45 protein-coding genes, 2 pseudogenes and 1 riboswitch (2 of these 48 only partly in view) are annotated in these 57,671 nt (G+C 39.4%); of the genes and pseudogenes, 30 read left to right on the forward strand and 17 right to left on the reverse strand.

What is annotated here, in order from left to right:
- On the forward strand, positions 1-3,178 hold the 3' portion of the coding sequence (locus ACIQ0H_RS08435) for an endonuclease (protein WP_403413282.1). 1,349 nt of this gene lie to the left of the window's left edge; only the last 3,178 of its 4,527 coding nucleotides appear in the window; the start codon falls outside the window, past its left edge; its stop codon occupies positions 3,176-3,178.
- A gap of 228 nt (positions 3,179-3,406) precedes the next feature.
- Here the strand turns inward: ACIQ0H_RS08435 and ACIQ0H_RS08440 are convergent, their stop codons facing one another.
- Both ACIQ0H_RS08440 and ACIQ0H_RS08445 read right to left on the reverse strand, forming a co-directional pair.
- Entirely contained in the window at positions 3,407-3,712 is a 306-nt protein-coding gene (locus ACIQ0H_RS08440; RefSeq protein ID WP_403413284.1) for a hypothetical protein, read from the reverse strand.
- 116 nt (positions 3,713-3,828) lie between these two features.
- Positions 3,829-4,740, reverse strand: coding sequence for an Rpn family recombination-promoting nuclease/putative transposase (locus tag ACIQ0H_RS08445; protein ID WP_403413286.1), 912 nt, complete (start codon positions 4,738-4,740; stop codon positions 3,829-3,831).
- Positions 4,741-5,474: 734 nt separating this feature from the next.
- On the opposite strand from ACIQ0H_RS08445, the gene ACIQ0H_RS08450 reads away from it, so the two are divergent.
- The gene (locus tag ACIQ0H_RS08450) at positions 5,475-9,524 is read left to right on the forward strand and encodes a S8 family peptidase (protein ID WP_403413288.1); all 4,050 of its coding nucleotides are present in this window, start codon (positions 5,475-5,477) and stop codon (positions 9,522-9,524) included.
- Between the two features lie 105 nt (positions 9,525-9,629).
- Here ACIQ0H_RS08450 and ACIQ0H_RS08455 read toward each other — a convergent pair whose 3' ends face one another.
- Together ACIQ0H_RS08455 and ACIQ0H_RS08460 are read right to left on the reverse strand one after the other, a co-directional pair.
- A complete protein-coding gene (locus tag ACIQ0H_RS08455; protein WP_403413290.1) occupies positions 9,630-9,959 on the reverse strand; it encodes a hypothetical protein in 330 nt (109 codons plus the stop codon).
- A gap of 68 nt (positions 9,960-10,027) precedes the next feature.
- Positions 10,028-10,537: an ankyrin repeat domain-containing protein gene (locus tag ACIQ0H_RS08460; protein ID WP_403413292.1), complete on the reverse strand. Its 510-nt coding sequence runs from the start codon at positions 10,535-10,537 to the stop codon at positions 10,028-10,030.
- A 122-nt stretch (positions 10,538-10,659) separates the two neighbouring features.
- On the opposite strand from ACIQ0H_RS08460, the pseudogene ACIQ0H_RS08465 reads away from it, so the two are divergent.
- Positions 10,660-10,747 (forward strand): annotated as a pseudogene (locus ACIQ0H_RS08465) (ribonuclease); the annotation flags it as partial.
- 123 nt (positions 10,748-10,870) lie between these two features.
- Here the strand turns inward: ACIQ0H_RS08465 and ACIQ0H_RS08470 are convergent.
- Genes ACIQ0H_RS08470 through ACIQ0H_RS08480 form a run of 3 tightly spaced genes read right to left on the reverse strand, consistent with a single transcriptional unit; the run spans position 10,871 to position 13,780 of the window.
- Positions 10,871-11,551: an endonuclease V gene (locus tag ACIQ0H_RS08470; RefSeq protein ID WP_403413294.1), complete on the reverse strand. Its 681-nt coding sequence runs from the start codon at positions 11,549-11,551 to the stop codon at positions 10,871-10,873.
- A gap of 8 nt (positions 11,552-11,559) precedes the next feature.
- Positions 11,560-12,003, reverse strand: coding sequence for a toxin-antitoxin system YwqK family antitoxin (locus ACIQ0H_RS08475; protein WP_403413296.1), 444 nt, complete (start codon positions 12,001-12,003; stop codon positions 11,560-11,562).
- Positions 11,993-13,780, reverse strand: coding sequence for a T7SS effector LXG polymorphic toxin (locus tag ACIQ0H_RS08480; RefSeq protein WP_403413298.1), 1,788 nt, complete (start codon positions 13,778-13,780; stop codon positions 11,993-11,995). Before ACIQ0H_RS08480 ends, ACIQ0H_RS08475 begins: the two co-directional genes overlap by 11 nt.
- A gap of 490 nt (positions 13,781-14,270) precedes the next feature.
- Between ACIQ0H_RS08480 and ACIQ0H_RS08485 the strand changes: the two genes are divergently transcribed.
- From ACIQ0H_RS08485 to ACIQ0H_RS08495, 3 genes are read left to right on the forward strand one after another with little or no spacing between them, the layout of a single operon-like run.
- Positions 14,271-15,671, forward strand: coding sequence for an MBOAT family O-acyltransferase (locus ACIQ0H_RS08485; protein ID WP_403413300.1), 1,401 nt, complete (start codon positions 14,271-14,273; stop codon positions 15,669-15,671).
- Between the two features lie 12 nt (positions 15,672-15,683).
- Entirely contained in the window at positions 15,684-16,730 is a 1,047-nt protein-coding gene (locus ACIQ0H_RS08490; RefSeq protein WP_403413302.1) for a hypothetical protein, read from the forward strand.
- A gap of 32 nt (positions 16,731-16,762) precedes the next feature.
- Positions 16,763-18,037, forward strand: coding sequence for a polysaccharide deacetylase family protein (locus ACIQ0H_RS08495; protein WP_403413304.1), 1,275 nt, complete (start codon positions 16,763-16,765; stop codon positions 18,035-18,037).
- A 1,168-nt stretch (positions 18,038-19,205) separates the two neighbouring features.
- Here the strand turns inward: ACIQ0H_RS08495 and ACIQ0H_RS08500 are convergent.
- The 3 genes from ACIQ0H_RS08500 to ACIQ0H_RS08510 form a co-directional block, all read right to left on the reverse strand.
- Positions 19,206-19,313, reverse strand: coding sequence for a hypothetical protein (locus ACIQ0H_RS08500; protein ID WP_403413467.1), 108 nt, complete (start codon positions 19,311-19,313; stop codon positions 19,206-19,208).
- Between the two features lie 196 nt (positions 19,314-19,509).
- Positions 19,510-22,023, reverse strand: coding sequence for a phosphodiester glycosidase family protein (locus ACIQ0H_RS08505; RefSeq protein WP_403413306.1), 2,514 nt, complete (start codon positions 22,021-22,023; stop codon positions 19,510-19,512).
- An 897-nt stretch (positions 22,024-22,920) separates the two neighbouring features.
- Positions 22,921-23,541, reverse strand: a complete 621-nt coding sequence (locus ACIQ0H_RS08510) for an S-layer homology domain-containing protein (protein WP_403413308.1) — start codon at positions 23,539-23,541, stop codon at positions 22,921-22,923.
- Between the two features lie 243 nt (positions 23,542-23,784).
- On the opposite strand from ACIQ0H_RS08510, the gene ACIQ0H_RS08515 reads away from it, so the two are divergent.
- The 3 genes and pseudogenes from ACIQ0H_RS08515 to ACIQ0H_RS08525 all read left to right on the forward strand — a co-directional run bounded on the left by ACIQ0H_RS08515 (position 23,785) and on the right by ACIQ0H_RS08525 (position 27,688).
- Positions 23,785-26,268, forward strand: a complete 2,484-nt coding sequence (locus ACIQ0H_RS08515; RefSeq protein WP_403413310.1) for an S-layer homology domain-containing protein — start codon at positions 23,785-23,787, stop codon at positions 26,266-26,268.
- A gap of 422 nt (positions 26,269-26,690) precedes the next feature.
- A pseudogene (locus ACIQ0H_RS08520) lies at positions 26,691-27,410 on the forward strand (T7SS effector LXG polymorphic toxin); the annotation flags it as partial.
- Entirely contained in the window at positions 27,407-27,688 is a 282-nt protein-coding gene (locus ACIQ0H_RS08525) for a hypothetical protein (RefSeq protein ID WP_403413312.1), read from the forward strand. The pseudogene ACIQ0H_RS08520 and the gene ACIQ0H_RS08525, both read left to right, overlap by 4 nt.
- 219 nt (positions 27,689-27,907) lie before the next feature.
- On the opposite strand, the gene ACIQ0H_RS08530 is transcribed toward ACIQ0H_RS08525, so the two are convergent.
- Together ACIQ0H_RS08530 and ACIQ0H_RS08535 are read right to left on the reverse strand one after the other, a co-directional pair.
- Positions 27,908-28,405: a VanZ family protein gene (locus tag ACIQ0H_RS08530; protein WP_403413314.1), complete on the reverse strand. Its 498-nt coding sequence runs from the start codon at positions 28,403-28,405 to the stop codon at positions 27,908-27,910.
- Between the two features lie 64 nt (positions 28,406-28,469).
- A complete protein-coding gene (locus tag ACIQ0H_RS08535; protein WP_403413316.1) occupies positions 28,470-29,396 on the reverse strand; it encodes an LCP family glycopolymer transferase in 927 nt (308 codons plus the stop codon).
- 237 nt (positions 29,397-29,633) lie between these two features.
- Between ACIQ0H_RS08535 and ACIQ0H_RS08540 the strand changes: the two genes are divergently transcribed.
- From ACIQ0H_RS08540 to ACIQ0H_RS08600, 13 genes are all read left to right on the forward strand, one after another.
- The gene (locus ACIQ0H_RS08540) at positions 29,634-30,359 is read left to right on the forward strand and encodes a YveK family protein (protein WP_403413318.1); all 726 of its coding nucleotides are present in this window, start codon (positions 29,634-29,636) and stop codon (positions 30,357-30,359) included.
- A gap of 5 nt (positions 30,360-30,364) precedes the next feature.
- Entirely contained in the window at positions 30,365-31,069 is a 705-nt protein-coding gene (locus tag ACIQ0H_RS08545; RefSeq protein ID WP_403413320.1) for a CpsD/CapB family tyrosine-protein kinase, read from the forward strand.
- Positions 31,070-31,144: 75 nt separating this feature from the next.
- Positions 31,145-31,912 (forward strand): tyrosine-protein phosphatase, encoded by a 768-nt coding sequence (locus ACIQ0H_RS08550; protein ID WP_403413322.1) that lies wholly within the window; start codon positions 31,145-31,147, stop codon positions 31,910-31,912.
- Positions 31,913-32,236: 324 nt separating this feature from the next.
- On the forward strand, positions 32,237-34,066 hold the full coding sequence (locus tag ACIQ0H_RS08555; protein ID WP_403413324.1) for a polysaccharide biosynthesis protein: 1,830 nt from the start codon (positions 32,237-32,239) through the stop codon (positions 34,064-34,066).
- 172 nt (positions 34,067-34,238) lie between these two features.
- Positions 34,239-35,393 (forward strand): glycosyltransferase family 4 protein, encoded by a 1,155-nt coding sequence (locus ACIQ0H_RS08560; RefSeq protein WP_403413326.1) that lies wholly within the window; start codon positions 34,239-34,241, stop codon positions 35,391-35,393.
- Between the two features lie 3 nt (positions 35,394-35,396).
- On the forward strand, positions 35,397-36,212 hold the full coding sequence (locus ACIQ0H_RS08565; RefSeq protein ID WP_403413328.1) for an aldolase/citrate lyase family protein: 816 nt from the start codon (positions 35,397-35,399) through the stop codon (positions 36,210-36,212).
- A gap of 611 nt (positions 36,213-36,823) precedes the next feature.
- Positions 36,824-38,119 (forward strand): glycosyltransferase family protein, encoded by a 1,296-nt coding sequence (locus ACIQ0H_RS08570; RefSeq protein WP_403413330.1) that lies wholly within the window; start codon positions 36,824-36,826, stop codon positions 38,117-38,119.
- Positions 38,112-39,089 (forward strand): glycosyltransferase family 2 protein, encoded by a 978-nt coding sequence (locus ACIQ0H_RS08575; protein WP_403413332.1) that lies wholly within the window; start codon positions 38,112-38,114, stop codon positions 39,087-39,089. The genes ACIQ0H_RS08570 and ACIQ0H_RS08575 overlap by 8 nt, the downstream gene beginning before the upstream one ends.
- A 15-nt stretch (positions 39,090-39,104) precedes the next feature.
- Complete coding sequence (gene murJ, locus ACIQ0H_RS08580; RefSeq protein WP_403413334.1) at positions 39,105-40,625, forward strand: murein biosynthesis integral membrane protein MurJ; 1,521 nt, start codon at positions 39,105-39,107, stop codon at positions 40,623-40,625.
- 334 nt (positions 40,626-40,959) lie between these two features.
- Positions 40,960-41,556, forward strand: coding sequence for a sugar transferase (locus ACIQ0H_RS08585; RefSeq protein ID WP_403413336.1), 597 nt, complete (start codon positions 40,960-40,962; stop codon positions 41,554-41,556).
- Positions 41,557-41,573: 17 nt separating this feature from the next.
- The gene (locus ACIQ0H_RS08590; protein WP_403413338.1) at positions 41,574-42,212 is read left to right on the forward strand and encodes an acetyltransferase; all 639 of its coding nucleotides are present in this window, start codon (positions 41,574-41,576) and stop codon (positions 42,210-42,212) included.
- Entirely contained in the window at positions 42,213-43,358 is a 1,146-nt protein-coding gene (locus ACIQ0H_RS08595; RefSeq protein WP_403413340.1) for a DegT/DnrJ/EryC1/StrS family aminotransferase, read from the forward strand.
- Positions 43,359-43,595: 237 nt separating this feature from the next.
- Complete coding sequence (locus ACIQ0H_RS08600) at positions 43,596-44,834, forward strand: nucleotidyltransferase domain-containing protein (protein ID WP_403413342.1); 1,239 nt, start codon at positions 43,596-43,598, stop codon at positions 44,832-44,834.
- 94 nt (positions 44,835-44,928) lie between these two features.
- Here ACIQ0H_RS08600 and ACIQ0H_RS08605 read toward each other — a convergent pair whose 3' ends face one another.
- Positions 44,929-45,060, reverse strand: a complete 132-nt coding sequence (locus ACIQ0H_RS08605; protein WP_403413344.1) for a hypothetical protein — start codon at positions 45,058-45,060, stop codon at positions 44,929-44,931.
- A gap of 854 nt (positions 45,061-45,914) precedes the next feature.
- Between ACIQ0H_RS08605 and ACIQ0H_RS08610 the strand changes: the two genes are divergently transcribed.
- The 6 genes from ACIQ0H_RS08610 (at position 45,915) to ACIQ0H_RS08635 (ending at position 51,975) form a co-directional block, all read left to right on the forward strand.
- Positions 45,915-47,855, forward strand: a complete 1,941-nt coding sequence (locus ACIQ0H_RS08610; RefSeq protein ID WP_403413346.1) for an asparagine synthase-related protein — start codon at positions 45,915-45,917, stop codon at positions 47,853-47,855.
- Positions 47,856-47,870: 15 nt separating this feature from the next.
- Positions 47,871-48,002, forward strand: a complete 132-nt coding sequence (locus ACIQ0H_RS08615; RefSeq protein WP_403413348.1) for a paeninodin family lasso peptide — start codon at positions 47,871-47,873, stop codon at positions 48,000-48,002.
- Positions 48,003-48,241: 239 nt separating this feature from the next.
- Complete coding sequence (locus tag ACIQ0H_RS08620; protein ID WP_403413469.1) at positions 48,242-49,189, forward strand: aldolase; 948 nt, start codon at positions 48,242-48,244, stop codon at positions 49,187-49,189.
- The gene (locus ACIQ0H_RS08625) at positions 49,170-49,460 is read left to right on the forward strand and encodes a lasso peptide biosynthesis PqqD family chaperone (RefSeq protein WP_403413350.1); all 291 of its coding nucleotides are present in this window, start codon (positions 49,170-49,172) and stop codon (positions 49,458-49,460) included. Before ACIQ0H_RS08620 ends, ACIQ0H_RS08625 begins: the two co-directional genes overlap by 20 nt.
- Positions 49,461-49,491: 31 nt before the next feature.
- Positions 49,492-49,974 (forward strand): lasso peptide biosynthesis B2 protein, encoded by a 483-nt coding sequence (locus ACIQ0H_RS08630; RefSeq protein ID WP_403413351.1) that lies wholly within the window; start codon positions 49,492-49,494, stop codon positions 49,972-49,974.
- Positions 49,975-50,175: 201 nt separating this feature from the next.
- Positions 50,176-51,975 (forward strand): ABC transporter ATP-binding protein, encoded by a 1,800-nt coding sequence (locus ACIQ0H_RS08635; RefSeq protein ID WP_403413353.1) that lies wholly within the window; start codon positions 50,176-50,178, stop codon positions 51,973-51,975.
- 223 nt (positions 51,976-52,198) lie between these two features.
- A riboswitch (cyclic di-GMP riboswitch) is annotated at positions 52,199-52,282 on the forward strand.
- Between the two features lie 762 nt (positions 52,283-53,044).
- Here ACIQ0H_RS08635 and ACIQ0H_RS08640 read toward each other — a convergent pair.
- Entirely contained in the window at positions 53,045-53,254 is a 210-nt protein-coding gene (locus tag ACIQ0H_RS08640) for a hypothetical protein (protein ID WP_403413354.1), read from the reverse strand.
- 243 nt (positions 53,255-53,497) lie between these two features.
- Between ACIQ0H_RS08640 and ACIQ0H_RS08645 the strand changes: the two genes are divergently transcribed.
- A complete protein-coding gene (locus ACIQ0H_RS08645) occupies positions 53,498-55,744 on the forward strand; it encodes a right-handed parallel beta-helix repeat-containing protein (protein ID WP_403413355.1) in 2,247 nt (748 codons plus the stop codon).
- Between the two features lie 535 nt (positions 55,745-56,279).
- Here the strand turns inward: ACIQ0H_RS08645 and ACIQ0H_RS08650 are convergent.
- Together ACIQ0H_RS08650 and ACIQ0H_RS08655 are read right to left on the reverse strand one after the other, a co-directional pair.
- Entirely contained in the window at positions 56,280-56,498 is a 219-nt protein-coding gene (locus tag ACIQ0H_RS08650) for a DUF2922 domain-containing protein (RefSeq protein WP_403413357.1), read from the reverse strand.
- Between the two features lie 63 nt (positions 56,499-56,561).
- On the reverse strand, positions 56,562-56,717 hold the full coding sequence (locus tag ACIQ0H_RS08655) for a DUF1659 domain-containing protein (protein WP_403413359.1): 156 nt from the start codon (positions 56,715-56,717) through the stop codon (positions 56,562-56,564).
- Positions 56,718-57,051: 334 nt separating this feature from the next.
- On the opposite strand from ACIQ0H_RS08655, the gene ACIQ0H_RS08660 reads away from it, so the two are divergent.
- Positions 57,052-57,333, forward strand: a complete 282-nt coding sequence (locus ACIQ0H_RS08660; RefSeq protein ID WP_403413361.1) for a hypothetical protein — start codon at positions 57,052-57,054, stop codon at positions 57,331-57,333.
- A 318-nt stretch (positions 57,334-57,651) separates the two neighbouring features.
- Here ACIQ0H_RS08660 and ACIQ0H_RS08665 read toward each other — a convergent pair whose 3' ends face one another.
- Positions 57,652-57,671: the end of a hypothetical protein gene (locus ACIQ0H_RS08665; protein ID WP_403413362.1), read on the reverse strand. It continues 235 nt past the right edge of the window; only the last 20 of its 255 coding nucleotides appear in the window; the start codon falls outside the window, past its right edge; it ends in the stop codon at positions 57,652-57,654.

A 57,671-nucleotide genomic window follows, 5' to 3' on the forward strand; every position in this document is an offset into this window, starting at 1 on the left:
CGCTTTTAGCGAAGTGAAAACATTCGACTATACGATTACGGATAGTCTTCAAATTCACGATATTCAAGGCGAAGGCCATACCTCTCCATTTGAAGGTAAAACGGTTGAAAACCTTGAAGGAATCGTAACGTACTCCTTCACGCTAAGCGGTTCTACGTACTACCATATCCAAACGCCAGATGCATTAGCCGATAACAATCCGAATACATCTGAAGCGATTCTCCTTTACAGTGGCAATAAAGCTTGGCCTGTTAAAGTGGGAGATTTAGTATCTGTCAGCGGGAAAGTTAGCGAATATGCTATCGATGGCTATGATGACCGCCAAGCAACAGATATGAAAACAACGCAAATCAATATTCGTGAAGACCAAGGTGGGAAAGTAAAAGTTGTGAAGAGTAATGTGGCATTACCAGCCGCATTCATCATTGACGAAAGCAACCTACCAACTGAGCATATTGATAGCGACAATCTAACTGTATTCAACCCAGATGTAGATGCGATTGATTACTGGGAAAGCCTAGAAGGTATGCGTGTCCAAATGGGCAATGTCAAAGCGACAGCCCCTCAGGAAAACGGCGATCTTGTCACGGTTCTTGAAAGTAAGGAAACGAACTCCCTACACGGAGGACTTCTATTAGAAGAGAATAACCAAAATGCGGATCGCATTCAGTTCCGTTTAGAGCCAAATGGTGCTGCGCGTAACTTTGAAGTTGCGACTGGCGACACATTCAAAGGACCGATTACGGGTGTTGTTGGGTATTCATACCAAAACTATAAAATCTACGTTTCTTTGGATGAAATGAAGACTAAACACTCAAAAGGAACGGCAACACCGGAAAAAACAACGATTGTCAAAGCAGAAGACAAGTTAACAATTGCTTCTTACAACTTGGAAAACTTCTCAAATAACAAGAAATCGACAACAGATGATAAAGCAAGAAAACTAGCAAGAGCTTTTGCATCAGACATGCAAAGTCCTGATATTGTTGGTGTAACAGAAGTACAAGACAATAATGGACAAGATGCAGGGGATTCGGATGCATCACAAAGTTATGAAAGATTGATTGCTGAAATCGCTAAAGCAGGCGGTGTGACATATAAGTATGCCAATATTAACCCTGTCAACAATGAAGATGGCGGCGCACCGAATGCAAATATCCGTGTTGGGTTCTTATACAATCCAGAACGTGTCACGTTAACTGAAGGAAGTCCAGCTGGAACTGCGACACAAGCAGTTGGCTATCAAGATGGAAAGCTAACGGTAAACCCTGGACGTATTGATCCGAATAACTCGGCGTTTAACAGCAGCCGTAAACCGTTGGCGGCACAATTTGATTTCCGAGGGGAAAGCGTCATTGTCATTGCCAACCACTGGAATTCAAAAAATGGCGATACACCACTCTTTGGTTCACAGCAACCACCAGTGTACAAGAGTGAAGAGCAACGCCATAAAATTGCCAACATCGTATACGATTTTGTTGAGAATGTAAAATCACAAAACCCTGAGGCGAACGTTGTGTCTCTTGGCGATTTTAACGACTTCCAATTCTCTGAGTCCTTAAAGATTCACGAGGGTAAACTGATGACGAATATGATCAACAAAGTAGAAACAGCTGATCGCTACTCATACGTCTTTGGTGGGAATTCACAAGTATTGGATCACATCTTGGTGTCCAATCACTTAGTGGACAAAACAGAAATTGATATTCTTCATATCAATGCGGACTTTACAGACATGGCAGGTCGTGCAAGTGACCATGACCCTGTATTAGTTCAAATCGATCTAGCAGAAGAAAATGTTGTAGAACCAATTATCCCTAGAAAATTCTACGACTTTAAGAACTACAAAAAGAATTTAGTGACGATTAATGATCCAAGCGTATCCATTACACTGGATGAAGCGTCAGTCATTTCAGAAGGTATTGTCGTGAGAGGGGCTTACGCAGAATTCCATGGTCCTGGCTTTGCGAAGACAAAAGTCATCATCAACGCCCTAAGAGCTGGGACAATTATTGATTTCAAAGGCACGGTTATGAAAAATGTTGTGATCGACAGCACGAAAGTAACAGAAATCAGAGGCGCTGAAAACATTCAAAATATCGAGTTTATCAACGGTGCCAATGCAGCAGACATCGTAATTACAAACTCAAAAGGGAAGCCAATTGGGGTTCCGCCTTACCCAGCTGACAACCAAGCACCAGTCATCAAGAAAGCAATTGCCAATCAAAGCGTTAAAGTTGGAGAAACAATCTCCATTTTATTGACGGATCATTTCTCTGATCCTGACAATGACAAACTGACGTTTACAGCTACAAAAGGAAAAGTGGAAGGGGCTTCACTACAGCTATCGCTTGAAGAAGGAAGCCACATTGTAGGAGTGACTGCGACGGATGGAAAAAAATCCGTTACGGCGAGCTTTACTGTAACTGTAACAGCAGAACCTACTGACCCTGAACCACCTACTGATGACTACTACCAAGATGCGATTGGTAAAACAGGTAAAGCATTAAAAGAAGCGCTACACGAAATCATCGATGACCACACACAGTTGTCATACGATCAAGCGTGGGAAGCACTTCGTGAAACAGACGAAGATCCAACGAATGTCAATAATGTGATTTTGTTTTACTCTGGAGAATCACGTGCGAAAAATCGTAACGGCGGAAATGTCGGCGATTGGAACCGCGAACACACATGGGCAAAATCTCACGGTAACTTTGGAACAAGTAAAGGACCGGGGACAGATATCCATCATTTGCGCCCAACAGACGTCCAAGTTAATAGTGCTCGAGGGAACTTGGATTTTGACAACGGCGGTAGCGCAGTGAAAGGATGCGACGGCTGTAAAAAGTCGGCTAACTCTTTTGAGCCACCTGATCGTGTAAAAGGGGACGTTGCACGAATTCTCTTTTACATGGCTACACGTTATGAACAAGGCGACAAAGTAGACTTGGAACTGAACGAAAAGCTAAACAACGGAAGTGCTCCTTACCATGGGAAATTGAGCACCTTGTTAAAATGGCATTTGCAAGATCCAGTCGATGCGTTTGAAAGAAACCGTAACAACGTCATCCAGAAATGGCAAGGCAACCGAAATCCATTCATCGATCATCCTGAATGGGTCCAATTAATTTGGCAGCAACAAGCGGGTTCTACCAACTATGAAATAGCTTCATAAGTAGGGGGAATCGACAAAAACGCTCTTCAGTCTCTTTTGGGACTGGAGCGTTTTTTGTTTGCTTTATTGTAAAAAAGATACCTATTTGAATTGAACTAAAGAATCTTACCAACAACGCTCGGCTACCCCAGTAAGGCGCCTTCGCTGGAGATTAGGTGGAAATCATAAGTCCAACATATATAGTTCTACTAACAACACGAAATTGTCTTATGGCCGGGTATCTCTACTTTATCGCTCAGCTGACTTGATAATTTCTTGCACTTTTTCAAGTGGGACTTGGGTGAATTGTGCGATGGATTCTGTTGGTAGATTGGCAGCATGCATATTGAGGATAATTTCCTTTTCACTTTCTGCTCTGCCTTTTAATTCCGCATCCTCTAATCGTTGCAACTCGTCCATCAAATGAATCTCTCTAGAGATTGCCATCCTTACAGTCTCGGGATTTTGTCTCAAACGTTCAATCTTGTCAAGGGCTTCTTGTAACCTCAAACTATCCATAGCCAACGCCTTCTTCGTCTTATTACCGCCATTCATGAATGAATGATAGCCAATGCAAAAATTTTTGTGAAACGTGCGAATGACAGTCAGGATTACAATAAACCTAGACCATTTTCGCCTAGGTTTATGTTAATAAGGATGTTTTTCTTCTTTTATTGAACAACTGAATTGATAATCCCCGTCACTTTTTCAAGAGGGGTTTGGGTGAATTGTGCGATGGATTCTGCTGGTACATTGGCAGCATGCATATTGAGGATAATTTCCTTTTTACCCTCTTCTCTACCTTCAACTTTGCCTTCCACTCTGCCTTTTTCAATTCCCCTAAACTCCGCATCCTCTTCCCGTTGCAACTGGTCTTTCAAATGAATCTCCCTAGCGATTGCCATTCTTATCGTCTCCGGATTCTGACTCAACCGTTCAATCTGGGAAAGAGCTTCTTTTAACGTCGAACTTTCCATGGCCAACGCCTCCTTTGTCTTTATATCGCCTTTCATGAATAATAACCATTTTTCCAAGTCATTCGCCTTTGCTAACGATCTAGCTTGTAACTTAGGCAGTTCCAGCACGTGTATTTCTAGATGGGATGAAAAAATCGTACCGTCTTCCGGGTCTATTATTTGAAACATACTATGATAGTGAAATTTTGGCAACAACTTAAAATCAGCAATCACGATTTGAATCGCTTTTCTTAATTCTTTATAGGATTGTCCTTTTTCACTTTGGCTGCCATACATCTTTGCCCAATACAACAGCATTCGTTCTGAAAAAGCCTTATGCCCTTGAAGTTGCATTTCGACATTAACCTGCTCACCATGATTTGTCGTCACACGCAAATCCATCACAAGAGACTTATCCTCTGCATGCACAATCTCAATCGTCGGATCAGTCAACTTAACCGATTCAATCGTATCTCCCAAAATCGACCTCAAAAATTGCAGGAGAAGCCCATTATTTCGCTCGTCCGTAAAAAATGCCTTGAATACAAAATCATTTCGGAGATCCAATAGCCCAGTGCGATAGACATCTTGCTCTTCACGAACCACAGAGACCAACGTATGCACCACCGTTTCTTTTCCCTTTATTATAGAACTTAAGTTCTTATAAATCAATTCATATAACTGACTATTCTTTTAATTTTAGTCTGCATTATGTACCTGGTAGGTGGTTTATTGCGGACGTGTAAATCGTTGTACGGTGCTCATGGAATTCTAAATTGTTTTAAAGCCAGTATCCAATTCTATGATTATTTTTCTTTACATTCCTGTTGGTTGTTAAGTGTCTGTTGATTGGGCTGTTCGTTTTACGCTTTATCGGTTTCGACAATTCTAAGACAAGCCCATTTATAAAGAGTAGCCATAATGAATATTTTCATTATAGAAAGATCAGTGATTCATTCGCTAATGGTACTTACTGATTGAATCGATTACCCAAATTATCACTGCTATGCAACGCTAGCGGCAGACGCAAGTGCGATACAATCATGATTTGGATGGATTTTTTTTTATTATTCTTCATGCCGATATTCTACAATATCCCTCTAGTCACTCCAATAAAATACATTTATTTCACATTAAGAATAATTACCCCGATTTTTCACTGTGAATTAGTCGGTTTTCCCGGCGATTCATGTTAAAAAAACAAAAAAACTCACTTTATATGTTTACTTATTTTATATTTTAATAAAATTTATAAGACTTTACCTATGATAAAACCCCCATTGCTAGTAAATTGTGAAAACGTTAATCTGAAATTGTCTATGCAAGAAGATTCATATTACAAGGGAATAGGAGAATGCCGAATGAAAAATAAAAACAAGTATATTGCCGCTATGATGGCAACGGCGATGATAAGTGTTCCTGCCGTTGATGCAATTGCAAATGATGCATTTTTGGACAAGCAAAAAGCCTTCGATGTTAAGGCTGCTGATATAAAAGGTAGTGATGAAAACTCTGAGGCTACTACTGGCAAACATGTCATTACGTTGATTACAGGCGATGTAGTAACTGTGACAGACGTAGGGGATGGAAAAAATGTCATAAATATTGAATCTGCTGATGGAACTGTTGGTGGCGCACAGATTATGACGATCGGCGAGAATACGTTTGTCTTTCCAACTCAGGCGATGCCTTATTTAGCTTCTGGCCTTCTGGATGAAAATCTGTTCAATATTACTGCTTTAATTGCCGATGGGTATGATGATGGGGAACAATCCACCTTACCGGTGATCGTACAGTATGCGCCAACAAAGGCTCGTTTCGAGGCAGCTTTGCCTGCTACTCTTGCCGGAACTGAACGCACGAATGTATTGGAAAGTATCGGTGGTGTGGCGTTAACGGCAGACAAGGAGCAAGTGACTTCTTTCTGGGATGAAATTACGCAAAATGTAACAGCGGCTTCTACTCAAAAAGCAGGTGCTCAATTGAATGGTGTGATTGAGAAAATCTGGCTGGATGGCCGTGTGGAAGCGAACCTTGAACAAAGTGTTCCACAGGTGAACGCACCGGAAACTTGGGAATCTGGTTACGATGGTACGGGCGTTACGGTAGCTGTACTTGATACTGGTATCGATAAAAATCATCCGGATGTGGCGGGTCAGCTGGATGGGGCAGTGAGCTTTGTACCTGGGGAAGAGGCGCTAGATCATCATAGTCACGGTACACATGTAGCCTCTACTGTACTTGGAACAGGTGCTGCATCTGATGGTCGCAATAAAGGGGTAGCTCCGGGAGCACGCCTGCTTGTAGGTAAGGTACTTGGTGATGATGGTTTTGGTCAGGATTCCTGGGTGATTGAGGGGATGGAATGGGCTGCCGAAAATGCGAAGGTTGTTAATATGAGTTTAGGTGACACTGTTCCGAGTGATGGAACGGACCCGATGTCTCAGGCAGTAAATGAACTAAGTAAAGAGACAGGTGCATTGTTTGTTATTGCTGCAGGAAACTCTGGAGCTGAGGGCATTGCTGCACCTGGTGCTGCAGATTCGGCACTTACAGTTGGTTCTGTGGACAAGTCGGATAGACTTTCTTGGTTCTCCTCCAAGGGGCCACGCTTAGGAGAAGCGGGGCTAAAGCCGGATCTCGTCGCCCCTGGTACAGGAATTGTAGCAGCCCGCTCCCAGTTATCGAGTCAGGGATCAGGTTCATATCTCACGCTAAATGGTACGTCTATGGCAACCCCCCATGTAGCTGGAGCTGCAGCCATTCTTTCGCAACGTTATCCCGATTGGACAGCGGCACAACTGAAGAATGCCTTGATGAGTACGACGAAGAAGCTGGATTCCATTACACCTTTTGAAGGGGGAACGGGGCGTCTTGACGTAGCAGCTGCAACATTAGGAACTGTGCATGCAACAGGCTCGTTGGATTTTGGATTCTTCGATTGGCCGCATGATGGAGACGTTCCGATTGAAAAGACCGTTACGTATACCAATGAAAGCGATGAGCCTGTGACATTGGATCTCGCGGCTACCTTTACAGGTAACAATGATTCTGAGACACCTGAAGGTTTATTAAAACTATCAGAAGATACGGTAACGGTACCTGCTAAAGGAAGTGCAGATGTGGTTGTAACAGTTGATCCAGAATCGGCTGTTGTTGGAAATCGCTATCAAGGACACCTTTCTGCGATTGTAGATGGTCAAACGGTTGCGCATACGGCAATGGGGATGAGCAAGGAAGAGGAGAGGTATGCGCTTACCATTAATGCAGTAGATCGTGACGGATCTCCCGCGCTGGCTCACATTTCTCTGGTTGGTCAGAATATGTATCCACAATTCATGGTAGTGGAGGGGAAAAAGGAATTACGACTCCCTGCTGGAACCTACTCAGTCATGACGCTGATGGATGTTGATGCAAACACGGATCATGCAGGGGTTGCATTCTTGGGTAATCCAGAAGTTCATCTGGATGGTCCAAAAACCGTAGATCTTGACGCTCGTAATGCACGCGAATATACAGTAGACGTTCCAGAAAAGACTGAGGCGAGTTTTAGGAAACTGGAATATCACCGCACCTTTGGTGGAGAAAATACGATAACTGACGGGCTCATTCTGCCAGCAACTGTGGATAAATTATACGCGGAACCAGCTATGGCTGTTAATAATGGTGAGTTTTATATGTCCACTCGCTGGCGCCTTACCAAGCCATTAATGACCGTTAACCACGGTGAAAACGAGCTAGACGTTCTTGCTCAAGCAGGAAGCACGATTTTTGAAGGGAAACATGAGTTGTCGGCTGTGTATGCAGGTTATGGGGCACCTAAAGATTATGATGGCCTCGATGCAAAAGATAAGGTTGTTGTGGTTAAACGTAGTGCTAAAATCACGGGTCCTCAACGTGCTGCAGCAGCCTATGCAGCAGGTGCTAAACTAGTCATTACCGTTAACGATGGCCCAACAGAATTTGGCGAGTGGGTAGGAAAAGAAGATTATTCCGGTGATAATCCGATTGCAGTGGTATCCGTTAGTGGAACAGAGGGGGAAGAGCTGATTGAGGCTACCCGTTCTGGAAAAATAACGTTAAACGTTGAAGGGACGCCTAATTCGCCATATGCATATGATCTTGTCGATGGCCACAAAAACGTTGTTCCGGAGGATATGAACTATTCACCTACAGAGAAAGATCTTGTGAAAATTGATGCGCAATATAAATCGGACCGCCCAGCACCAGGAGGAGAATTCCGCTATGATATTCAACCATACAGCACATATGGAGTTGGTTTCCTTTATAAATTAGCACTCCCTTCTAAACGCACCGAGTGGGTGTCAGCTCATGGAGGTGTTTCCTGGTACCAGGAGGCTGTCACGCTTAACGGTAATTCGAGTGATAGCGCTTGGGAGATTAGGGATAAATTAGCGATTTATAAACCGGGTCAACGCATGGATAAGGAATGGTTTGCGCCGGTTGTACGTCCCCGCTTCGGTGAGGGCTTCTGGCCACCTTTTCGTTCTGGCAATAGCTTGCAAGTAAATGTTCCTGCCTGGGCTGATTCAGGAGTTGGGCACACGGGGATAGATCATTCCACTAAAGAGCAAAAACTGAAATTATATCAAGGTTCTACGCTTCTTCGGGAAGCAAATGGACAGGCGCTTTATGTATTTAATGATAGTTTGCCAGCGGAAAATACGCAGTATCGTTTGGTAAATGATGCTTCTCGTGATACCAAACGGTGGGCTACATCTGTGAGCACGCATACAGAGTGGACGTTTTGGTCTAAAGAGGAGGTAGTAACTAAAAGAACACCTCTTCCACTGATTTCACTTGATTATAAAGTGGTTACTGACCTGAAGGGTAATGCAATTGCAGGCGATACAATTAAGTTAGGATTGAGCGCGGCGCAGATAGCTGAAGCATCTGGAAACGGAAAAATAGAAGGTGCTTCCCTTGAAGTTTCGTATAACGAAGGCGATTCGTGGGAAAAGGTGAACGTGGTTCGTGAAGGGGAAGGCTGGACAGCTGATATTCGTAATCCTAGAAAGAGTGGAACCTTTGTCTCTCTTCGTGCGAGTGCATGGGATGATTTAGGAAACCGCATAGATCAGGATGTTATAAAGGCATTTGGGATTTCAGATTCAGCTCCTGTGGAAGTTGATTCGGCAATAATCCGTGCACTTGTGGAACGTTTTGAAAATGAAGGTGAATTCAAGAACGCTCAGGCGGCACGTGCATTGAAAACGCATTTGACGGCAGTAGCTCAATATGAAAAGCAAGAAGCTGGCGACAAGGTTATGAAGCATATGAAAGGCTTTAAAGTGTTACTTGACCAGCAGAAGGGAAGTAAGTTGATTTCTGATAAGGCTTATAACGAGTTAATGGCTAGTACTGATGAGATGATTAAGAACTGGAAATAAGATGTGTAAAATCCCCAATGACAAATGTACTTTGGCATTGGGGATTTCTTCAATTCTAGTCACTCAAATCCTTGTGAACTTGAATTGATTGAAGCGTGCTAGAACCTAACTTGAATGATTTAGTATGTTCCACGTTGTTTGTTTAGCAATATCTAAAGGTTCGTTGAGCTTTATTCTTTCATCAAAATCATCTGACCAGATATAAAATTCCGCTAGCCCCCCCCTAGGAGGGTACAAGAAGTCATTCATCTTTCTCACTTTTTCTATAATTATGTCCTCGGATTCATCAGAGGGCATAATTTTCAATACATCCAATATCGATTTAATTTGATTTATTTGGGGGGTTATTGAACTGTCTCCATGCTCCAGCAACGTCTTCAATATCACGCTATATTGTTTTGATAACTCTTCCAGGTTACTCATACCAATATCCATAAGTGTACTCCCTCCTATATTAGTGGCTTGGACCATTCATGACTATTATTAAATAAAAGATCTCTTATTTATTCTTTTTCATTCATCTCTTGCTTTAAATATTCTGCAATTTTTGTTTGTCCTCTTTCAATAGCAAATGCATAAGCATCCATATCTTTCATGTTTTCACCAGAGTATTTTATAGATAAGTCTATATTATTTTCAACTAGCAATTTAACAACCATAAAATGTCTACCATATATTGCAGCAAACAGAGGATTTCTATCTGGTTCACTAGTATCAATCTCGACATTCTGGTTAATGAGATATACGGCAATATCTAAATGCCCTTTTGTAGCCGCTCTTTCCAGGGCGTTTGTAGAAAAAGTTCCACCATGTGCATTAACATCTATCCCAGCATTAATAAGGTATTTTATTATTTCTAAATGCCCATGAGCTGTTGCTACATGTAACCAGGTACCAAAAGGTGTCATCCATGTTAACATTTCTGGTTCTTTCTCAAGTAATTCACTTAATGTATCCAATTGGCCATTTTTGATGGCATCTCTAATGTCTTTTGCAATTTTAGTCTTATCCATTTGTGTTTCTCCTTTAATTTTTAACTACTAGAAATAGCTTGTTTTCCAAGGTCTTGCAGTATTTCAACAAGGGAAGGGTACCTGGTACTCATTGAATTCTGACCTGGATTAGTATATTTTTTGATTTTGAAAGAAACCGGAACAACATCATCCGAGAAATGGCAAAGCAATAGAAATCCATTCATTGATCATCCTGAATGGTACGATTAATATAGTAGCAGACTGGCCCAGCCAACTACAAAATAGCTTAATAGGGAGGGGGAGCACGAAAAAAAACGCCCTTAAGTCTTTCTGGACTTGAGCGTTTTTGTCTTTTATGGTACCGGGCACCTTTTATTGAAACCTTCTTCTGGCCTCTTGTGTTGCTAAATCAGCATATCTTGTAGTAATAGGCAGACGACTATTTTTTTCTATAAAATGCATTGTTATTTTAGTGGCAGTATCTAAATCAATCCAATTCCCGCACGAAACAAATATAGGTTTAACATTCTCTCGTGTTCTTAATGTACGCCCATATACTTCGCCATCTATAACAATATCGGTATACGCCCCCACCTTATTTTCGGGCATGGCATAATCCACATTGTCGATTTTAAAATACGTTTTGGCTACACCTATTGTGGGTTTTCCCAAATCAAATGATGCATGTGTAGCAATTCCCATGTGACGGCCATGCAAATAACCATTTCCGTCAAACATATATAAATCGGGACTGTTTTTTAATTTCTTTACGGTCTCTAAGATAATTGGCAATTCACGAAAAGCTAGATATCCCGGAATATATGGAAATTCTATTTTACCTACATAATCGACTTGTTCAATGATTTCCTTCGTCAAATAATTTAATACCTGTATACAACATACGGAGTAATCAACATCATTATCAGACCAGTATGCGAGATCTACCCCGGCAACAAGGTAAATCTCCTTTAACTCGAAACCATTTTCTAAAAGGATTTTAGTTCTTAATTTATTTTGTATTGCAGTTAATTTATTTTTGAGTATATTATCCATTTTATATCCTACTCAAATCTTTTTACATATACTAAATCTGTTTCGCTAGGTTCTTTTTTTTGTTCTATTATATTACCTTTATCGTCGTATTTCACATAGGTCATCTCGCATCCGGCTATACATTCCGATTCGTATTTTTTGATCCCGTTCTCATAAAACTCTACCTGATACCCTTCTGCGGCACTTTTATCCATATTACCTATTCTTTTAATTGAACCGTTTGGGTAAAATGAAATATTTGCTCCTTGTCTAACCCCATTGTCAATAAAGAAATAACTTTCTAATTCTCCATTTTCATAAATATCATAAGCTAATCCAGTAAATAACTTTTCTTCATCCGCTTCATCATACTCTACTATGCCTAAATCATACGGACCTCCAAAACTTAAATGTTTCTCAAACTCCACTCCGTTTTTCAATACAAATTCTTTTGTTAAAATGTCATTTAACATTCTTCGGCACCTCCGTTATAAATTCAAATCCATCAGTAAGATAAACACAGTGTGGACACCTTGGAAACATCATTCCAGCTGGTTTTTTTCTATTTTGACCAGTACGGATTACATTAATTACAAAATCATCTAAACTGGCATGAGGATTGGCTTTTAAAGCGTCATTCAAAGCGATTATCTCTGCATGCGACCCTGCACCTTTTGTATACTTGTAAGAATCAAAAACTTCTTTTGGCATTGAATCATATTTTAGTTTAATGATTGGTTGGAAATTAGGCGATATTCCATCAAAATCATTTATTGAATAATAATATTTTCCAGTTGTTTTGTCATACACACCCGCAAATGCGGGACCCATCTTGCTATTACTTATACCGGAAGCTTTTAAGTTTTGCAATTCATTAAGTGTTTCTCCACGTAAATTTATACGTTGATTCAATTCTTCGAAAGTAAGTTTTCCATATTTACCATGCAAATAATCTATTCTACCCAAACCATCAACCTCACTGGCGACCTTACCAGTATTACCTGTTCTCTTAACATCAGCCGCATCAATAGAACTTTTGGGAGCTACTGCTTTTACTCCACCCACAAATGACGTTGCAACTCCAAAGCTATCCAACCAATGTTCCTTTGAAAAAGAATCTTCCGGCTGGAATGCCCCTTTGAGCATTCCAGCCATACCAATGGTCATATAGTTGGCAAAGTCAAAAGGTGAATCCAACGCCTTTTTTGTCCTGCTTTTTGCTCCTGAAATGAGGGCATCTGATGCACCAAGTGTTGCATAGTTCGCAAAGTCATAGGGGGAATCAAGTGCTTTATCTGCTCGTGTGTTTAGTCCGTCTACAAAGTCCGTTCCAATTTCCCCAAAGCTATTCAAAGATTTGGAGAAAGGATTGGGATTGGTACGGACGTTTCCGTCATACACCTCATCAATTCCCGTATCAATCGGTCTTCCATAGGTCGCCATGCCTGGGAAAGTGAAAATACCAAGTCCATAAAAGGAATTTGGTTCCTCAACAAATCCATAGCCAAACAACATCGGATTTTGACCGGCTAAATTTGCCTCTATTATCGTCGACGTTTGACCATTCATTGTGGTAGTGTTGAGTATCAAATCCGTCCGCAATGTGCTCCCAGAAGACAATTCCGCCCAACGATCTGCCGAGAAATGGATGTCCGTGAGTCCATCCGAGAATAGCCCTTCCATATTCGAAATCCAAGCTTCCATCCTTAGAAGATCTTGTTCAAGTGGCATCAATGCCGCCGTCTGGGTTGCGTCAAATTCATGCAGTTGCGTGACAGTATCATTTCGTTTCATTTTAGCATTGCGAATACCGTATTGCACCTCACTATCATCAAGATGCGGTAGGGCAACAATATCGGCGACTTGGTTCATGATACTGTTCGTTTCATCTGTCAAATTTTCCGTAAGCCGCGCAATGTGCTGTAGTCCATGTTCAATTTCACCTTCTAAAAAGTCCTCCCGAATGTAGCCGGACGGATCTGGTTCTAGGGAATCCAGAGCTAAATCCATCTGCTTTAGGACAGTTGTGAATCGGTCTTTAAATAGCTGGACAAACTGCAAGAATGGCAAATGGCATTCTGCATAGAAAGTGCGAATTGCATGTCCGCCATCACCTTTAAGAGAATCTTCCATTGCGACAAGACCCTCAATTGACCGTTGAATCAATCCCATTTCGTTTTCAAGGCGGTCTAGCATCGCGATGTTTCGACGAAGTACATCCTGGAACGGGTGGACGTCAAGTATTTTCATATGTATCGCCTCTTCCGAAATTGTAAAAATTAGCGTACGTCTTCATGTTTTTGTACGAAAGTTTTGCGGAAAAAGTTTCCTTATAGGGATGAAATGATTCGGAAGGAGTGGGCGGGTTCTATCTAGCTATAACTAAAGTAGGGGAGTTGGAGGTTGAAATACCTTGTGTCTATTTTATCCGATTTTCGTTCCAATACCTCATCTCCATCCTGGTGTATCGAAGTAACTCAGAATTCAAAGGGAACCTCTCCCGAAATGGTTGGACACTCCGAGGATTTCGTTGTACGTTCCGCTGTTCGTTGTACATCCCGCCAATCCCGTTGCATTTATCCCATATTCAAGACAAATATTCGCCCACGTTATCCAAGCGCCGAAGTGGGTTCAAAGGAAATTTTTAGTGGCTTTATCACCCCCGCTGTGTGGCAAGGTACATTTATTCCTGTTAAGATAAGATGTACACTAACTTTATAGAGTAAAGGTGACATGCGTCGTGATATTTAATTCATTTGAATTTATCTTTCTGTTTTTGCCCATCGTATGGGTGCTGTATTACCTATTAGGAAAACTACATATTCCATTTGCAAAAATATGGTTGGTTGTGGCCTCGCTGTTTTTCTATGGCTATTGGAATCCGGCTTATTTACCACTCATTTTGCTATCGTTACTGGTGAACTATACAATTGGCGCTTTCCTCGGGAGGAATTGGGGCGGCGACCTTCGTAAATTTGTCGCGGCCGCGGGGATCCTGTTCAACGTGTTATTGCTTGCGTACTTTAAATACTTTGATTTTTTCGTGGACAACCTCAACTTCTTTTTTGATACAAATATTCCGCTGAGAAATATCCTTTTACCCTTAGCCATCAGTTTCTATACGTTTCAACAAATTGCGTATGTCGTGGATTCTTATCGACTCGAGACCAAGCAATATAGTTTCTTGAATTACAGCATATTTGTCACGATTTTCCCGCAGCTAATTGCGGGGCCAATCGTCTATCATGGGCAAATGATGCCACAGTTTAATGATAAAAAGACGTATTCGATCCAAACTAAAAATATCGCAATGGGACTAACGATTTTTGCGATTGGTTTATTTAAAAAAGTAGCAATTGCCGATGTCTTTGCGAAGTATGCGAATAGCGGTTATAACGCAGTCGATGCGCTGACGCTGCTGGATAGTTGGGTTACGACCTTATCCTATACGTTACAGCTGTACTTCGACTTTAGCGGATACTCGGATATGGCGATTGGACTGGCTTTATTATTCAACATTAAAATGCCGACCAACTTCAATTCGCCGTACAAAGCGCTTGATATTCAAGACTTTTGGCGTAGATGGCATATTACGCTGTCCAAGTTTTTAACAACGTACGTCTATATTCCGCTGGGTGGTAATCGAAAAGGGAAGTATCGGACGTATATCAATATATTCATCATCTTTTTCATCAGTGGTGTCTGGCACGGGGCCGGTTGGACGTTCGTTGTCTGGGGCGTTATGCACGGTGTTGCCAGTGTCATTTGTCGTTGGTGGAAGCTCGCTGGCTTTAAGATGAATAAAATACTGGCGTGGGTGACGACATTCCTGTTTGTTCACCTGGCTTGGGTATTTTTCCGCGCAGCTACCTTTACGGACGCCATCACAGTACTAAAAGCGATGTTCGGACTCAATGGTGTGCATCTCTCAGGTCTCTATACGTTGTTTAATGAAAACCTATGGATCATCGGGGTCTCTTTGGTCGTCGGTTTACTGATCTCGTGGTTCGCCATCAATTCGATGGAAATTATGAATAAGCAAAAGCGAAGTGTGGGAATGGCTATCTATATTGCATTGCTGTTATTTTATAGTGCGATGCAGTTGCAGCAAGTCAGTGAGTTCCTGTACTTCAATTTCTAAGGTGGTCATCGTATGTCAGAGAAAAAGTTCATAGCTACGATCCTCATTTTGTTCGTCACGCTGTCCATCAGCGTTGTGAGTTTTAATTTTTGGATGGACCCGCTTTGGCATTATGGCCATGCCCATGATTATAATGATGTCCAAAACGTCATTGACGAGAGGGAACAGAAAATCGTTCAATTGAAATACCGGGAAAAGGATTACGACACCTTACTCGTCGGCAGTAGTCGATCGACGTATATCCATCCATCAGCATTCGAAAAATGGAAGGTGTTTAATTTCTCCGTAGCGAATTTGTCGATGCGCGAGTACCATAGCTACATTCTCTATGCGCAGTCACAAAACAAGCATATTGAGCGCGTCATCCTTGGTGTGGATTTTTTCAAATCGAGTGAGCAAGAGGCTGCGGCTTCACGGTCGTTACTGAATTATGAAGTGAAGATTGAGCAACCGTTTTATCGGACGAAAAATCTGTTGTCCTTACAGGCGTTTAAGTATTCAATCAAGAACTTTATGTTGTCTAAAAATAATGAGATTAGCGAAGATAGATTGTATAACCGGCACGGCGAAGCGTTTGCAAGAAAATTGACCGAAAACGAAGTCGATAGCGTGCTGAGTGAAAAAATTGAGCGCTTTGAAGAAGAGTTTTATGGAAAGCACTATTCGTATTATCCGCTCTACAAGGAGATCATGGAGAAGGTCAAAGGGACGATGCCGGATGGGCAAATCACCGTGTTCACAACGCCGATCTCCACGGAACTGTTTAAGTCCCTTGTGGAAACAGGTTTGTATGATGATTATGAGGTGTGGTTACGCGATTTAGTCGACGTCTACGGAGGCGTTTGGAACTTCATGTATCCGAATACCATCACAAATGATATACATAATTATTACGACGGCCATCACTTTTATCCAGAAATCGGTTCTATGATCGCCAATCGCATGGAAGAGGGCGAGCAGAGTGATGCACCTGCTGATTTTGGTGTGTTTGTGACAAATGACAATATCGAGCAACACTTAAGGGAGGTTCGAGAATTAATTTCTAAGTTTGATCAATAATAGAGTATAGCTGAAAAATGGGGGATCATTTGATGAAAACTGTACGATTACTAATGGGTTGCCTACTGGCCATTTTGTTGTTCCTTGTGACAGGACCGTCTGCACATGCAGAAGAAGTGAAAGCCAAAGTCAATCCACTTGCAAGTCTAAAGCGCATTAAAACAACGGCGACTGACGAACTCATCTTGCTGAACGAAGCACCAGCCTTTCAATTTGTAGAAGGAAAGCGCATTGAAGTGGCGACGTTAGCACGCGGTTCGGTCTATCCAATACTGGACATTACGGACGACTACTATTCGTTTAGTTATGGTAATGATCGCTTGTACGTCTTGAAGGAATCCGCGACGACTCGACCTGCGGCGTCCACTTATGAATTGTTGAAAAGTGACTATACAGTGCTAACGACTGCACGCATTCCTGTGTATGACTTGGACAAGCCAGGAGCGAACATCGTTGCGTACGTCGAGCCGAATATGCGGATGACGGTTGTTCGGGAAACAGCTTATTATCAAGTGCAAATGGGCGGGAAACGCCGCTTTATCGAAAAACAAGACACAGTGAAGGATTCAGGCGTTCCGGTGCTCATGTATCACCACATGATTGAAAATGCTGCCCAATCGGACATGCGCAACAATCGAATGGTGATTGATGTGAAGCAATTTGAGGAACAGATGGATTATCTAGTGAACAATGGGTGGACAGCTATTACGATGGAAACGTTCCGTGCATGGAAAGAAAAAGAAATCGACTTGCCAAGAAATGTCGTCGTGATTACGTTTGACGATGGGATCTTATCGACAGTCGTGTACGCGTATCCGATATTAAAGAACTACAATATGCCAGCCGTGTCCTTTGCGATCACGGGGAAAATTAGACAGCAGGCGGCACCATGGGATCCTGCAACGCTCCAAAATGTTGGCTTAAAGGAAATCCGGGAAACGGCAGATGTCTTTGATTATCAGCACCATACGCATTATTATCATTTGATGAACAAAGAAAAAGGACTGCCGTTCCTGTTGACGGAATCCTATGAGGCCATTCTTGCGGATCTTGAACAGGGGAAATTCCAGTTGGGGAAAGCATTTGAGGGCGATACGGAGCGCGTGAAATACTTAGCGTATCCGTTCGGTCAGTATAATGAAACAACGCTCCGCGCAGTGACTGACGCAGGCATTCGCTATGCATTTACAACGAATACGGGCAATGTACGGTTAGGCGATTCGCCACTTGAACTAAATCGCCAGGGCATCGCTCCAGAGCATACACTTGCGGATTTTGAAGCGAAATTATTGAATACGTTTAAATAACAAAAAGGATCATGCCCACGATACGCGGCATGATCCTTTTTATTATCCCGTCTATTTATTAGTCGAAATCAACCAGTAAATAACTTGATTATGCACTTGGAGCTACGTGAATAGTTGCTTTGGGTTCGCTTTGGATTGAACGACTGCTATACGATTACCAGGATGTCTGAATATGTAGGGATGCGACTTTGTCGCATCCCTACATATTCTTTTCGGTAATCGTATGGTGGTCCTTCATCCGCCGCTCTCCAAAAGCACAGATACTCGAAGTGCTAAAGCTCTTGGGGACGAAAGAATTACTTGCTTCTTATCTGGAGAAGAGCCGCCAAATATGAAATTTTGGCGGCTAAGGCTTTCTCTATGTTTTTTGCTTTTTCTATATTAAAGGAGTGTCTCCTTCTACAAGGCATCACAGGGGGAGGAATTGAAGTGCATACCTCCTTTGATTAGATGCATACTCTTTGTTAAAAGTAAGAAAGAAACATATATTACAACGTGCTAAAGTGCCCGAAATTGTATCTTCGGGCACTTACATTCCCTATAGAAAAGCAAGGTGGCACTCGTAAACCGCTTGGAAATCCTTAAGGTATGGGTCGTATTTTTCAAAACGCTGCGCTGAAAATTCTCCACCTTTTCCGCCTTGACGATTCCCATTTTGTCGGTTGCCGAATATCGGCCGATAACCATACTCAGCAAGATACTAAATTTAACCGCTATCGCCTTTTAATTTTAACGGACAAAACCACTCAATAAAAAAAGACACGAGAATGATCTCTCGTATCTTCTATATCTCTTTTATTCCAATAATGCCCCCGATTATGAAAAGTGAGCGCTAATCTTTCTCCAAGAAGAGTGCTCTACTTCGGAAGGAGTTTTCAGTTTAATCATGCTCGTTTTTTGGATTCTCTACGAAATGTGAATAGATCATGAGTAATATTAAAGTAGTCCAAAAAAATGCTACTAATGTTTTAGCAACTACAATTGGCATATATAATTTAAAATCAAACCACACATTCATGATTAAAATTATTCCTGATAAAATAACGCCGAATATAGGGAAATACTTCATGTAAAACCTCCCATGCTATTAAACTTTCTTCAATAATTTGGCCTGTTTGCATAACAAAATTTATATTTTGTTATCTTTTAAAAATAGTATAAGCTATCTTTATTTTGAACATCCACGTCTATTTGATTTAATATATTGACCGACTATGTAAGTCGAATTATCGGAAAGCAAAGGGAACCAATCATCAAAACGTTCTTCAATATCTATTCTTTTCTTCTAAAGCAGCTACATTTTGCACTTGAACACTGTAGGGGCGCGACAGGCAATTATTCACAACATGATAACCGAAAAAATATGGCTAGAAATGACGAAGTCATTTCTAGCCATATCGACTCTCGGTAAATCTGTCGTGATTAATTCGCCGAAAGCGGACCGAAAATGGTGAATCAAAAGAGGTGTTTTATCATTTCACTTTGAATTCCGTGATATGGTCTTTTACCATGGGAACACCTTTGTTGCTTTGAACAAAATGTGTCACGACAAGGCGGTAACTGCTACCTGATGTATAGCCGCTGACAGATGCGGACACTTCAAGCGTTCGCGCATCCGTTGTCTTGGAAACAGTGACAGGTTGACGGACACCGTTGACGTCTTCAACGTAAATGTAACGATCCGTGAAAAACTCAGTTTTCATTGGTTGTGTTAACTTAACAGTGAATTTCTTGTTCGTTTCTACTTGTCTTGCAGTAGATGAGGGTGCAAAAGCTTTCTCAACGTATGGCTTATCTGAATAGAAGACTTGTAGTTTATCGAACAATAGGAAGCCTTTATCTTTTTTCGCTGGTGTTTGTTCAGCGACGTATAGACGGTTCAATGTTAGTGGTGCAACAGTGTTTGGCGGGATGACTGCTTCGACGTATTTCCAACCCGTCCAGTTCAAGCCGTTTTCTTTGGTAAAATCAACGACGACATCCTTGCCGTTACCGTCTGTTAATGAACCACGCAGCCAGTGATTTTTACCATCACCGTATACCCAAACGCCTAACTTCTTCGGCTGTGAAGCCAATTTGAAGCCGTTCGTCCATGTTAGGTAAGCGGCTGAAACATTCTCTTTGTTCGCTGTGAAATCATAATTCAGTCGAACTGAACCTTTCTGGTCAATCGGTTGAATCTTCGTTTCTAGACCTATTGAAGCTTGCGCGCGGGCAGTTGTCGCTTCAAGACCTGTAATCGATTCGAAGGAGCCAACTACGACAGGTTTATCTGAAACAGTGACAGGTACCGTTTTCTTCATACTACCGAATGTAGCTGTTAATGTGCCTGTTGCTTCCGTGTTTCCAGCAACGAATGTTTTCCCTTCGATCGTTCCAACGTTTGGAGAAACCGAAAGTTGAACGGCATCTGGGTTGAAGATGACTTGGGCATTTTTAAGGACCCCTTTTGCATTTACGCTAATCGTTTCACCCGTACCGATTTGGATGGCAGCTGGTGTGATGACGATATCGTCAATTTTATCCGTTACGCTAACAGGAATCGTAATCGGTGTGTTGCCGTAAAGTGCATTGACGACGCCCGAACCTGCTTTTTGTCCGACGAACTTATTGTTCTCGATGACACCGACGCCGTTCGTGACCGATTCAAGTTTTAGTTTGGACTGATCGATCGTCAGGACGTTGTAATATTGGTCCAATGCGGAATTGACTTTAAAGCCCACAGAAGCACCAATTGCGACCGTGCCTTGTTCGGTTTGGCTAGCAGTGATATAAGTTGGATCACTGTAAGGTGCAGTACTGATTGCTTCAAGAATGGCATTCACCGAACGTTCACGACCAGCAGATGGTCGATTCGCAAGTGTTGGGTAGATATCGCCATATTTCCGCGTCACCATTGTTGTGGAACCCCCGCCATCTAAATTAAGGGCATTGTGAGCACCGATTTTGACAAGGTGATTGGCGAATTCATTTAACGTCATACCTGAACTGACGCCTTTGACACCAGAGTCAACAGTAACGAAAAATGCGCGTTTTCCTGTTGCGTCTGTTGCAACGGCAGTGCGTGCTGTGCGCTCTTTTGCACGACTACTATTGGGATCAATCGACATAGCAACCTTACCGTTTTGAACGAGAAGGGGACCAGTTGCCAACATGAAATTAGCATCTTTCCATTCTTCATCTACGTCAAATGAAGCAGAGATACTATCGCCGATTTTAATGTTTCGTAATTTCTCAGCTTCTGTACCTTGTGAAGAAATAACGAATCCGCGACTGTTTTTAGGAATAGCTGCGCTTGTAGCTTGTCCATATGGGCGAATGCCTGTGACAGTGCCGGTTACTTTTTCGCCAAGGGAGATATTTTGCTCCGCAGATCTTGGCGTTTCAACGACGATTTCTAATCCTGTATTGTTCGTGCGTGTCCGATCATACGGCCAACTTGAGGTATACAGAATACTTTCGTTATTGTTGCGCTCTCTATTTAATGAAGTAAGCTGGAACGAATTGCCGGCATGTTCGATCTGGATTGCAAGGTTGTACCTGCCGATTTTAGCTGTATTATCGCTCGTGACGCCGAATGCAGCTGGCGTGTGCATGAAATCATTATAGTTTGTAGATACTGCCCCGAGATGTTGAATCTTTTTATCTTTTATCAACAGATAGCTTGGGTAGCCGTTTGAAAAGTGAAAGAATGAGGCGTTAATGGCCCCGACTACGTGATGTTTATCTTGGGTATGTAATTTTGCTAGACTTGAAACGGTAGATAGTTTGTTAACGAGACTGGATCCACCGACTTCGATTGTCGTATAAGGTTGGTTTAGATTAATGGACAACTGATTGACCGTTTGGTTTCGTCCGCCAACATTTATATTTTCATTAGAGTGATAGACACCTTGGGAGACATTTCCCGCGCTAACACCTACAACACCGACTTGGAATACGAGTAACATGGCCAGGGTGACAAGTAAAACCTTCTTCTTTAGCATGCAAAAACTCCTTTGAAATTCAATGTTTCTAGTATACGGAACTTTGCTAGATTTCACCATAGGACATTCGGGCACTCCAAATCAGAAGAGTTGTTTGATGTAAAGAGTAAATTAGCAAACTATCTAGTTTGAACTAAGAAATCTTGCTTAAAGCGTTCGGCGCCTTTGCTGGAGATTGGGGGGGCATAGGTTCGATGAACATATATGTTGAATGAAAGAATCCTACCTACAACGCTTGGCGCTTGGGGATGCCTCCCGCAATAAGCCTGATGGAAAACCACCATCAGTCTTATTGCTTCGGCTACCCCAGTTAGGCGCCTTCGCTGGAGATTCGGTGAGAATCGTAGGTTCAATGTACATATATGTTGAATGAAAGAATCCTACTTACAACGCTTGGCGCTTGGGGATGCCTCCCACAATAAGCCTGATGGAAAACCACCATTGGGGAGGGATTGAACTGCATCCCTCCTTAGTCTTATTGCTTCGGCTACCCCAGTAGCGTCTTCGCTGGAGATTGGGGGGGAATCATAGGTTCGATGTACATATGTGTTGAATGAAAAAATCTTATCTACAACGCTTGGCGCTTGGGGATGCCTCCCGCAATAAGCCTGATGGAAAACCACCATTGGGGAGGGATTGAACTGCATCCCTCCTTAGTCTTATTGCTTCGGCTACCCCGGTAGCGCCTTCGCTGGAGATTGGGTAAAAAATAATAGGTTCAATATGTATAGGCTTTTTTGGACATAAAAAAAATCCAATAGACAAGGGAGTCTTTTGGATTTTTTTTCGGCTTCAACCAGTCGAAATATATTCTATAAAACAGGATTTATCCTACATCTTATATTTTAACATAAACTCGGTAGAACTCAAACTAAATCTATTAATCTAGTGAATAATTTACGTGACACTTTCGACATTGGGTGGTTCGATTTTCGATAAGCCATCTGCACGGAAAATGAATAGGGCAAATTCACCACGTTTGATTTTATCGGACCCACCAAAGGACTTATTCGTTTTACCGAAAGTGATGCCATTATCAACAAGGGCAGCGACGTATGGCACAAAACGCGGGCTGACGTCTGTAAATGGAATGGTTGTTTTGTCGGTTTGTAAATTGTAAGCCGATGCTAACACTTTTGCCATTTCAGAGCGAGTCATCGAATCTTCGGACCCGTATGTACCTGTTTTTTTCCCGCTGATGATGCCACGAGATGCTAGTGCATTGACTGCCCATGCGCGGTTTTTAGGTACGTCTGTAAAACCTGCGGAAGGGGATTTCGTATTTTCGTTGATGCCGATTGCGCGGGCAACCATTACAGCGGCATCGATCCGCTTAATAGAAGCTTGCGTACCGAATTTCGTCGAGGAAATTCCGTTTGCATACTTTTGGCTAACGATATAATCGACGGCCTCGCGATAATTTCCACCTACATCGGTGAAAGCTGCGGAAGCACTCGGACCTTTAATGGCAAAAGACAGTAGAAGAACTGCTAATGTAACAGAAACTATTTTTTTCAATGGGTTAAACCTCCTTCATACTTTCCTAGTCTACACTGTTCTCACTCCGGCGGCAAAAGGATTTTTGCCTATACGTTGAGAGGGAATAAAGGTAAAATAGTTACCTATAATTGCATATTAGTAACTAATATCCAAAAGTTACCGATTGTAATTGAAAGGCTTCCTTGTTAAAGTGAAACTCTATTCTACTAGTGTAAATTAGGAATAGACTGTTTACTAATAGCTTCTAGGAGGAAATATATAATGTCAATTCAACATAAACCTTATCAAAAATTCGTTGCTACTGCTGCAACAGCAGCACTTGTGGCGACAGCTGTTGTACCTGTGGCTTCTGCAAATTCAACTGCATTCACAGATGTTGGAGAGCGTTACAAAGAAGCAGTTACCTATCTTGTGGATAACAACATCACAAACGGTGTTTCAGCTACAAAGTTCGGTACTACACAAGTGATCAAACGTGTTGACGTTGCGGTTCTATTAGCGAAAACAGTATTAACTGAAAAAGAAATTGCAAGCGCACCAAACGCTGGTTTCACAGATGTACCAGCTCGTGCAAAAGCTTATGTAAACGGATTAAAAGCAAAATCAATCATTAATGGAAAAACAGCGACAACTTTCGGCGCTGAAGCATCTATCACGCGTGGAGAAGCAGCACTAATGCTTGCAAAAGCGTATGGCATCAAAGGCAACACAGACAATGTGAAGTTCACCGATGTTTCACCACGTTATAAAGAAGCAGTTGCGGCGCTAGTCGATAACGGTATCACTTCAGGAAAAACAGATACGAAATTCGGAACAGACGCTTCAATTACACGTGGAGAACTAGCGATTTTCCTACATAAATTAGAGATGCTGGGTAAAGCGGAGTCGGATGTGGTAACAGTCTCTTCGGTTAATGCAGTAAATGCTAAAACAATCACTGTTACATTCAGTGCTCCAGTAGATGCTAAAACACTTAAAAATGCTTCTGGTGTTGAAGTAATTACTGTGGCTGCTGGTAAAGATGCAAATAATGCTGGTAAAGTAAGTCAAGAGTTAAGTGCAGATGGCAAAACACTTACACTAACAGCAAAAAACTTCTTTGAAGGTGAATACACGGTTAAAGTTCCTTTCGAGACTGTTAAAGGAACAAACGGAAAATTCGTAAGCCCAGTTAACCAAAAGGTAACAGTGAATGATACGGTTGCACCGGTTCTTACATCTGTAAATACGACTGTAAAAGCTACTACTGAAAAATTAACTTCAGTTACATTAACATTTGACGAAGATGTTGCTACTATTGAAACTGTGAAAATTGGTAATGAAAACTATACACCAGTTGTTACTGGCAAAACTGCTACTATCACTGTAAATCTTGATGCAACTAAAGCGTACGACGTAACTGTTGTCAAAGCGACTGACTTTGCTGGTAACGTTAAAGCTTTGCAAACAGCTCCATTAACAATCACTGTGGATGATGTTGCACCTTCTATTACGGGTGTTGTAGCAGTAGATGAAACTTCAGTAAAAGTAACACTAGACGAAGAAGTTAAAGGCAATAAATTAGTTCTTACAGGTAAAGTTGGAGCATTTACAGCTAACATCGTTTCAGATGTTAAGGTAAATCCTTTAAACAAAAAAGAATATATCGTTACTTTAAACAGTGACTACCTTTATAAGAACAGTAACGCTGATACAGTTACATTGACAGCTGCTAAAGGAGCACTTGTTGATGCAATTGGAAACACAAACGCTGCTGATGTTAAAGAATCGGTAGTGGTTACTAAAGATACAGTTGCACCTGCAGTAACAAATGTAGAAACTTCAGTAACGAATGGAAAAGTTACAGCATTCACTGTCACTTATTCTAAAGAAGTTACTTCATTAAATGCTGGTAAAATTAAGGTTGTAAACTCGAAAGGTGAAATTCTTTCACTTGCAGATGTAGCAACTCCAGCTATAAATGATGATGCTAAGAAAGTTGTATTCACACTTAAATCAGGCTTGAAGGCAGATCAGTATAGCTTCGATTTAGCTGAAGGATTTGTTACTGACAAATCACTTGCAGCTAATAAGAGCGCTAAATTTGATTTTGAAGTAGACGTAACGGATGCAACTAAGCCAGTTGAAACTACATTTACAATCGTTGGTGCAACGGAAGATAAAAATGTTGTTACAGTTAACTTTGGTGCTAAAGTAAAAGCAACAGGTACTGGTTCTGCTTTAACTCCAGCTGCTTACCAAGTTAACGGTGTGGTATTACCTGCTGATACTAAGATTGAATTTGCCAAAGTAAACGGTAATGTTGATCAAAGTGTTGTAGTAATTACTCTTCCAGCTGGTTTTGTAAAAGCAGATGATACGAAAGCAGTCTTCCAGGTAACTGGTGTAGAGACATTAGACAACAAAGTAAATAAGGCATTTACTAAAACAATTGCTATTACGGACAATACTGCTCCTGAAGCTAAATCGTTTGATGCTACTGAACTTAAAGAAATTACTGTAACTTACTCTGAAGTACTTGCACCACTTGCTGGAACTGCAATTATTGAAGATGAAGTTAAATTGTTTGACAGTAAAGGTGCTTCAATTGCTATCAAAGGTTTTAAAGTTGAAGCAGACAAGCTTGTTCTTACAGTAGATAATGCTGCAGATGTCAGCAAAATAACTACTGTAGAAACTAAAACAACTGATATTCTAGATGTTGCGCTTAACGCTCAAAAAACTGGTATTACACTAACTAAGTAATTCGTTTATAGTTCTGTGGACCAGGTACTAATATAATCAAAAACGAGAAACTTCTTCTATATGAAGGGGGTTCTCGTTTTTTGATTGCCTGCCTAGTAAAGTGTCCAACAAACCGGATGCATTTCATATTTCTTTGGACATGCATTCCTCGAGTACCAGCGTACTGACTCCATTCATTCCCTACGAATTGTGGAAGCACCCGGGTATCCTGGCACTGACGCAAGGTATTCAACCTTTAACTACACTACTTTAGTTATAGGTAGATAGAATCTGCGCACCCCATCTGACTCATTTTTAAACAATAAGGAAACTTCCTACACATGAACTTCGTACAAAAACATGAAGGAGTATTTTACCGTTTACAATTTCGGAAGAGGCGATACATATAAAAATACTAGACGTTTCATCCGTTTCAGGATGGGCTTCGCCGAAACATCGCAATGCTAGACCAGATTGGGAATGAAATAGAATTGATTCAACGGTCGATTGAAGGGCTAATCGCGATGGAAGATTCGCTTACAGGTGAAGGAGGACAGGTAATCTACAGATTCTATGCAGAATGCCATTTGCCTTTCCTACAATTTGTCCGGCAATTTCAAGACCGCTACACAACGGTCCTCAAGCAGATGGAAATGGCCCTCGATTCCCTGGAACCAGATCCGTCTGGCTATATTCGGGAGAATTTTCTAGAAGTAGAAATCGAACATGGACTCCAGCAAATTGCGCGACTGACGGAAAGTTTGACTGATGAAGCTAACAGCATTATGAACCAGGTGGCCGATATTGTTGCCCTACCGCATCTCGATGATAGCGAAGTGCAGGTTGGCATCCGCAATGCTACAATGAAAAGAAATGATACAGTCACACAATTGCATGAATTTGATGCGACTCAGACGGCGGCATTGATGCCACTTGAACTAGATATATCAGCCTTAAGGAAAGATATACAGGCTGGAAAGGTAAAAGATGTTGTTGTACTTTCTCCGAAACAAATTCAAAAATTAATAGAAAGAGATGTTGTTTCTTCTGATTATTGGAAGGGGAGAGCAATGAATTGGACTAAAAGGGATAATGAGTATTTGATTAAAGGGGAAGTTCCTAGCCAATATATTAAGGTTACATCAAAGGAGGGAGAATTTTGAAACTATACTTTTTAAATGAGTTTTTAGGAGATATAAGCAATATTAACGTTGATGGAATGTGGATAAATGCTGAGATGATCCCTTCAAAAAATATGGAGAAATTCAACGTTTTTTTTGCAGCGATTGTTGATGAAGAAAATGATTTTGATGAAGCTAATTATAGTGAAGAATGGTTAGATGATAGCAATTGGCTTATTATTGATGATAAAAATAGAAAAAAGGGTATATACATACCTGCGGTTTATCCTGATGATGAAATTATCTGGAGATGGAGATGATTTATAGATAGAAAGCATTGATTATATTTATAGATTTCCCGGGTACCCGCGTGCTGCCACCATTCGTACAAATCATCCAACGAACAGTGGGGTGTCCAACAAAAAAACTGAAGTGTACAGCGAAACATGTAAAATCTCCAACCAACTCACCAAAGCATCCAACCGCCCGAGTCACCCCAAACAAAAAAAGCAGTGCAGCCGGCTTCCGCCCAGACTACACTACTTTCTACTCACTCGCTTTTTCCACGACTGCCTGACCCACAAAACCACCCACAACAAAACCAAAAACGTAATCGCACCGGACATATCCAACGCGACGTCTTGCAACGTTGGCGTTCGTCCGCCTGTCAAAGACTGATGGTACTCATCCCCGGCAGCTAGTAAAAGAGTAATCCCAGCAGCGGTGAAAAAGCGTATACGATGCTTCGGCAAAACCAAATAAATGGTTGCGGCAATGAATCCGAAAATGAAGAAATGGGCACTCTTCCTCAGAAGAAACTCCACAAAATGATAATAGCCTCGCTCCTCAACCGAAATTGTTTTCCCCCAATACTGTACTTGCAGGGTGGACAATGCCGATTCGAATGGTTTATTACCTTGCAGCCATTTTTCCATCGATGGGACCAAGGTCTGCTGTTCATAGGTTTGGCCCGATGAAAAGAACAGGCCACCTAACAAGACACCCAATAGGATAATTAATAAAATAAATTTTTTCATAGACAAATTGTATCATACTGAAAGCGAGAATACATGTAGAAGGACAGGCCCTCATCCTAAAAACTCACAGTCCTAATTGCGTTTTCAACTCACCCTGAATCGTATTCAACTCAGCATCGTTCATCATGTAGTACCAGACCCCATTCATCGTTTTCCCTTGACCTTCTTTAATATAAAGCTGGTCAACTTTTCCGAATGCATCGCGGTATTTCGATTGGACTTCAGTCATCTCATCAAATGTCATATTCGTACGTACATTATCACCAATGGCCCCAAAGATACTTTTGTAGTTCACTAAACTATTTAAAGAAGCACCTTCGCGCATCACCGCTTGAATCACTTGTTTCTGGCGATCTTGACGTCCAAAATCACCGCGTGGATCTTCGTGACGCATGCGTACAAACGCTAGCGCTTCCTCTCCGTTCAAGGACACTTCGCCTTTAGGAAATGACTTTCCAGCTGCTGTAAAGTCCAGCGTATTATTCACTTTAATACCGCCAACGGCATCCACAATATCTTTAAAACTGTCCATATTCACCTGCACAACATAGTCAATCGGAATATCGAGCAATTTCTCAACGCTATTCATAGCCATTTCAATCCCGCCAAAAGCATAGGCGTGGTTGATTTTATCCTGAGTGCCTTTTCCAACGATTTCCGTATACGAATCACGTGGGATGCTCACCATTTTCGTCGACTTGGTATCCGGATTGACCGCCAACGCAATCATCGTATCTGATCGACCTTTATCACCATCACGTTCGTCCACACCAAGGACGAGCACAGAGAATGGTTCCTTTTTCTCAAAAGCAATCGGCTCGATCCGCATATCGGATACTTCACGGCCGATTGGTTCATAGATGCCTTTTGCGGTATCCGTCAAACCTTTAAAAATTATAAAACCATAGACCACAACACATAGAAAAATAACACCAATCCCGCCTACGACCCATGGCCAGATCCTTTTCTTTTTCGCACGTACCTTGCGCATAACATGAAACCTCCCCAAGTTTGTTTATAAATGAACGGGTAATAGATAGTAAGAAAAGTAGTTTTTTTAATAAGAGAATTGTATCATGAAAAGAAGGATATTACATAATAGATAATAAGTATAGGTATATTATACCTACTCATTTCCAATAATAAAATAAATAGCCCCATAAAAATGGTCATTATGGTATACTAGTCGGAGTTCAATATTGTAGTAATGGAGGAGGAACTGGAACTTATGGAAGAAACGATTAGTTTACAAGACTTATTCAAAACACTAAGAAAAAGGCTTGTATTAATCATTGGTGCGGTCATACTTGCGGTGACGGTAGCGGGTGTCATTAGTTACCAATACTTAACACCAATCTACCACGCAACGACCCAAATTCTTGTCAATCAACAAAAAAACGAAGAACAACCATTCAATTCGCAAGATATACAAACGAATCTTCAACTTATCAGCACATATAGCGTCATCATTAAAACCCCTGCTATCCTGTCGAAAGTCATTGAGAAGTTGGACCTTCAAACATCACCGGGGGAACTCGGTTCGAGAATTACTGTAGGAAGCGCACAAAGCTCGCAAGTCGTCAACATTAGTGTGCAAGATACGAATCACCATCAAGCGGTGGAGATAGCGAATACGACAGCGGAAGTGTTTCAACAGGAAATCCAAACGCTGATGAACGTAAATAACGTCAACATTTTGACGCCGGCAGTTCATGTGCCAAATCCGTCACCTATTAAACCGGATCCGATGATGAACATGGCAATCGCTGCAATTATCGGACTAATGCTTGGCGTCGGGATTGCGTTTTTGCTAGAATACTTGGATACAACCGTTAAGTCAGAACAAGATGTCGAAGAATTACTTGGTCTACCGATACTCGGGCTTGTAGGTTCGATTCCTGATGATGGAGTAGGAAAAAAAGCGATTAAAAGACGTAGGAAACGAAAGGGGTGACGAAGATGTGGAAAAAGAAAAAAAGGATCAACACAGTTCAACGAAAACTTGTATCGGATACGAATCCGAAATCGATCCATTCGGAACAGTATCGAACGATACGGACAAACATTAATTTTTCAATGCCGGACCAGGAATTAAAAACGCTTCTTTTTACATCGGCGTTACCTAGAGATGGGAAATCTACGACTGCTGCCAACGTTGCGATCGTATTTGCGCAGGAAGGCAAGAAAGTATTACTCATCGATGCGGATATGCGTAAACCGACCGTTCATCAGTCGTTCAAACTTATTAACGGGTTAGGATTATCAAATGTACTGACGAGACAAGCCGGGATTTTCGATGTTGTAGAAGAGAGTGGGACGGAAGGGCTGGACATTATCACTTGTGGCACGATACCGCCCAATCCTGCTGAACTACTAAGTTCGCAAATGATGGAGACGATTCTAGAAGAGTTAGAAAAGAAGTATGACCTAGTGATTTTCGATTCTCCGCCAGTTCTTACTGTTGCAGATGCGCAAATTCTGGCTAACCGATGTGACGGGACCGTCCTCGTTATTAATTCGGGGACGACAGGAAAAGATAGTGCAGTTCGGGCGAAGGAAGTGCTGGTCTCATCGAAAGCGCATCTCATCGGGGCAATCCTGAACGATGTGGCGTTTGACAAAGATCATTATTCTTATGGATACTATGGGTTGGCAACAGAGTAAGGGAATTTTATCCTTTGCTCTTTTCTTTACTTGTAATTCATTCTGCAGGGGAATAGAGAAGAAGGAGGAAGCGGGATGGTTGACATGCACAGTCACGTTCTATTCGGGGTCGATGATGGGCCGTTAACAATTGAGGAATCGGTGAGCGTTATGCAGAAAGTTGTGGAAGAAGGCATTACGGATATGATTGTTACGCCACATGCGTTTCACCCGCATTTTCATGTGGCGAGAGAAGAGATTGAGGCGCAAGTGAGTTTATTGGGGAAAGTTGTCCGGGAAGCGGGGATGCCGCTGACCGTCCATGCCGGGCAAGAAGTGCGTCTTCACGGCAAAATTATAGAGGAATGGAAAGCGGGCGAAGTGATGACGTTGGCGGGCTCAAAGTATCTGTTACTTGAATTGCCATCAAATACAGTACCGGCCTATACAGTGCCTGTTATTGACCAGCTTCTACTAGAAGGAGTCGTTCCGATCATCGCCCACCCAGAACGGAATCGGGCCATCGCGGAAAAGCCGGACCGGCTACGACGTCTGATACAACGAGGAGCACTCGCGCAAGTGACGGCAGGCAGTTTAGCTGGTCATTTCGGAAAAGGTGTGCAAAAAGTGGCATCCCGACTTGTCCAAGCGAATCTCATTCATACATACGGATCGGACGTACATAATCTAGTCACGAGGCCTCCTTTATTCAATGAAGGGCTTGACTATCTAGAAAAAAGGAAATTCCATTCGATTGCTGATATCTTGCTTGAAAACAATGCGCGTATTCTTGTGAACGACAGTGTGATTCAACTCGAGTTGGATGTGATGAAAGAGTATAAATGGTGGAGAATTGGAAAATGAATAGTTTTTTAAAAGTAGTGCAGTCCTGAGAGGGGAAGTGCTACTTTTTTGCTATTTACATTTTTTAAGTTTATCAGAAAACCATATTTTGGTGTGAATTTTACAATTATCGGCTTATAACGCTTGATATCGCTGTGCTTCGACTGAATTTGTCGTAGGTAAAAAGGTTTATAAATTTGCGAAAGTACTAGCAAACTTATAAAAAGTTTGTTACTATTGATACTGATGAGTGGATAAAAATATGATTCTTAAAGTAAAAAGACCTAAAAAAATAATTCGACGGAAAACTTTGATTTTTTAGGACAATAGAAAGGGGTAACTATGATGACGATTAAAAAAAGAATGTCACTACTATTTTTGATGGACTCCATAATTGTATTTTCTTCTATCTACATGGGCTATTTCTTCCTACATCCTTACATCAATGTTCTGACAAACAAAACTCTTTTAATCAGTGCCATCACAATCCAACTCGCGCACCATTTTTTCGCATGGCGCTACGGCTTATATCGAAAAGTATGGACATACGCATCGGTTGGGGAATTGAATTCAATTTTTAAGGCGGTGACATGGACGATTGCCGTCGTCGCTGTTGTGCAATTTGTGACAAGCCAAGATATTTATGTACGTGCATTGGGGATTACGTGGATGTTACATATTCTTTTACTGGGGGGCTCACGCTTATCGTGGCGACTTGTACGAGATGCCATTACCCTCAGTAACGAGGCGCCTATGAAAAGGACAATGGTCGTGGGGGCTGGACAGGCGGGAACAATGATTGTACGCCAAGTCCAACACAATCCTGCTTCGGGCATGAAACCTGTGTTGTTCGTGGACGATGACCGTTCGAAACAAGGCTTCGAAATTTATGGTGTGAACGTTATGGGAGGCCTTGAACACATACCTGATTACGTCAAAGAACATGATATCGAAAAAATTGTCATTGCCATTCCTTCCATGGAGAAACAACAAATGGCGAAGTTGATGAAAGTCTGTATCGATACAGGCGTTCAAACGCAAAAAATCCCACGCATTGAAGACTTAATGACGGGGAAAGTGTCTGTTAACGATATGCAGGATGTGAAAATTGAAGATCTATTGGGACGCGATGAAGTCCAACTTGATTTAAAAGCTATCGCGGATAAGCTGACAAACAAAACCATCCTCGTAACCGGGGCGGGCGGCTCTATTGGATCAGAAATTTGTCGGCAAGTTAGCGGATTTAGACCGAAACGTTTGATCCTGTTAGGTCATGGTGAAAGCTCCATTTACAACATTGATATGGAATTACGTCAAAACGTATCCGAGGACACAGAAATCATTCCAATCATTGCAGATATTCAAGATCGAACACGGATATTCGATATCGTTAGCGAATACACACCGGATGTTATCTATCATGCAGCAGCCCACAAACATGTTCCTTTAATGGAATTGAATCCAAAGGAAGCTGTGAAGAATAATATTTTTGGTACAAAAAATGTTGCGGAAGCAGCCGATACATTCGGTGTTTCTTATTTCGTTATGGTTTCAACGGACAAAGCCGTGAACCCTCCAAATGTCATGGGAGCGACAAAGCGTTTCGCTGAAATGGTCGTGCAGAACTTGTCCAAAGAAAGTAAGACGAAATTCGCGGCTGTACGATTTGGGAATGTCTTAGGTTCTCGGGGAAGTGTCATTCCACTATTTAAGAAACAAATTGCCATGGGTGGTCCGATTACAGTGACCGATCCGGAGATGACACGTTACTTTATGACGATTCCGGAAGCGTCGCGGCTTGTGATGCAAGCAGGAACGCTTGCGGCAGGTGGAGAAGTATTTGTTCTGGATATGGGTGAGCCAGTGAAGATTGTAGATTTGGCGAAGAACTTGATACGTCTTTCGGGTTATTCAGAAGAGGAGATTGAGATTAGGTATTCGGGAATACGTCCTGGAGAAAAGTTGTTTGAAGAGTTGTTGAATGACAATGAGCGACAGAGTGAGCATGTCTTTCCGAAGATTTTCGTAGGGAAGGCGGAGCCGATTAGTAGTTCGGAGATGAAGCTGGTTATGGACCAGCTGCTAGGAATGACAAATGAGGACATGAAAGAGGTTCTTGTGGGCCTAGCGAATAGGAAAGTGGCGGTATTAGAAGGGGATTTGACGACAGTATAATCCGATTTTGGTTAATCTGAAATTCAAATTATATTATAGCTCGATTGCGAGATGGTTGGTTATTAAGCAAAAAACTTAGTATAGGATGCCAATTATTTTATTACTCGTCTCTCTACTCTCTTTTCATCGGTAATATAAACTATATCTGAGCAGATGAAGGGGTTGTGAAAAAATGACTAAAATAAAATTGTGTGCAGTTAGTACAATATCTAATACAATAGATGCCTTTATGTTGGAGTCGTTGATAGATATGTGTGATAAAGGATTTGAAATTACGATTATTTGTGACATGGATAATGATTTTATTAATAAAATCCCGAAAAACTTTAAGTATTATAATCTTAAGATGAAAAGAAAAGCCGACTTATTTGGAGGGATAAAATCGACGGTTCAGTTGTATAGATATTTCAAGAAAAATAAATTCGACATAGTACAATATACAACTCCGAATGCTTCATTTTACACATCCATAGCATCATTTTTAGCGTTAATTCCAACTAGGATTTATTGCCAGTGGGGCATCCGGTATATTGGATTCGGTGGTATTAATAGGAGGATATTCAAATTTATCGAAAAGGTCACATGCCTTTTATCGACCGACATAAGGGCTGCTAGTAGAAAGAACATGGAGTTTGCGATTAGTGAAAAATTATATAAAAAATCAAAAGCGAAGATAATTGGCGATGGTGGAACCATTGGTGTTGATATCCAAAAGTATGAGCTTTATAGGAATCAAGACTTGATTTTTGGAACGAAGCAGGAATTAGGTACCCTAAATGATTTTGTATTTGGATTTGTTGGTAGTATAAGAAAAGATAAAGGAATTAATGAGTTATTGGGTGCCTTTAATCGGATATCTGAAAAACATGACAATGTAAAATTAATTCTTGTAGGAGAAGAATTTGATGGGGATCCAGTCGATAGAAATCTTTTAGAGTGGGCCAAAAAATCGGGAAAAGTAGTTTTTACTGGTTTTACCAAAGAGGTACCGAAATATATTAATATTATGGATGTATTAGTCCATCCGTCTTATAGAGAAGGGTTTAGTATGGTTATTCAGGAAGCGGCAGCAATGGAAAAACCGATATTAACAACAAATATACCTGGTCCATCAGAAGTGATAGAAGAAAATGTAACGGGCCTATTAGTACCTGTGAAAAATACTTTGGAAATAGAAAAGGCGATGGAATACTGTATTAATAATAAAAATATTATGATCGAAATGGGTTTAAAAGGAAAAGAAAGAGTTGAAAGGTTGTTTACAAGAGATAGAATGCTTAAATTAACATTCGAAGATAGAAAAAAACTTTATAAGGAACGAGGTTGAAACATGGTATTAAAATTAATGATGTTAGTTGACGATCCAATTTCTGCAGTTGAAGCAGAAAAGGCTGGAGTGGACAGAATATTTTTTGATTTGGAAATAATAAATAAAAGAGAGCGACAGAGAGGTAGAAATACCGTTATTTCTGAAAATTCTATCGAAGATGTATCGAAAATTAAGAAGGTCTTAAATAAATCGGAATTGCTTGTTAGAGTAAATCCTATGCATACAAATAGCTTTTATGAAATAAATAAGGTTATTTCGGATGGCGCAGATATTATCATGTTACCAATGGTTTTAGATGTCGAGGATGTTATAGAATTCGTTCGATTTGTAGACGGAAGAGCTAAAACGATACTTTTATTAGAGACTTCTCAATCCCTTGCAAGGTTAGAGGATATATTAGAGGTAAAAGGGATTGATGAAATATTTATTGGCCTAAATGATTTACATATTTCATTAGGTCTGGATTTTATGTTTGAGGTACTAAGTGGTGGAACTGTTGATTATATGACGGGGTTATCCAAAGTAAAGAAAATACCTTTTGGCTTTGGTGGAATTGCAAGGATTGGTGAAGGGGATTTACCATCAGAACTAATAATAGGTGAGCATTATAGGCTATCCTCTTCCTCTGTAATACTATCGAGAACTTTCAAAAATAAAATTGATAATAAAGTTACTCTAAAAGAAGAAATAGATAGAATAAGAAAAGTAGAAAGTGATTTAGCTGGTTGGACCTTAGAAGAGTTTACTCAAAATCAAAAAGAAGTAAAACAAAAAGTAAAACAGATAGTAAAAAAAATAGTCGGTAATAGAAATTAAGAATTTATTAATGTGTTTTCAGGGTTTTATATCAACTCTCGACATTGCGAGATGATATAAAACTCATCTAACTAAATTTTACATTAGAATTAAATTTTTCATGACGAATAACATGTGTATATTGAGTTCTAACTAATATGGAGAAGCGGGTTTAAAACGCTATAATTATCGCTGACTACTAAAAGTAATAGTGAGATTTATCGCCTAGTAAAATCATGCTAACTAGCGCCAAGGAATGTACATTAACTCAAATTTTGGTCTTAAGGATTTAATAAAGTTGTTTAATATGCTGAATATAATACAAGGTGGATAATGCAATACTCTTGTAATTGATTATTTTAATAACAAGTTGATATATAGAAACTGAGTAATACATTTAAAAAAGTCATTCAACTTCTGATATTTAAATGAAATTCCAGTCGTTGATACATACTTTAAACTTCTCAGTTAAAAGAAGGAATATTATGTAGTAAAAGATTGTGTAATGTGAAAAGTATTTTTTGAAAGCGGAAAAATATTTTAAAAACATAATCAGAGATAACATAATAAAATTCACCTTTATCGGTCAAAACCATAATTCACCGAGATTCATAGAAAGAGGTGATTTTGATATGAGAATAAAAAGAAATTTAATTAGAAATACAATTATTTCTTCACCTTTATTCATCATATTTTGTTTATCTTTATCAATAATTTGGGAAATTAGTTATATAAAATTGTCTATACCGCTTTTGATTCTCCTATTAGTATTTATTGTTACACTCAAAGAGTTTACAAATAAAGAAACACGAGTTTACTTTATATTAATTAGTTTAATTAAATTTTGTTTTCTTATTTATCAAGCAAAATTTAAAAACTTGCCCATGGGAGGGAACGATTGGGTAGGATATTTAAGGCATGCAGAGAATTTATTGAATAATAGTACTATTTTTCTGGACTTATTAATTATTGCTGACGTAAATCTTTTTAGTAGGATTATGGCTGTGATATTTTACTTCTTTGACATTAATTTACCTGTGATAAATGTTTTTGTGTTTATTTGTTCACTTGTACTAGTGAAATTTACACATAAAACCGCGAAGTTGTTGACGGAGAGCGCTTTTATGGCTAACTTATCTGCGTTATTAATAAGTATTTGGCCAATTAGTTTTATTTTTGGTATTACAATATTAAGAGAAATTCCAATACAGTTAGCGTGCATGATGTCTATTTACTACTTCATAAAATGTTTGAAAAAGTATAATTTCAGTTCATTATTATTATCATTTACTTTTGCGGTTATTGCGGCATCATTTCATTCGGGTATGATTGCATTACTGTTGGTATACTTCATTATCCTTTGTTTTTATAACTTCAAGAAAAAAAGAATAGGTCTAAGAATTCAGCAGTTTGCGTTGGTTTTTTTTGTTTTAATTGTTGTGTTTATGACACCTATTTCAAATACTCTATTTAGTAAATTTGATAGTATAAATAATGTGGATGACCTTGTCGAAGTATCTTCATATAGTGCTGGTAATACGGCTTATATCACCGGATCTGCAAGTAGCTTACAAGAAATAATTGTACAAAGTCCGTATAGATTAATAATGTTTTCTGCCGCGCCTTTACCATGGCAAGTCATTAACTCAGCAACATTGATGGCTTGGTTAATAGATGGAATACCAAGAATGGTGCTACTTTGGGGGATAGTTAATTGGATTTCTGTTTATAAACCTAAAAATGATACAGAAAAAGTAATAAAATTCACTTTAATTTCTTCAATATTATTTATATATATCATTCATGCAATGGGTACTGCGAATTATGGAACAGCAATGAGACATAGATCAAAAACGCTGTCATTAGAAATTATAATTTTATTGTGGGGAATAGCTATTAAAAGAAAAAAAAGGATTAAAAATGGTTAAGTTCAGTGTTATTGTACCTGTCTATAATGCATCTTGCTATCTCAAGGATTGTTTGAACAGTATTGTTAATCAGACGTTTCGGGATATCGAGTTAATTCTTGTGAATGATGGATCAACTGATAATAGCGGGGAAATTTGCTTAAAATATCAAGCGATGGACGATAGAATAAAAGTAATCGAAAGGGAGAATGGAGGAGCGGGGGCAGCAAGAAATATTGGGTTGACTCATGCAGCTGGGGATTTTATCATTTTTTGTGATAGTGATGACTTTTGGAGTGCCAATAACTTTTTAGAAATAATATACGAAATAATTACTATGGAAAATCCGGAGCTGATAATTTTTGATTATAAAAAATGTCATGATAACTATTTCGAGTTTTTAAAAGTAAATGAATATAATTTATTTAAATTTATTCAAAAAAATGATATCTTAAAATATTTAATAAATAATAATAAGTTTACTACTAGTGCGAATTGGAAAGTGATAAGAAGTGATGTGTTGCTTGATAACAATATTTACTTCCCGGAAGGTACAATTGCGGAGGACATGGATTGGGGTTTGAAAGTATACTCCAAGTCAAATGAAATCATATACGTAGATAAAAAATTTTATGTATATAGACAATGGGAAGGTTCCATAACAAGATTAGTAGACGAAAAAAAAATTAATGATTTGTGGTCTATGATAAAGAAGTGGACAGAAAAAACTGATTACGGAGAAGTAGATGCATTACCAAGATGGTTGATTCAGAAATACTTTTCATTTCATTACTTAATTCTCATAGCTACTATATCTAGTTCTGATCTGCACAATAAACGAAAATTACTTCAGTCTATAAAAAGTCATAGATGGTTATTGGACTATATTCCTGATAAAAAGATAAAATTATTTTCGAATATAAGATATATAGTTGGATTTAAAATATTTTCTAAAATACTGGGATATGTTTATTTATTTAAAAGAAAATAATTAAAGGTTGATTTAATGAAGAAAACAGCAATGATATTAATGGTTATAGCAATACTTTCAAAGGTGATTGGTTTTTCTAGAGATTTGATTTTATCTTACTTTTATGGAATATCTGATTTAACAGATGCTTATTTTATATCTAATACTATACCCACGGTTTTGTTTAGTGTTGTAGGGCTGGGTTTATTAACAAGTTTTATCCCTGTTTATCAAAAAATAAGATTAGAAAAAGGCGATAAACATGCAGATAGATTTACTAATAATATAATAAATATAGTATTTCTTTGTAGTGTGATAATCCTAATCTTGGGTCTGATTTTCACAGATAAACTTGTAAGTATTTTTGCTCCTGGTTTTGCTGATGATGTTTTTGATACAGCGATAATATTCACAAGAATAAACTTGTTTTCAATCCTATTTATTGGTCATATATATATAATCGTCGGTTATTTAAATGCAAATAATACTTTTGTAGGTCCTTCGATTAGAAGTATTGCATTTAATATTACATTAATAACATTTATTTTTCTTAGTTACTTTTTTAATAATGCAATTCTTCTCCCGAGCGGAGTAGTTGTTGCGATGTTAATACAATTTCTTTTGCTTATTCACTATTTAAGAAAAATAAACTATTCGTATTCCTTTAAATTGAATATTAAAGATGAATACCTTCGCAAAATGTTTTATATGTCTCTACCAATTATGATCAGTGTCTCAATTAATCAAATAAATGTAATTGTAGATAAATCAATTGCATCTGAAATTTTACAGGGGGGGATATCATCCTTAACCTACGCTAATATAATTTATTTACTTGTAGATGGAATAATAATAGTTACATTGCTTTCCATTGTCTTTCCAAAACTGAATAATTCATATATTAACAAACAAATAAAAGTCTTTATTTGTTTGATTAAGGAGATACAAAAGTATTTTGTTATAGTGATAATACCTATAACGATTATTTTAATTTATTTTAGTTATGAAATAGTAAATATTATATATGGAAGAGGTTCCTTTGATAAAAGTGATGTGAAACTTACCGCCGGTAATTTAAGTTTATATTCAATTGGGATAATAGGATTTGCGTTAAGAGATTTATATTCTAAAGCATTTTATGCTATGGAGAATACCAAAATCCCGATGATTAATGCAACAATAGCGCTTTTCATAAATATTATATTAAACTTTGTTTTATCTTCAATCTTTGGAATCGGAGGATTAGCACTTGCGACTAGTATTTCAGGTATTGTAGCAGCGATATTAATAGGATACTCGTTAAATAAAAAGGTTAAAATATTCTCGTTTGATAATTTTTTTATTAATAGTTTAAAATTTATAGTTTTGAATTCCGTATTTTTTATTACTCTTGTTGTTACAGATAAAATTTTGTCGAATTATTTTTTTAGTTTTATTTCGTTGGTACTTAGTTCATTAATAAGCATATGTTTTTATGTAATATTACTTTCAGTGTTTAAATTAGTGAGAATTGAAAAGATAATATCTAAAATAGTTTCCTTTAATAAAAAGAAGTAGATTGATAAATATTCAACCATCATTTCATTTACTTTGGGAAGAAATTTATCGAGGATAATTATGGTTAACGCGTTCATAAGTATCTATAAAATAAGTTTTCGAGGTATCTAAATATAATGTTAGGTGGGAATTTTTTTGAGTCTTTTTAGATCGATAGTAAGAAACTTTGAGAAAGTATTTAAAAAGCATCGAAACTATGATCATGCCTCGCTTATCATTTGGGTATTGAATGGTAATTAAAACTTGAAACTATTTTTATCCGAAGAATGTGGTTAAAAGGAAATAAACTTAAGCTCTAGTTACTAAAATATATTATGGAAAAGTGTGTAATGGAATGAAAAGAGTATTTGATTTTATAGTAAGTTTACTAGCGCTACTTATTTTATCTCCCATCATTGGTGTGACAGCACTACTCATTCGCACTAAAATTGGTTCGCCTGTTCTGTTTAAGCAGCAAAGACCTGGATTTAAGGGAGAATCATTTTATGTCTATAAATTCCGGTCTATGACGGATGAACGGGACAATGATGGGGAGTTGCTACCAGACGAGGTGAGGCTGACTTCGTTTGGTAAAGTGGTTCGTAAATTGAGTTTGGACGAGCTACCGCAGCTGTGGAATGTGTTAAAAGGTGATATGAGTTTTGTTGGGCCAAGGCCATTGTTAATGGAGTACTTACCGTTATATAACGAAAGGCAGAAAAGACGTCATAACGTGCGACCGGGTATTACGGGTTGGGCGCAAGTGAACGGACGAAATGCAATTTCGTGGGAAGAAAAGTTTGAGTTAGATGTATGGTATGTGGAAAATCGTTCGTTTTGGCTAGATATCAAGATTTTATTCATGACGGTGTTGAAGGTCTTTAAGTCGGAGGGAATTAGTCAGGATGGGCAGGCAACGATGACGAAGTTTCAAGGGAATAAAGCATCTTAAGATAAGGGTGATCTACAGTGAAGAAAATTGTAATCATCGGTGATAGCGGGCACGCCAAGGTCATTTCAGATATCGTGAATTCAAATGATGACTTGTCCGTATATGCGAAGTTAGATGATAAGTACCAAGAAGTCTTTGTGGAAGATGGTCTACTGAAAGGACCTGTTAGTCATCTACAAGAATTGATGAAAAGTGAACTCCAAATCCGTGTTGTCGTAGGGATTGGATCGAATGTAGTTAGGCAGAAGATTGTTTCGAATTTGGGCCTTTCTTCAGAAGCGTATATAAGTGTTATACATGCCTCCGCAATTGTTAGTCCAAGTGCGAAGATTGGTAACGGAACTGTGGTGATGCCAGGTGCTATTGTAAATGCTGATACGAATATTGGTGATCATGTCATCGTGAATAGTGGTTGTGTTGTGGAGCATGATTGCGCTATCGGTAATTATGCCCACATTTCACCGCGTGCTGCATTAACAGGAGGAACGACCATTGGCGAAGGTGCACATATCGGTGCAAGTGCATCCGTGATTCCTTTAAAGACGGTTGGTGCATGGTCGACAGTCGGCGCAGGTGCAGTTGTTATATCAGATATAGAAGATAAAGTGACTGTTGTCGGTACTCCGGCAAGAGTAGTGAAGAGAGAAGGTTTATAAATGAATGAACGGATCTTTTTATCTTCCCCTCACATGAGCGGGAACGAACAGAAGTATATAGATAATGCATTTGAAACAAACTGGATCGCTCCACTTGGGCCGAATGTGAATGCTTTTGAAAAAGAGATGGCAGCTTATGCTGGAACGGAAGATGCGGCGGTCTTGTCTTCGGGGACAGCTGCCATCCATTTGGCATTGGAGTTAGTGGGTGTTCAACAGGGAGATACAGTTTTCTGTTCTAGCCTTACATTTGTTGCGAGTGCAAATCCGATTCTCTATTTAGGTGCAGAACCTGTTTTCATTGATTCTGAAGAAGAGACATGGAATATGTCACCTGTTGCACTAGCACGCGCATTTGAAGATGCACAAGCAGTGAGAAAATTACCTAAAGCTGTGATTATTGTTAATCTGTACGGGCAAAGTGCGAAGATAGATGAACTCATTGCTATTTGTGATCGCTATGAAGTTCCGGTGATTGAAGATGCTGCCGAATCCCTTGGTTCTTCTTATAAAGGAAAGAAAAGCGGAACGTTTGGTAAGTTTGGCATCTATTCGTTTAACGGAAATAAAATCATTACGACTTCTGGTGGAGGTATGCTTGTTTCAGATGATGTTGATGCGTTGGACAAGGCTCGGTTTTTAGCCACACAAGCGCGGGACGAAGCCCCGCACTACCAACACAGCACAGTCGGCTATAACTACCGAATGAGTAACATTCTTGCAGGGGTTGGTCGTGCGCAACTTGAAGTGCTGGATAATCGAGTGGAGACTAGACGTAACGTATTTAATCGATATGTCAAGTCCTTAGGCGAAATCGATGGCGTTCATTTCATGCCGGAGTTGGATGGAACATTTTCGAATCGTTGGTTGACGACGTTGACGATGGATCCTGAACTGATTAAAATTACGCCTTATCAGATTATAGATCAATTAGCGCGGGAAAATATTGAAGCTCGTCCTGTATGGAAGCCGCTACACCTGCAACCTTTATTCGGAGGATGTAAGTTCTATCCACATGGTGAAGATGATGTAGTCTGTGAACGATTGTTTGCGGAAGGGCTCTGCCTACCTTCAGGTTCGAATATGACGGTAAAGCAGCAAGAGAAGGTGATTGAAGTTGTTAAGAAAATACTTATGGCAGTCTGAAGTGATAGATTGCATAAAAAATGTGAATAAGATTCGAAATCTTAAATATGACCGATTTTAGGGTCTTTCAAAAAGTGTTCGTTATTTTTAATTCTTTTGGCAGTCTTAATAGAGAAAGGTAACGTGTGAAGAAGTGAAAAGAAATAGAGCCTTTGAACATGATTTGGCAAACTACTAAGGGATGAGTAGTGTAATCAGTGGGCATTGTAAAAGTAAGGGGGAAGGAGGAGGTAGGAAATGGACAACAATTATAAACTTGATGTGTCACTTATGCCAAAAGAGTTAAAACTATTAATTCAAATTATGCAGATGAATGAACCAGGATATTTAGGGAGCCTCACCAAGGGACTTTTCACTGGGATCGATTGGGAGTTATTTCTACAATTGGCCAGGCATCATCGTATTTACCCCTTAATTTATCCTAAATTGAGTAAAATGGAGGTCGGGGAGATCCCTTCCCAAGTGCTTCATACTCTAGGGCGAGAATACAAGGAAAATACATTTCAAATGCTTAACCTAAGCGGAGAAATGGAACGGATAAGTAAATTATTTAACGAAAATGGTATTCGGTCAATATTCCTAAAAGGTCCGGTAATTGCAGACGCAATTTTCGGCGATATTTCCCTAAGAACCTCTAAAGATTTAGATGTTTTGATACCTAAATCGGATGTTGAAAAAACCGAAGAACTATTATTGAGTTGTGGATACGAAAAAGAGGGAGACCATGCTACATTTAAAATGGAGATGTGGAGAAGTCATCATGTAAGTTATTACCACACACAGAAGAGAATCCAAATTGAAATTCATTGGAGATTTTATACTCCTCCGGCGAAGGAACCTAGTTTTGATGAATTGTGGATTCGGAAAAGGCTCAGCACGCTTACAAGCTCCGCCGTCTATTTTCTTGGGGAAGAGGATTTGTTTTTATATCTTGTTGGTCATGGTGCCAAGCATGGTTGGTTTCGTCTTCGATGGTTAGCTGACATTGATCAAATTATAAGGAATGAAAGTTATCCAGTGCTAGTGAAAAATGAACGTCATTTAGTGGGACAGGCACTTATATTGGCATCCCAACTATTAAAAACCAAGATACCTGAAGAGTTAGTTCCATTAACAACTGAAAAACGTTCTAGAAAGCTGGCTAGATCGGCATTGCATTATCTTGTGAAAATGGGTCATATCGAGATTAAACAATTGTCCAAAGCTGTCTTAACTAATTATGAAAAGTTCTCTCTGATTTTATTAGTATCGTATCTTAAAATCTCCTTTTTATATTATCATTATTCAGTAAAGACTAATATCCAGAAGTTTATTTATGTCATACTGTTATTTTATCCGAGTTCTGTAGATATAAAGACTTTGAGTTTACCTAAATCTCTTTACTTCTTGTATTTCCCGTTACGTCCTTTTTTATGGGTCTGGAGAAAGTCCAGCAAGTTCACAAAAATATTTGGGGGAAAAATAAATAATATCTAAAATAGTGTCACAAATTATTGGGGGCGCTATTTTTAGTTTTACTGGGGGTCTGGCAAACTGTTGGAAGGTAAGCCTCCAATCAAACAACGCATATCTAAATGCAGCATCTCCTTGGTACGATTAGCGTATCAATCATAGGAGGTGCTGTTCTTATGTCTGATGAAAAATTAACGATTGTCCCCGTCACACTCCAACCTGTTTGCAAAGATGGATTCTCCCATGCCATTTCGAATACCTCCGCTATATGAATATAAGCTTTGATTTCTATCACCTACTCTTATCAAGTTAAAGTTAAAGTTGAATGTTTATGGAAATTTAATAATGTACGTTTCGGCAGTATATTATTTGTATACAATCGCTTTACATGGAGTGGCGAGCGTAGTAGGCTTTACGCCTGGCGAAAGAGAGGGTTGTTAATCTTTCGCCCTTCGTCAGACACTATGCTCGCAGAGGCTCCATGTCAAGCGCCAATGAGCGGTGCATATTTATTGTTAATGAGGAATAAACAAATAAACGTACTGCCATTATGTACATAGGTTAATTGCCATGAACACACACACTACAAATGGACTACGTGAAAGCAGTATGTCGTTTTATGGCGAAAAAAGTATATGAAAAAAGAACTAGATTTTGTTGACCTGAAAAGAAAAAAAAGATATGATAAGTAATAAGTAGGGTGCGAAAAGGGAGTTATATGGAGAGGTACTAAAATTGTTGGCTAACAAAATTAAAGAATATCGAAAAGTTGAAAATGTTAACCAAGAACAAATGGCAAAACAGTTTCATATAGGACGGACAGTCTATCATGAAATGAAAATAGGACATACTTCCCTAATGACAAAACGATGAAAAGGTATCCATTATTTTAATGTACTGATTGACGGTGTTTTTTTAATGCTGAAATTTCTGTGGATAACAAAAATCCCTTTTTGAGGGATGATCAATATGATGAATCATCAAGGTGAAATGGGGAATTTTTTCTGATCAGTACACTAATCTACATACTCGGGTTGCAGGAATAATAGCTGAAAAAAATACATACGAACACTTTTTATAATTTCTTGGATTAGGAGGAAGAATATGAGTGCGATAGCTGGCATTTTTTATCTGGATGGAGAACCAATAAATGTCCAGTATGGCCATGATGTGATGAAGGCTTTACAAAAGTATCCCACCGACGCGGTTCAAACATGGCACTTAGATTCTATTTTTCTCGGATGCCACGCAAAATGGATTACTCCTGAATCTATTGGAGAACAACTTCCGTTTTACGATTACGAAAGGCAATGTGCTATTACTTCAGATGCGATTATTGATAATCGAAAAGAATTATTTGAGAGGTTACAAATTGAACCAGAGCATCAAAAGTACATCACGGACAGTGAACTCATTTTACGTGCTTATTATAAATGGGCGGAAGATACTCCGAAGTTTTTAGTGGGCGATTTTGCCTTTATGATTTGGGATCAGAAACAACAAAGGCTTTTTGGGGCTAGAGATTTCTCGGGTAGTAGAACCCTGTATTATCATAAAAGCCATGCGAAGTTTGCATTTTGTACGATAATAGAACCACTATTATCACTGCCGTTTATAGAAAAAAAACTAAATGAACAGTGGCTGGCGGAATATCTAGCGGTAGCTGGAGCGGCTGATGGGGTCAATTCCTCTATAACGCCCTATAAACATATTGAACAAGTACCTCCGTCCCACAGTATTTTGATAGAGAAAAATAAAGTTTCACTTAATCGTTATGCGTATGTAACGAAGGGCGAGACACTTAAGTTGAAGTCAAACGAGGAATATGTCGAAGCTTTTCAACATGTCTTCCAAGAAGCTGTAAAATCTCGCTTAAGGACAGATCGAAACATTGGATCTCAGTTAAGTGGAGGCTTAGACTCAGGGGCAGTTGTTGGCTTTGCCGCAAAAGAACTTCAAAGGGTAAACAAACCATTGCATACCTTTAGCTATATACCTTCTGCTGATTTTGAAGACTTTACACCTAAATACCAAATGGCTAATGAAAGTCCTTACGTTAAATTGACAGTAGATTATGTTGGGGGGATTACTGATCATTACTGTGATTTTAAAGGGAAAGATCCCTATTCCGAAATCGATGACCTTCTTGACATTTTTGAACAGCCATATAAGTTTTTTCCGAACGCTTTCTGGATGAAAGGGATATTTGAAAAAGCACAGGAAGCAGATGTGGGGGTATTACTGAATGGCGATCGTGGGAATTTTACGGTTTCTTGGGGATCTGCTTTAGATTATTACTCCGTACTTTTAAAAAGGTTCAAATGGATTCAACTTCATCAGGAATTACTTGCCTTTCGTAATAATGTGGGCGGCTCTAGGTTACGCTACTTGAAGATGATTTCGAGAAAGGGATTCCCACTTATTGATCGACTATTTCCAGGGGATCCACCCTATAAAGCTCCAGATCTCATTAATCCTGGTTTTGCCGAAAAGATGGGTGTGTATCCGACATTTGAAAAGTATGGGATTGATCCCACAGGTTGGTATGCTAAAGCGGATATTTTTACAGAGAGAATAAAACACTTTGAAGATGTCTTTCAATTGAATACTAGTGGAACTCTTGCTTCAAAACTTTCTTTACGGTACGGCTTATGGAAACGAGATCCAACCAATGACCTACGTGTCGTACAATTCTGTTTATCGCTACCTGAAAGTCAATATGTACAAAATGGCGTAGATCGTGCCCTGATTCGGAGAGCGACCGAAAATTATTTACCGGATCAGGTTCGATTAAATCAGCGTATTCGAGGTGTCCAAGGGGCTGATTGGGTGCATCGAATGATTCCCAATTGGGGGGCATTTAGGGAGGAAGTCCAGCAGTTACGCACGGATTCAAGAATCCAAAAATATATAGATGCCCAAGCTCTACAAGCAGCCTTAGTCAAGCTTGAACAACAACCAGTGGTCGAAGATGACACCAATCCTGACTATAGATTTTTAATGCAGGCTTTAATTGTTTATCGGTTCTTAAAAAGGTTTGATTGAAGGGAGGTGATACGTATGAAGAAGGAATGGACAACACCTGAACTAGAAGTGCTTGATGTGCATGAAACAATGCTTGGACCAAAAGGCGGTCGCTTTGACAGTGCTCATAATGAAGGGGATCCTTTCGATCCAGGTCAAAAAAGTTAAGCGAAAAGGATTGTTTTTTCATTATCTCCATCAATCCAAATCTGTTTGGATTTCATACATATGGAATCCTGTAGGTGATTAAGGTCTAAGCCCCTATTTATCTTATAGATAATAGGGGGCTTTACCTAATTAGTAGACGACATTTTATGTATTACCTTCATTCGTAAAAAAAGACTTGCCTTTTTTGTTATACGAAGGTGTACTTTGTAGAAATAGCAGGGAACGGAAGGGATAGTTATATGCTTATAAAAAAAAACACTGTTTATAAAGCGTTTGGCTTAACGATTTCTAGTGAAATTTTTTTACCGGAATTATCCCAACTTAGTGGAGTGGGGAATGGAACTGATGTGGTGATTGAATATGCTGATCTCTCCCTAGTATGGGCCCAATATACGGGTTCCGCAAAACATTTTGTTATTAAAAAAGACTGGCTTTTGTTTCGTGTGCCTGAATCAGCGATTTTTTTGATTCAACACGGACGTAAAATCCTTGTCTCCCCAATGAACGGGGCCGATGAAGATGAAATTCGTCTTTATATGCTTGGGACCTGTATGGGCGCCATCTTACTACAAAGAAAAATCCTTCCTTTACATGGGAGTGCAATCGCTATAGATGGAAAGGCATACGCCTTTGTAGGTGATTCTGGTGCAGGGAAATCTACCCTTGCTACCGCTTTTTTAAAAAAGGGCTATCACCTGCTGAGTGATGACGTGATACCGGTAACCTTGAATCATGCGAACGTGCCAATTGTAACGCCAGCTTACCCACAACAGAAATTATGGTTGGAAAGCTTAGATCATTTCGGAATGGAATCGACTGATTATCAACCGCTCTTTGTAAGGGATACAAAATTCGCCATTCCTGTTGAATCACAATTTGCTACCGAACCACTACCGCTTGCCGGGATATTTGAGTTAGTCAAAGGGGATCATCTGGAAATTTGCATTCAACCTATTGAAAAGATGCAGCGGTTTAATACATTGTACACCCATACCTATCGCAACTTCATTTTACAAAGGTCTGATTTATTGGAGTGGCATTTTGAGTTGTCGTCTAAAATGATGAATAAAATACATATACATCAAATCAGTAGACCCGAAGCACGTTTCACGGCTAATGAGTTAGTAGATCTACTACTAACAACCATAGAGAAGGAGGAGAATAAATATGACTACTCATCAAATTGACGTAAAGAATGCTTTGTTTAGTCAGCAGTCAGGAAATATCGTAAGTGATATGGATGGCGAAAAAGTGATGTTAAGCATTCAAAGTGGAAAGTATTACAATCTTGGAGAAATAGGTGGAGAGATTTGGGAACTTCTAGAAGAGCCTACTTCCATTGAAAAGTTGGTTACCACATTACAATCGCGCTATGACGTTGAGCAAGCGGAGTGTGAAGAACACGTGATTGCCTTTTTGACGCAGTTACTCGATGAAGATTTGGTTAACAAAAACTAGACCATTCGTGACTTTCTCTAGGGAGGAAAAAATGAACCTATTAAAGAGCGTTCGTACGTTTGTAAGATTAGATATGAAAACCAAATTGCTACTTATGGAGGCCTACTTTCAATTAGCGAGAGGACGTTATTTGAAGAGCATTTCATTTTCGAAAGTAGCTCCTTCCCTCGGTGAACACATGAAAGAGACATCGAATTCTTCTATCCCATCGAACAAAGGGGAGCTAGCGCGTGTATCAAAAGCCATTCATTTGATGAGTCGCTATACTTTTTGGGAGAGCCAATGCCTTGTCAAGGCATTGGCTGGTATGAAAATGCTTGAAAAAAGAAATATTGACAGTACCCTTTATCTCGGAACCGCGAAAGATGAAAAGGGAGAAATGATTGCACACGCATGGTTACGTAGCGGCCCTTTTTATATATCAGGTGCCGAGGTAATGGACAGATTTACGGTTGTTGCTAAATTTGCCAAAGAAACGAACGGGGCTGATCCGGAAGGGGAAAAGGTTGGATAATATCTCGTGCGATATAACCATTCCTTTTCGCTCCCATGCCGAATTTTTTCGTGCAAATACTATTCCTGCCCCTATATCACTTACCTTCCATACCTTACCCCTGAGTAATAGGGTTCCACCTCATCAGGCATGTCAGATAGGCTTTGTTGCCTTACGATAAGAAATATATGAAATCAAGGCCTATGATTGGAGGATCTAATCTTGAAGCATCTTTTGCATTTTACAAAACAAATACATAACTATTCCGGGAAAATTCTTTATATTAATCTTATTTGTATGATGTTAATCGGCTTATTAGAAAGTGTGGGGGTTTTCTTAATACTCCCGCTGATTGGATTAACAGGTATTATGGATATCAGCACAGAAGAACTTTCTTTTTTAAGCTGGATGACTGACTTGTTTTTAGGAATTCCCGAAACGATTAGTCTTATTATCATTTTAGGCATTTACGTACTATTAATGGTAGGGCAAAGTTTTTTAAAGCGTAATCAAACCATCTTGGGGGCGAAAATCCAACAAGGTTTCATTCGAGAATTAAGAGAAGACACGTATCGGAGTTTGCTCCAAGCTAAATGGGGATTTTATCTTAAAAAAAGGAAATCCGATATTATTAATATCATGACAAATGAAATGTTTAATGTGAATGCTGGTATTTACTTATTTCTACAGTTTTTATCCTCGATTGTTTTTACGTTCATTCAAATCGCGATTGCATTTTATTTATCCGTTAAAATGACGAGTTTTATTTTGTTTTTTGGACTCATCCTTATCCTTTTTTCCAAAAAATTTATTAGAACGTCTCAATCGATAGGAAAAGAATCGTTAGAGTTAACTCAAACCTACCTGGCGGATATCACGGACCACTTTAATGGGATGAAGGACATCAAAAGTAATTCGTTAGAGGAATCTCATATAAGTAAGTTTTTCTCTTTAACTAAAAGGATAGAACAAAATAGGATAAAGTTAACGATTGTCAATACAACCTCACAAATGATCTTCAAAATGGTCTCTGCCTTACTCATTGCCACTTTTGTATTCTTTTCAATCAAGATGTTTGCGGCTCAGCCGGCGCAACTTATGTTGATTATGATTCTTTTTACTAGGTTATGGCCAAGGATTTCAGGTATTCAATCTAATTTGGAGCAACTAGGCGCCACGATTCCATCTCTGAAAGCATTATTAGATTTACAAAATGAATGTGTCGAAGCAAATGAGTTGCGAGAGAGAGATTTGAAAAATGTAAAACCGATGGCTATTCAACGCGGTTTGCATTGTCACGGTGTGTACTTTAAGTACGATCAAAATGTGGATACGTATGCCTTGAAAAATATTAATGTACATATTCCTGCTAACCGGATGACCGCTGTAGTAGGGGGATCTGGAGCTGGGAAAAGTACCTTAATCGATTTATTAATGGGCTTAAATCAAACGGATCAGGGAGTGGTCACTGTTGACCATGAACTACTTACTCAGGATAACTTGGTCGCATTGAGGAAATCGATTAGTTATATCCCGCAGGATCCATTTCTATTTAACGCAACGATTCGGGAAAATTTAATGATCATCGATCAGAATGCAAACGAGGAAACGATATGGGAAGCGTTGGAGTTTGCCGCGGCTGCTGACTTTGTTCGCAAGCTACCACAAGGTTTGGATACACGAATAGGCGACCGTGGAATTCGGCTATCGGGCGGAGAAAGGCAGCGTCTTGTATTGGCCAGAGCCATCTTACGAAAACCTGCTATTCTTGTTTTAGATGAAGCGACAAGTGCGTTGGACGTAGAGAACGAGGCGAAGATACAAGAAGCTATCGAACGCTTAAAAGGAACGATGACCATTATCGTAATAGCCCACCGCCTATCCACCATTCGAAATGCGGACCAAGTATTGGTTATGGACCAAGGAGAAATCATTCAAGCGGGTGACTATCATCAGCTGGCGCAAGAGAAGGATGGCGTATTTGGTAACCTGCTGGATATTCAATTGCAAGCGACGATGTAATTTGGTCGCCTACTCATAAAAGAATAAATGAATATTTTGGGTTTATCTTGTGTAAAGATCCCTGTACTTTATTGGTTGTCCTGTGACAGGTAATAAAGTACAGGGGTCTTTTTTGACTAGAAAAATTCTATTTGATGTAGAATCTGGGGCTTTTTACTTTGTTAAGTGTTACCAAGCTTCTGTGTAGAATGTAATTTGTATTTGCGTTATACTGATTAGACAACACGTATGAGGGCAAAACTATTGAAAAATAGTGACGCAAAGCTATAGGGGCTACTGTTATTGACAACGCCTGCCAGCTGCCGTAATGGACCTCTGTACGATAATCAACTAGAGGTGGTAATTTGAAAATGTCTAAAAAAGTGACCTTATTTTGGCATTCCTTAAGATATCGGTATAATCGCATTCTTATTAAAGATTGTTTATGTGACAAGACGAAAACGCAAATTAGGATGGAAATTGATTATCATGCAATGAAAATAAAAGAAATTAAAGCACTCGTATAGAGTGTTTTTTTTTTAAAACTCTAAAAGCCTTATGTACTTTGAATAAATTATGATAAAGGTATCTGGCATATAGGCTCAGGCTAGCACGTCTCGTATCTATAGCTACCTCTATAATATTTGCCCTGTGATTACAGTCACGAGAATGTACCACTTGCGACATCTTTATTACCACTGCATGCCAAGAGATTTACCACGCAATGTCACTTCGTGTACCATAACGCTGAACTGCATACTAACTGGGGAGTGGACGTTTATTAATAAGCATGATTACAAAGCGATATGCGCTGGTTAACAACTTGACACCGAGCCACCACGGGCATGAGTCCCAAGCCATGAAACCAGCAACACATGCTGGTTTGTCCCGCCAAGGCTATCATGCCCGAAACTCGGTGTAAAGTTGTGAGCCTAAGAATCGGTTGCCTCCCTCAACCCTTATGTAGCCTGTATTCACGTCTACTACACAAGGAGAAAATCGTTGAAATGTCGCAATGGTAAACTACTTGTCATTCACTGGTACAATCTATGTCATTCGGTGGTACAAAACATGGCAGGGGTGGTACATTTCATTGGCTGTAATCACCCTGATATGGAGGGGAGAAACTTTCGATAACTGCGCTAATTACCTCCAGCATTGCGTAAAGCTGTCTGTCCTCACGTTTTTCACAATGTCGTGGTTTTATTTGATTTGGTTTGGGAATGAGTTTGCAGTCCATGGACTGACCACCATTATAATAAACTACTTCGACCGCATTTTTATATTCTATTGCTGCCATGTGATGAATCGCCTACTATCCTGCCTATATAGTTTAATAATCGTTATTTTTCAAATACCTGTAAAGGTATCACTCAAATGGTGGGGGTTTATGTTTTTAATGGTAATACCGGGAACGAGGGTTTGTTAATGTATCAATTAAAGAGGCATCGAAGAATATAGTAAGAATATGAGGGGGTGTGGAGAAATTAGATTCTTGCGCAAAAGGACCGTTATTCGCGACATGAAAGAAAGGAGTTCAAATATGGAACCAATCCGCATTGTAGCCGATACGCGACGGATGAATCCAGGAGACGCAATTAATGTCACACAAAATGACAGTGGTATTTCGTTTATCGTTAAAATACAAAGGAACGGGAAAAATGAACAGTTATCATCCGATGGCACGTATACGCTTACAAATCTTCGTCCCGACGGTACTTCTGTGTTATCGGAAGAAGGCGTACTGAGCGGCTACAATGAAATCTGCTTTAAACTTGGTACATCAGAGTTGGCAGTCATCGGGACTGTCCTTGCATCTGTGCAAATGTATCATGAGAATGGGCGTATATCGTCTTTGCCTTTTAGTTATAACGTTGTTAGAGATTTAGCGGCGGATTACGTCCTGTTAAAGGCTGAACGGAGTCTAATTGAAATTACACTTGGGGAAGAGATACTGGATATTGAAGCTGCAAAAGATACAGCAAAGGAAGAAAAAAGCAGAGTTGGTCTACAAGGTGAGCGGGGTCCAATAGGGGCAACTGGGCCGCAAGGTCCACAAGGTGAACAAGGTCTACAAGGTGAACAAGGTCCACAAGGGCTAAAAGGTGATAAAGGGGAACTGGGTTCGGGAGTTGTATTGTCTGTTAATGGGATTGCGGAACAGGTATCTGTGGATATTCTGAATACCCAAGTAGAGGAATATGCGTATCTGATCCCTAAACCAGACGGGGTTAATGATAAACAGATTATTAATGATGCTTTGATGTATGCAGGTCTGCGAGGATTGAACGTTAAATTCCCCCCTAAATATATTTATAAAGTTTCCGCAAAGGTAACTGGGGAAACCATCATAAACATACCATATAGTAATATGATAATTGATTTAAACGGTTCAAAGATTCAATTACAACCCAACGGCTTCACACACTATCGTGTAATTGATATTCTTAAAAAGGACAATATCGTTATTAAAAACGGGAAGGTACAAGGCGATAGAATGCTTCATGATTATTCAAATCAAACATATCCTACGCATGAATTTGGCTATGGAATAAGTACTGATCGGTCCACGGTCACATTAGAAAATCTAGAAATTTACGATATGTCAGGTGATAGTATATTCATTATTGATTATATTGACAATGGGGATGGGATATGGTCGGATGGCATTGGGGTAGTAAAATTAATCAACTGTGAATTACACAGAAGTAGAAGGCAGGGTTTATCTATTCTATGTGCGAATGAGGTTTATCTTGATAATTGTTACATTCATACAATTGGTGATGCTGATGGAGTGATGGGAGTTGCACCGAGTAGTGGCATAGATTTAGAGCCCAATTCTAGAACGAAAAAAATCAATAAGTTTGAAATAAGAAATTCCGTTATTAATTGTGATAAGTCTTCAATCGTAGCTAGTGGGCTTTGCCCAAACTTCAAAGTTGAAAACTGCGAATTAAAAGGAAGAATTATGGTTGATAGCACCTTAGATAACCCTATGTTCATTAACACTAAGTTGGAAATTGAATACACAAACCCCAATATGAATGTTGGCTATGCTAGTAAATTTACTGAATTTGATAATTGCAGATTTATCATTAACCGCTTTAATTTTAAAGGTAAATATAATAATTGTGAAATCAGCGGTATGGAAAGTCCTGCATTGTCAAACTTGGCAAGAATTTACAAAGATGATACGAAGCTAGCGTCAACTTCATTTAAAAAGTTGAGAGCGCCGGATTTTAAGGGGGTATTATTTGATAGCATGGCTGGGGAAGAAAACAAATTTATGGTTAATAACCTTACAATAGACGATTGTGACATTAGCCTTTCGAGTGGTGATTATGGTGCGAATAATAACTACAAACCTGTTGTAGAAGGAGTCAAATTCAAAAATTCATACTTACATTTATTGAGAGATGTTCAAGAATTTAAAGAGTGCCATTTTGAAAATATGACTTGGAGAGAAATACCAGATTATTTTACACAAGGTCTTTTTAGGATGATTAATTGTACATACATCCATAGAACTTCTGCCGACATTGTTAATTTAATAAGGAAAGATATTTTCGGATCGAAAATAGAGATAAATAACATAGGCGCTAATGTTTTTGGTATGAGGGGACAGCCTTCTTACATTTCTAATAGCTATATTGTTTTAGACCAGACGCCGAGAAATGAAAATATTGTTAATGGGAAAATTGCACTTAGTTTTATACGAATAAACCAACCTCCGACAGCAATTGATTTTGACTCTAAATTATTTAATACACTTGTAGAATTTAACTTTTAGTAAATTCGCCTTTGGGATAAAAGAAATAGAAACGGAAATACAGAAAAAGTATAAAGCTGGTTGTTTAGAATTCTATTTTCAAAATTTGAAAATGTCTATAAGGTGAGTTTGGAGGATGTATTCTAGAAGGAGTAGTTAGTTTAACATGAAGCTGTCTTGTCTGTACAGAAACTATAGGGAGCGGGCGTCAAACCTTTTTTATGTAGAACACGAACTTCATATCACGTAGGGTAACTGATTCTAAAAACAAATCGGAACTGTTTAGAACCAGGTATTTTTTTGATTTCCCCTCCATTTTCAACGATAAAAAGCACACCCTATATCCCCCACAAGTCTTGTTTAAAGCCGCTGTAAACTACATAGTAAAGGGTTCTATTTCCACATGACTTTCATGGTCTTTGGGTATTCACACCAAAGATACACACATGAAAACCGGTAATTGCACTTTATATTTTCATGTATACAATCAGTCCCCTTAACAACCAAAAACCGATCGTTCCAGTCCTAAAACTGGTGAACCGGCCATTCCACCATATTATCGGTTTACAAGTTCAGTCACATTACGTTTCACGACTCGAGCCCCAATCGCCATTTCCAGCGGAGCACCATCCATTTCAAACACCCCTGAAGTGACGGTTTCCTGCATTGCCGCCTCGACACTTTGCGCCGTCAATTCTGACCGGGGTTCATCTACCGTGAGTGTCACTTTTTTGCCTGCTGCCTTACTAAAACTCATTTGCAATGTCTTCGCCATTTCGTATTCCTCCTTTTTGATTAAGCGCTTGGCACCTGTATCAGGAGCCAAGCGTTTTTCTGATTAGTTGCTAGCGTTTGATGTTTCCGTAATCTCCACCTCTGCATTTTTCATGATATTGCGGTATGTCTTCGATTTGCGGATGAGTTTGCCTTCCTCCGTTTGCCCAACGGCAAAGTACACTTTTCCGACTGCGTTTTTGAATTCGATTGCTGCCATGTCAATCACCGCCCTTCATCCTTTAGATAGAGTAGAGGAGTGGGAGAGGATGCATAATCCTTAAAAAAGCTGAAAGTTATTTAATGAGAATGATAAAAACGCAAGGTGGAATTGGAATTGTGCTGAATAGTCTTCGGATTTGGTGTGTTTTATATCAAAATGACTATATTTTTATATTATTATGATTAAATAGTCTTAACAATGTTCTGGGTTTATGATACTATAGGTGTGTGGTGAAGATTCTGATTTAACTAACAATTAGAAGTCGTGATTCGAACTAGTGCTATTTTGAACATGTACAGGGGATATTACTAATGGAAAAGGGGATATTGTTGTGATGAAAGCTTATACGATATTAGGGGACAATAAAGATACGCCAGCATTAATCGAACATCTGCGTGGAAAAGATAATGGAACAATTACAGTCGTTGACGAATGCGTTAAAGGTTTGTTTGCTAAAGGTGACATTACCTATGTTGATCCGACTTACGTAGAAAGCGTTAAAGGCTCGGGGCTTCCCGTGGTGTTTTACCACTATATACAACCCGTGCATCGAAGAGATGGTCGGAAATGGAGAGCCAGTAAAAGTAGTGATGGGTATAGCAGTGAGGTCTGATTGTAAGGGCACGCTCCTCTCATTTTAAAGCGTTATTCGATTTCGTTCCGATTAGGAAAGTCGACAAGTACAGGAATTAAAACCAATCAATCGGTTCACCAACTTGCAAACTGGTGAACCGGTTGTTTCATTGTGTTAGCCGTTTGCGATTTCGTCTAAGGTACCAGCGTAAAATAATTTCGATTTGTTTCAGAACCCTTTTTAACAGCGGGCTTGGTTTTTGGGTTGAAGATAAAAATAAAAGAGACCTTTTTAGATAGGCCTCTTTTCACAGTAAAATTTTTATTGAATGAGAGATTATTATTACCGAACACCCACTCATGCATCGGTATCTTCAG

Origin of the sequence: Sporosarcina sp. NPDC096371, assembly GCF_044762865.1 — a bacterium.
Taxonomy (GTDB): Bacteria; Bacillota; Bacilli; order Bacillales_A; family Planococcaceae; genus Sporosarcina.

Excerpts from the sequence above, each read along its gene's own strand:
- ACIQ0H_RS08440 (WP_403413284.1), bottom strand. The coding sequence starts at position 3,712 with ATGAATGGCGGTAATAAGACGAAGAAGGCGTTGGCTATGGATAGTTTG.
- ACIQ0H_RS08450 (WP_403413288.1), top strand. The coding sequence starts at position 5,475 with ATGAAAAATAAAAACAAGTATATTGCCGCTATGATGGCAACGGCGATG.
- ACIQ0H_RS08455 (WP_403413290.1), bottom strand. The coding sequence starts at position 9,959 with ATGGATATTGGTATGAGTAACCTGGAAGAGTTATCAAAACAATATAGC.
- ACIQ0H_RS08460 (WP_403413292.1), bottom strand. The coding sequence starts at position 10,537 with ATGGATAAGACTAAAATTGCAAAAGACATTAGAGATGCCATCAAAAAT.
- ACIQ0H_RS08470 (WP_403413294.1), bottom strand. The coding sequence starts at position 11,551 with ATGGATAATATACTCAAAAATAAATTAACTGCAATACAAAATAAATTA.
- ACIQ0H_RS08475 (WP_403413296.1), bottom strand. The coding sequence starts at position 12,003 with ATGTTAAATGACATTTTAACAAAAGAATTTGTATTGAAAAACGGAGTG.
- ACIQ0H_RS08480 (WP_403413298.1), bottom strand. The coding sequence starts at position 13,780 with ATGAAAATACTTGACGTCCACCCGTTCCAGGATGTACTTCGTCGAAAC.
- ACIQ0H_RS08490 (WP_403413302.1), top strand. The coding sequence starts at position 15,684 with ATGTCAGAGAAAAAGTTCATAGCTACGATCCTCATTTTGTTCGTCACG.
- ACIQ0H_RS08495 (WP_403413304.1), top strand. The coding sequence starts at position 16,763 with ATGAAAACTGTACGATTACTAATGGGTTGCCTACTGGCCATTTTGTTG.
- ACIQ0H_RS08505 (WP_403413306.1), bottom strand. The coding sequence starts at position 22,023 with ATGCTAAAGAAGAAGGTTTTACTTGTCACCCTGGCCATGTTACTCGTA.
- ACIQ0H_RS08515 (WP_403413310.1), top strand. The coding sequence starts at position 23,785 with ATGTCAATTCAACATAAACCTTATCAAAAATTCGTTGCTACTGCTGCA.
- ACIQ0H_RS08530 (WP_403413314.1), bottom strand. The coding sequence starts at position 28,405 with ATGAAAAAATTTATTTTATTAATTATCCTATTGGGTGTCTTGTTAGGT.
- ACIQ0H_RS08535 (WP_403413316.1), bottom strand. The coding sequence starts at position 29,396 with ATGCGCAAGGTACGTGCGAAAAAGAAAAGGATCTGGCCATGGGTCGTA.
- ACIQ0H_RS08540 (WP_403413318.1), top strand. The coding sequence starts at position 29,634 with ATGGAAGAAACGATTAGTTTACAAGACTTATTCAAAACACTAAGAAAA.
- ACIQ0H_RS08545 (WP_403413320.1), top strand. The coding sequence starts at position 30,365 with ATGTGGAAAAAGAAAAAAAGGATCAACACAGTTCAACGAAAACTTGTA.
- ACIQ0H_RS08550 (WP_403413322.1), top strand. The coding sequence starts at position 31,145 with ATGGTTGACATGCACAGTCACGTTCTATTCGGGGTCGATGATGGGCCG.
- ACIQ0H_RS08555 (WP_403413324.1), top strand. The coding sequence starts at position 32,237 with ATGACGATTAAAAAAAGAATGTCACTACTATTTTTGATGGACTCCATA.
- ACIQ0H_RS08560 (WP_403413326.1), top strand. The coding sequence starts at position 34,239 with ATGACTAAAATAAAATTGTGTGCAGTTAGTACAATATCTAATACAATA.
- ACIQ0H_RS08565 (WP_403413328.1), top strand. The coding sequence starts at position 35,397 with ATGGTATTAAAATTAATGATGTTAGTTGACGATCCAATTTCTGCAGTT.
- ACIQ0H_RS08570 (WP_403413330.1), top strand. The coding sequence starts at position 36,824 with ATGAGAATAAAAAGAAATTTAATTAGAAATACAATTATTTCTTCACCT.
- ACIQ0H_RS08575 (WP_403413332.1), top strand. The coding sequence starts at position 38,112 with ATGGTTAAGTTCAGTGTTATTGTACCTGTCTATAATGCATCTTGCTAT.
- murJ (WP_403413334.1), top strand. The coding sequence starts at position 39,105 with ATGAAGAAAACAGCAATGATATTAATGGTTATAGCAATACTTTCAAAG.
- ACIQ0H_RS08585 (WP_403413336.1), top strand. The coding sequence starts at position 40,960 with ATGAAAAGAGTATTTGATTTTATAGTAAGTTTACTAGCGCTACTTATT.
- ACIQ0H_RS08595 (WP_403413340.1), top strand. The coding sequence starts at position 42,213 with ATGAATGAACGGATCTTTTTATCTTCCCCTCACATGAGCGGGAACGAA.
- ACIQ0H_RS08600 (WP_403413342.1), top strand. The coding sequence starts at position 43,596 with ATGGACAACAATTATAAACTTGATGTGTCACTTATGCCAAAAGAGTTA.
- ACIQ0H_RS08605 (WP_403413344.1), bottom strand. The coding sequence starts at position 45,060 with ATGGCATGGGAGAATCCATCTTTGCAAACAGGTTGGAGTGTGACGGGG.
- ACIQ0H_RS08610 (WP_403413346.1), top strand. The coding sequence starts at position 45,915 with ATGAGTGCGATAGCTGGCATTTTTTATCTGGATGGAGAACCAATAAAT.
- ACIQ0H_RS08615 (WP_403413348.1), top strand. The coding sequence starts at position 47,871 with ATGAAGAAGGAATGGACAACACCTGAACTAGAAGTGCTTGATGTGCAT.
- ACIQ0H_RS08620 (WP_403413469.1), top strand. The coding sequence starts at position 48,242 with ATGCTTATAAAAAAAAACACTGTTTATAAAGCGTTTGGCTTAACGATT.
- ACIQ0H_RS08625 (WP_403413350.1), top strand. The coding sequence starts at position 49,170 with ATGACTACTCATCAAATTGACGTAAAGAATGCTTTGTTTAGTCAGCAG.
- ACIQ0H_RS08630 (WP_403413351.1), top strand. The coding sequence starts at position 49,492 with ATGAACCTATTAAAGAGCGTTCGTACGTTTGTAAGATTAGATATGAAA.
- ACIQ0H_RS08640 (WP_403413354.1), bottom strand. The coding sequence starts at position 53,254 with ATGGCAGCAATAGAATATAAAAATGCGGTCGAAGTAGTTTATTATAAT.
- ACIQ0H_RS08645 (WP_403413355.1), top strand. The coding sequence starts at position 53,498 with ATGGAACCAATCCGCATTGTAGCCGATACGCGACGGATGAATCCAGGA.
- ACIQ0H_RS08650 (WP_403413357.1), bottom strand. The coding sequence starts at position 56,498 with ATGGCGAAGACATTGCAAATGAGTTTTAGTAAGGCAGCAGGCAAAAAA.
- ACIQ0H_RS08655 (WP_403413359.1), bottom strand. The coding sequence starts at position 56,717 with ATGGCAGCAATCGAATTCAAAAACGCAGTCGGAAAAGTGTACTTTGCC.